General features: G+C 68.7%; 52 protein-coding genes (1 of these 52 running past the window's edge). 27 read left to right on the top strand and 25 right to left on the bottom strand.

The features are described 5' to 3' along the window. The 4 genes from K6V06_RS07495 to K6V06_RS07485 form a co-directional block, all read right to left on the bottom strand. Nucleotides 1–1,409: the 5' portion of a mannose-1-phosphate guanylyltransferase/mannose-6-phosphate isomerase gene (locus K6V06_RS07495; RefSeq protein ID WP_222241675.1), read on the bottom strand. The gene continues 16 nt to the left of window position 1, outside the view; only the first 1,409 of its 1,425 coding nucleotides appear in the window; it begins with the start codon at nucleotides 1,407–1,409; the stop codon falls past the left edge of the window. Nucleotides 1,410–1,646: 237 nt separating this feature from the next. Next, entirely contained in the window at nucleotides 1,647–2,018 is a 372-nt protein-coding gene (locus tag K6V06_RS07490) for a hypothetical protein (RefSeq protein ID WP_222241673.1), read from the bottom strand. Nucleotides 2,019–2,072: 54 nt separating this feature from the next. Next, nucleotides 2,073–2,207 (bottom strand): hypothetical protein, encoded by a 135-nt coding sequence (locus tag K6V06_RS20670; protein ID WP_255581682.1) that lies wholly within the window; start codon nucleotides 2,205–2,207, stop codon nucleotides 2,073–2,075. 438 nt (nucleotides 2,208–2,645) lie between these two features. Beyond that, nucleotides 2,646–2,834, bottom strand: coding sequence for a hypothetical protein (locus tag K6V06_RS07485; RefSeq protein WP_222241671.1), 189 nt, complete (start codon nucleotides 2,832–2,834; stop codon nucleotides 2,646–2,648). A gap of 278 nt (nucleotides 2,835–3,112) precedes the next feature. Between K6V06_RS07485 and folE the strand changes: the two genes are divergently transcribed. After that, entirely contained in the window at nucleotides 3,113–3,856 is a 744-nt protein-coding gene (gene folE / locus K6V06_RS07480; protein ID WP_255581681.1) for a GTP cyclohydrolase I, read from the top strand. 23 nt (nucleotides 3,857–3,879) lie between these two features. Further along, nucleotides 3,880–4,317, top strand: a complete 438-nt coding sequence (locus tag K6V06_RS07475; RefSeq protein WP_222241667.1) for a BLUF domain-containing protein — start codon at nucleotides 3,880–3,882, stop codon at nucleotides 4,315–4,317. 107 nt (nucleotides 4,318–4,424) lie between these two features. Here the strand turns inward: K6V06_RS07475 and K6V06_RS07470 are convergent, their stop codons facing one another. Then, complete coding sequence (locus K6V06_RS07470) at nucleotides 4,425–4,607, bottom strand: glycine zipper 2TM domain-containing protein (protein WP_222242004.1); 183 nt, start codon at nucleotides 4,605–4,607, stop codon at nucleotides 4,425–4,427. A gap of 323 nt (nucleotides 4,608–4,930) precedes the next feature. On the opposite strand from K6V06_RS07470, the gene K6V06_RS07465 reads away from it, so the two are divergent. Continuing rightward, the gene (locus K6V06_RS07465; RefSeq protein WP_222241666.1) at nucleotides 4,931–5,644 is read left to right on the top strand and encodes a 2-hydroxychromene-2-carboxylate isomerase; all 714 of its coding nucleotides are present in this window, start codon (nucleotides 4,931–4,933) and stop codon (nucleotides 5,642–5,644) included. A 174-nt stretch (nucleotides 5,645–5,818) separates the two neighbouring features. Here K6V06_RS07465 and K6V06_RS07460 read toward each other — a convergent pair whose 3' ends face one another. Continuing rightward, entirely contained in the window at nucleotides 5,819–6,718 is a 900-nt protein-coding gene (locus tag K6V06_RS07460) for a DUF72 domain-containing protein (RefSeq protein ID WP_222241664.1), read from the bottom strand. 159 nt (nucleotides 6,719–6,877) lie between these two features. Here K6V06_RS07460 and K6V06_RS07455 point away from each other — a divergent pair, with 159 nt between their 5' ends. Continuing rightward, a complete protein-coding gene (locus tag K6V06_RS07455; RefSeq protein ID WP_222242070.1) occupies nucleotides 6,878–7,120 on the top strand; it encodes a hypothetical protein in 243 nt (80 codons plus the stop codon). A 14-nt stretch (nucleotides 7,121–7,134) separates the two neighbouring features. Here the strand turns inward: K6V06_RS07455 and K6V06_RS07450 are convergent, their stop codons facing one another. Continuing rightward, on the bottom strand, nucleotides 7,135–7,509 hold the full coding sequence (locus K6V06_RS07450) for a hypothetical protein (protein ID WP_222241662.1): 375 nt from the start codon (nucleotides 7,507–7,509) through the stop codon (nucleotides 7,135–7,137). Between the two features lie 204 nt (nucleotides 7,510–7,713). Between K6V06_RS07450 and K6V06_RS07445 the strand changes: the two genes are divergently transcribed. The 5 genes from K6V06_RS07445 (at nucleotide 7,714) to K6V06_RS07425 (ending at nucleotide 15,726) form a co-directional block, all read left to right on the top strand. Continuing rightward, the gene (locus K6V06_RS07445; protein ID WP_222241660.1) at nucleotides 7,714–10,392 is read left to right on the top strand and encodes a glycoside hydrolase family 3 C-terminal domain-containing protein; all 2,679 of its coding nucleotides are present in this window, start codon (nucleotides 7,714–7,716) and stop codon (nucleotides 10,390–10,392) included. 185 nt (nucleotides 10,393–10,577) lie between these two features. Next, nucleotides 10,578–11,588, top strand: a complete 1,011-nt coding sequence (locus K6V06_RS07440) for a mechanosensitive ion channel family protein (RefSeq protein ID WP_222241658.1) — start codon at nucleotides 10,578–10,580, stop codon at nucleotides 11,586–11,588. A gap of 67 nt (nucleotides 11,589–11,655) precedes the next feature. After that, entirely contained in the window at nucleotides 11,656–13,353 is a 1,698-nt protein-coding gene (locus tag K6V06_RS07435) for an MBL fold metallo-hydrolase (RefSeq protein WP_222241656.1), read from the top strand. 56 nt (nucleotides 13,354–13,409) lie between these two features. Further along, nucleotides 13,410–14,492 (top strand): Zn-dependent alcohol dehydrogenase, encoded by a 1,083-nt coding sequence (locus tag K6V06_RS07430; protein ID WP_222241654.1) that lies wholly within the window; start codon nucleotides 13,410–13,412, stop codon nucleotides 14,490–14,492. 268 nt (nucleotides 14,493–14,760) lie between these two features. Continuing rightward, on the top strand, nucleotides 14,761–15,726 hold the full coding sequence (locus tag K6V06_RS07425; protein WP_222241652.1) for a LysR family transcriptional regulator: 966 nt from the start codon (nucleotides 14,761–14,763) through the stop codon (nucleotides 15,724–15,726). A 58-nt stretch (nucleotides 15,727–15,784) separates the two neighbouring features. Here K6V06_RS07425 and K6V06_RS07420 read toward each other — a convergent pair whose 3' ends face one another. Next, entirely contained in the window at nucleotides 15,785–16,288 is a 504-nt protein-coding gene (locus K6V06_RS07420) for a hypothetical protein (RefSeq protein ID WP_222241650.1), read from the bottom strand. A 16-nt stretch (nucleotides 16,289–16,304) separates the two neighbouring features. Beyond that, on the bottom strand, nucleotides 16,305–16,991 hold the full coding sequence (locus tag K6V06_RS07415; protein ID WP_222241648.1) for a helix-turn-helix transcriptional regulator: 687 nt from the start codon (nucleotides 16,989–16,991) through the stop codon (nucleotides 16,305–16,307). Nucleotides 16,992–17,112: 121 nt separating this feature from the next. Here K6V06_RS07415 and K6V06_RS07410 point away from each other — a divergent pair, with 121 nt between their 5' ends. From K6V06_RS07410 to K6V06_RS07400, 3 genes are read left to right on the top strand one after another with little or no spacing between them, the layout of a single operon-like run. Next, nucleotides 17,113–17,505, top strand: coding sequence for an antibiotic biosynthesis monooxygenase (locus K6V06_RS07410; RefSeq protein ID WP_222241646.1), 393 nt, complete (start codon nucleotides 17,113–17,115; stop codon nucleotides 17,503–17,505). Next, nucleotides 17,506–18,261, top strand: coding sequence for a sulfite exporter TauE/SafE family protein (locus tag K6V06_RS07405; RefSeq protein WP_222241644.1), 756 nt, complete (start codon nucleotides 17,506–17,508; stop codon nucleotides 18,259–18,261). Between the two features lie 52 nt (nucleotides 18,262–18,313). After that, the gene (locus K6V06_RS07400; RefSeq protein ID WP_255581679.1) at nucleotides 18,314–19,582 is read left to right on the top strand and encodes a PHB depolymerase family esterase; all 1,269 of its coding nucleotides are present in this window, start codon (nucleotides 18,314–18,316) and stop codon (nucleotides 19,580–19,582) included. Here the strand turns inward: K6V06_RS07400 and K6V06_RS07395 are convergent. From K6V06_RS07395 to K6V06_RS07385, 3 genes are all read right to left on the bottom strand, one after another. Then, nucleotides 19,579–19,878 carry a 2Fe-2S iron-sulfur cluster-binding protein gene (locus K6V06_RS07395; protein WP_222241642.1) on the bottom strand — a complete coding sequence of 100 codons (300 nt, stop codon included), beginning with the start codon at nucleotides 19,876–19,878 and terminating at the stop codon, nucleotides 19,579–19,581. The genes K6V06_RS07400 and K6V06_RS07395 overlap by 4 nt on opposite strands. Next, nucleotides 19,875–20,489, bottom strand: coding sequence for a YigZ family protein (locus tag K6V06_RS07390; RefSeq protein WP_222241640.1), 615 nt, complete (start codon nucleotides 20,487–20,489; stop codon nucleotides 19,875–19,877). Before K6V06_RS07390 ends, K6V06_RS07395 begins: the two co-directional genes overlap by 4 nt. Before the next feature lie 80 nt (nucleotides 20,490–20,569). Further along, nucleotides 20,570–21,334, bottom strand: a complete 765-nt coding sequence (locus tag K6V06_RS07385) for a sulfite exporter TauE/SafE family protein (protein ID WP_222241638.1) — start codon at nucleotides 21,332–21,334, stop codon at nucleotides 20,570–20,572. 249 nt (nucleotides 21,335–21,583) lie between these two features. On the opposite strand from K6V06_RS07385, the gene K6V06_RS07380 reads away from it, so the two are divergent. The 3 genes from K6V06_RS07380 to K6V06_RS07370 all read left to right on the top strand — a co-directional run bounded on the left by K6V06_RS07380 (nucleotide 21,584) and on the right by K6V06_RS07370 (nucleotide 27,507). Further along, the gene (locus K6V06_RS07380) at nucleotides 21,584–23,089 is read left to right on the top strand and encodes a TolC family protein (RefSeq protein WP_370637414.1); all 1,506 of its coding nucleotides are present in this window, start codon (nucleotides 21,584–21,586) and stop codon (nucleotides 23,087–23,089) included. A gap of 64 nt (nucleotides 23,090–23,153) precedes the next feature. After that, nucleotides 23,154–24,365: an efflux RND transporter periplasmic adaptor subunit gene (locus tag K6V06_RS07375; RefSeq protein WP_255581677.1), complete on the top strand. Its 1,212-nt coding sequence runs from the start codon at nucleotides 23,154–23,156 to the stop codon at nucleotides 24,363–24,365. Between the two features lie 13 nt (nucleotides 24,366–24,378). Beyond that, nucleotides 24,379–27,507, top strand: a complete 3,129-nt coding sequence (locus tag K6V06_RS07370) for an efflux RND transporter permease subunit (RefSeq protein WP_222241634.1) — start codon at nucleotides 24,379–24,381, stop codon at nucleotides 27,505–27,507. Between the two features lie 20 nt (nucleotides 27,508–27,527). Here the strand turns inward: K6V06_RS07370 and K6V06_RS07365 are convergent, their stop codons facing one another. Continuing rightward, nucleotides 27,528–28,787 carry a CaiB/BaiF CoA-transferase family protein gene (locus K6V06_RS07365; RefSeq protein WP_255581676.1) on the bottom strand — a complete coding sequence of 420 codons (1,260 nt, stop codon included), beginning with the start codon at nucleotides 28,785–28,787 and terminating at the stop codon, nucleotides 27,528–27,530. Between the two features lie 24 nt (nucleotides 28,788–28,811). Further along, the gene (locus tag K6V06_RS07360) at nucleotides 28,812–29,645 is read right to left on the bottom strand and encodes an enoyl-CoA hydratase/isomerase family protein (protein WP_222241632.1); all 834 of its coding nucleotides are present in this window, start codon (nucleotides 29,643–29,645) and stop codon (nucleotides 28,812–28,814) included. Between the two features lie 80 nt (nucleotides 29,646–29,725). Here K6V06_RS07360 and K6V06_RS07355 point away from each other — a divergent pair, with 80 nt between their 5' ends. After that, nucleotides 29,726–30,520, top strand: coding sequence for a GntR family transcriptional regulator (locus K6V06_RS07355; protein ID WP_222241630.1), 795 nt, complete (start codon nucleotides 29,726–29,728; stop codon nucleotides 30,518–30,520). Nucleotides 30,521–30,844: 324 nt separating this feature from the next. Here K6V06_RS07355 and K6V06_RS07350 read toward each other — a convergent pair whose 3' ends face one another. Further along, a complete protein-coding gene (locus K6V06_RS07350) occupies nucleotides 30,845–31,333 on the bottom strand; it encodes an HU family DNA-binding protein (RefSeq protein WP_222241628.1) in 489 nt (162 codons plus the stop codon). Between the two features lie 292 nt (nucleotides 31,334–31,625). Then, a complete protein-coding gene (locus K6V06_RS07345; protein WP_222241626.1) occupies nucleotides 31,626–32,534 on the bottom strand; it encodes a DMT family transporter in 909 nt (302 codons plus the stop codon). A 308-nt stretch (nucleotides 32,535–32,842) separates the two neighbouring features. Here K6V06_RS07345 and K6V06_RS07340 point away from each other — a divergent pair, with 308 nt between their 5' ends. Then, a complete protein-coding gene (locus K6V06_RS07340; protein ID WP_222241996.1) occupies nucleotides 32,843–34,312 on the top strand; it encodes a sensor histidine kinase in 1,470 nt (489 codons plus the stop codon). Between the two features lie 24 nt (nucleotides 34,313–34,336). On the opposite strand, the gene K6V06_RS07335 is transcribed toward K6V06_RS07340, so the two are convergent. Continuing rightward, the gene (locus K6V06_RS07335) at nucleotides 34,337–34,834 is read right to left on the bottom strand and encodes a carboxymuconolactone decarboxylase family protein (RefSeq protein WP_222241624.1); all 498 of its coding nucleotides are present in this window, start codon (nucleotides 34,832–34,834) and stop codon (nucleotides 34,337–34,339) included. A gap of 13 nt (nucleotides 34,835–34,847) precedes the next feature. Further along, nucleotides 34,848–35,579 (bottom strand): SDR family oxidoreductase, encoded by a 732-nt coding sequence (locus K6V06_RS07330; protein WP_222241622.1) that lies wholly within the window; start codon nucleotides 35,577–35,579, stop codon nucleotides 34,848–34,850. A 181-nt stretch (nucleotides 35,580–35,760) separates the two neighbouring features. Between K6V06_RS07330 and K6V06_RS07325 the strand changes: the two genes are divergently transcribed. Both K6V06_RS07325 and K6V06_RS07320 read left to right on the top strand, forming a co-directional pair. Next, nucleotides 35,761–36,705: an AraC family transcriptional regulator gene (locus K6V06_RS07325; protein WP_255581675.1), complete on the top strand. Its 945-nt coding sequence runs from the start codon at nucleotides 35,761–35,763 to the stop codon at nucleotides 36,703–36,705. 117 nt (nucleotides 36,706–36,822) lie between these two features. Beyond that, on the top strand, nucleotides 36,823–38,052 hold the full coding sequence (locus K6V06_RS07320; RefSeq protein ID WP_222241621.1) for an MFS transporter: 1,230 nt from the start codon (nucleotides 36,823–36,825) through the stop codon (nucleotides 38,050–38,052). A gap of 127 nt (nucleotides 38,053–38,179) precedes the next feature. Here K6V06_RS07320 and K6V06_RS07315 read toward each other — a convergent pair whose 3' ends face one another. After that, nucleotides 38,180–40,354 carry a TonB-dependent siderophore receptor gene (locus K6V06_RS07315; protein WP_222241619.1) on the bottom strand — a complete coding sequence of 725 codons (2,175 nt, stop codon included), beginning with the start codon at nucleotides 40,352–40,354 and terminating at the stop codon, nucleotides 38,180–38,182. A 196-nt stretch (nucleotides 40,355–40,550) separates the two neighbouring features. Here K6V06_RS07315 and K6V06_RS07310 point away from each other — a divergent pair, with 196 nt between their 5' ends. Further along, nucleotides 40,551–41,261: a phosphoribosyltransferase gene (locus K6V06_RS07310; RefSeq protein WP_222241617.1), complete on the top strand. Its 711-nt coding sequence runs from the start codon at nucleotides 40,551–40,553 to the stop codon at nucleotides 41,259–41,261. Nucleotides 41,262–41,476: 215 nt separating this feature from the next. On the opposite strand, the gene K6V06_RS07305 is transcribed toward K6V06_RS07310, so the two are convergent. From K6V06_RS07305 to K6V06_RS07285, 5 genes are all read right to left on the bottom strand, one after another. Beyond that, the gene (locus K6V06_RS07305; RefSeq protein ID WP_222241615.1) at nucleotides 41,477–42,373 is read right to left on the bottom strand and encodes an Abi family protein; all 897 of its coding nucleotides are present in this window, start codon (nucleotides 42,371–42,373) and stop codon (nucleotides 41,477–41,479) included. Between the two features lie 255 nt (nucleotides 42,374–42,628). Beyond that, entirely contained in the window at nucleotides 42,629–43,150 is a 522-nt protein-coding gene (locus tag K6V06_RS07300) for a 3-isopropylmalate dehydratase (RefSeq protein WP_222241613.1), read from the bottom strand. Next, nucleotides 43,150–44,445, bottom strand: a complete 1,296-nt coding sequence (locus K6V06_RS07295; protein ID WP_222241611.1) for a 3-isopropylmalate dehydratase large subunit — start codon at nucleotides 44,443–44,445, stop codon at nucleotides 43,150–43,152. Before K6V06_RS07295 ends, K6V06_RS07300 begins: the two co-directional genes overlap by 1 nt. Next, entirely contained in the window at nucleotides 44,442–45,485 is a 1,044-nt protein-coding gene (locus K6V06_RS07290; protein ID WP_222241601.1) for a tripartite tricarboxylate transporter substrate binding protein, read from the bottom strand. The genes K6V06_RS07295 and K6V06_RS07290 overlap by 4 nt, the downstream gene beginning before the upstream one ends. A gap of 58 nt (nucleotides 45,486–45,543) precedes the next feature. Further along, entirely contained in the window at nucleotides 45,544–46,329 is a 786-nt protein-coding gene (locus K6V06_RS07285; protein ID WP_222241599.1) for a GntR family transcriptional regulator, read from the bottom strand. A gap of 681 nt (nucleotides 46,330–47,010) precedes the next feature. Between K6V06_RS07285 and K6V06_RS07280 the strand changes: the two genes are divergently transcribed. From K6V06_RS07280 to K6V06_RS07250, 7 genes are all read left to right on the top strand, one after another. After that, nucleotides 47,011–48,402, top strand: coding sequence for a hypothetical protein (locus tag K6V06_RS07280; protein WP_222241598.1), 1,392 nt, complete (start codon nucleotides 47,011–47,013; stop codon nucleotides 48,400–48,402). A 163-nt stretch (nucleotides 48,403–48,565) separates the two neighbouring features. Then, complete coding sequence (locus K6V06_RS07275; protein ID WP_222241596.1) at nucleotides 48,566–48,982, top strand: hypothetical protein; 417 nt, start codon at nucleotides 48,566–48,568, stop codon at nucleotides 48,980–48,982. Next, a complete protein-coding gene (locus tag K6V06_RS07270; RefSeq protein ID WP_222241594.1) occupies nucleotides 48,979–49,677 on the top strand; it encodes a C39 family peptidase in 699 nt (232 codons plus the stop codon). The genes K6V06_RS07275 and K6V06_RS07270 overlap by 4 nt, the downstream gene beginning before the upstream one ends. A gap of 8 nt (nucleotides 49,678–49,685) precedes the next feature. Further along, nucleotides 49,686–50,630 (top strand): flagellin, encoded by a 945-nt coding sequence (locus K6V06_RS07265; RefSeq protein ID WP_222241592.1) that lies wholly within the window; start codon nucleotides 49,686–49,688, stop codon nucleotides 50,628–50,630. Nucleotides 50,631–50,693: 63 nt separating this feature from the next. Further along, a complete protein-coding gene (locus tag K6V06_RS07260; RefSeq protein ID WP_222241590.1) occupies nucleotides 50,694–52,127 on the top strand; it encodes an acetate kinase in 1,434 nt (477 codons plus the stop codon). 152 nt (nucleotides 52,128–52,279) lie between these two features. After that, nucleotides 52,280–52,792: a DUF1269 domain-containing protein gene (locus K6V06_RS07255; protein ID WP_222241588.1), complete on the top strand. Its 513-nt coding sequence runs from the start codon at nucleotides 52,280–52,282 to the stop codon at nucleotides 52,790–52,792. Between the two features lie 45 nt (nucleotides 52,793–52,837). After that, a complete protein-coding gene (locus K6V06_RS07250; protein WP_222241586.1) occupies nucleotides 52,838–53,635 on the top strand; it encodes an SDR family oxidoreductase in 798 nt (265 codons plus the stop codon). Nucleotides 53,636–53,678: 43 nt separating this feature from the next. Here K6V06_RS07250 and K6V06_RS07245 read toward each other — a convergent pair whose 3' ends face one another. Beyond that, nucleotides 53,679–55,310 (bottom strand): 3'-5' exonuclease family protein, encoded by a 1,632-nt coding sequence (locus K6V06_RS07245; RefSeq protein WP_222241584.1) that lies wholly within the window; start codon nucleotides 55,308–55,310, stop codon nucleotides 53,679–53,681. Nucleotides 55,311–55,886: the final 576 nt, after the last annotated feature.

Here is a 55,886-nt window from a genome sequence, read left to right as displayed (position 1 = left end):
ATGTCTGCCATCCTGATGATGTCGTCTTCGCCAAGGTAGGAACCGGACTGAATCTCGATCAGTTCGAGCGGGATTCGGCCGGGGTTTTCGAGACTGTGTGTCTCGCCGATCGGGATATAGGTGGACTGGTCTTCGGTCAGCAGGTACTCGACGTCGCCGCGGCGTACCTTGGCCGTGCCCGACACCACTACCCAGTGCTCCGCGCGGTGGTGATGCTTCTGCAGCGACAGCTTTGCGCCGGGTTTGACGCTGATGCGCTTGACCTGATAGCGCTGGCCGTTGTCCACCGAGTCGTAGGAGCCCCAGGGGCGGTAGACCTGCCGGTGCTGGGTCGCTTCCGGACAACCTCGGGCGCGCAGCGCTTCGACCAGCTGCTTGACGTCCTGGGCGTGGTTCTTGTGCACCACCAGCACCACATCGGGCGTCTCGACCACGATCACGTTGTCCAGCCCCGCCACCGCCACCATCCGGTGCGACGCGTGCACCAGGCAGTCGCGCGCCTCGTGCGTGATCACGTTGCCGATGGCGGCGTTGTTGTCCTGGGTCTTGTCGGCGGCCTTCCAGACCGCGTCCCACGACCCCACATCGCTCCAGTCGGACGCCAGCGGCACCATGCGCGCGCTGCGCAGGTGTTCCATCACCGCGTAGTCGATCGAATCGGATGGGCAGACCGCGAAGGCGTCCGGGTCCAGCCGGCAGAAGTCCAGGTCGGACTTGCCGCGCGAGACCGCTTGCTGCGACGCCAGCAGGATGTCAGGGGCGAACTGCTGCAGCGCGTCCAGATAGACCGACGCACGGAACAGGAACATGCCGCTGTTCCAGTAGCAATTGCCTTCTTCGAGGAAGTCGGTGGCCTGGTCCAGCGAGGGCTTCTCGACGAAGCGCTTGACCGTCATGACGGGGCCGTCGCCGGTCGGCACTGCCTTGATGTAGCCGTACCCGGTTGCCGGGAAGGTCGGCACCACGCCCAGCGTGGCGACCTCGCCCGCCGCCGCGGCCTTGGCTGCCGCCATCACGGCCGCGGCAAACGCGGCGCGGTCGCGAATCAGATGGTCGGAAGGCAGGACCAGCAGCAGCGGGTCCGCGCCGTCAGCGCGGGCACGCAGCGCTGCTACCGCCGCCGCCGGCGCGGTGTTGCGCGCATGCGGCTCGAGCAGGATGGTCGAGGGAGTGCAGCCGATCTCGCGCGCCTGCTCGGCCACCACGAAGCGGTGCGCTTCATTGCTGACCAGAATCGGGGCGGCGATATCGGGAATCTCGCGCAGCCGCAGCAGGGTGTCCTGCAGCAGCGAGTGCTCGCCGAGCAGCCGCAGGAATTGCTTGGGATACCCGTCGCGCGACAACGGCCACAGCCTGGAGCCGGTGCCGCCGCAAAGCACGACGGGTACGATCTGATTGTCGCTTGCCATGACGCCTCCGTGTGGCTCACCAAATGTGAACCCCATCGATTGGTTGAATCGTGGAGGCGACTGTATCCAGCGCTGCTGCGCGTCACTGTTTGCTAGGCCACACAGGTAAGCACGGCTTGCGCGCTGCGGCGCATGGGTGGCTTGAGGCTGGCGAAGGCGTATCGATTCGTGGGATTTTCACAGCGGCGGCTCCTCTCCCGCCTGGGGAGAGGAGCGGGGGAGAGGGCGCGCTGGCGTCTAGCGCACCCATCCTCCCGCACGCATCACCCAGCCATGGCGAGTCTGCACCCAGCGGTCCGGCACGTAGCGATACCCCGGCCGGGCGCGTTCCCAATGTCCCGCCTGCCAGACGTAACGCGGTCCCGCCGCGCGCCAGTAGCCCGGTGCCCAGACATAGCCGCGGCGCGCCGACGGCGCTTCGTGACGCGGCGGCGGCGGGCCATGCCGACGGTAGCCGCGCTGGCCATCATGGCGGTGCTCCTGCCAGTGGCTACCGCGATCGTGATACCCGCGATCATGCGGGCCATCGTGCGCCATGGCGGGCGTGGCAAGACCCAGCAGCGCGCCCGCGGCGAGGGTGGTGGCGGCGAGAATCAGTTGGCGGATCATCTCGATCTCCTTGCAATCGGTAAGCGGAGGAACGACGGGCGAATGGAGGGAATATCAGCGGCGATGGTGGTGACCATGCCCGTGGCCGTGGCCGTGGCCATGGCCATGGCCGTGCGGCACGACGATGCAGGCCGACAGCATCGCCGCAGTCAGCGACAGCAGGGCGACGAGGGAAAGGGTGCGTTTCATGCGGGGCTCCGGTGATGCGGCGTTGGACATGGCTGCAATGTAGCGGCGACAACGCGGTGCCGGAGGTTGCACTTGTAAGCCTGCCTCACAACGAATAGGGCCGTGCCTGGCCGCGCCGACGTGTCCTTGCAAGCGTCGGCGCGGCGGCAAGCCGTTGTGGCGCAAGGGAGTTTGCCGGCCGGCAGGGCACGGCCCGGCCCTGCAGGACTGGTTCGCGCGGTAATGTGACGTTACAGGAGTAAGACAAGTCGAATGTCAGGCGAGGGCCTGGCACGCAGAAACGGGTACGGACAGGGGGAAAACGAGGAGAGCGGAGAGAAATGCGGGGAGAAATGCGGGGAGATCGGCCTGCTCTCCTGAGCGGGCCAGGCGGGCAAGGCTGGCGCCGGCCCCGCCCGCTGGAGGAAAGGGCTGGCGCCGCTTCAGTACCGGCAGGGCTTACGCAAAGCAATCCCGATAGAACGCCGTGCGTGGTGCCCGCGGCTCGAAGCTGTAGGGCAGGTCGGCCAGCGCCGCGGCCTCGAGCGAGCCGCAGGGGATGTCGAGATCGGCGGGGCCGTGAACGTTGGCGTGGGCGACCAGGGAGGCGTCGCTGGCAACGCCGGGCTCGTGAGGGTCGTGATGCATGACAGGCTCCATGGCAAAGAGATGGGATTCGTCCGGACGGTACCGCGCGGCAGACCGCGGCTTGCAGGTCCGGATACCGACGATGGAGCCAATCGTAGCGGGACGGCCGGCGCCGATCAGCCGGCTGCCGTGGAATACACTGTTGCAGTGCAGCGTGACGGTGCCGCCGGCCATCGGGCGGTCGGCCGTGGCCGTGCGCGCGCGTCAGCGGACGCCGGGTTGCGGCGCCGTAGCCACGCTCTTATAGTGGCCCAATGGCCAAACACCGGAATAACGGCATGACCGACAAGGATTCGCGGGACCGCTCCGGCAGCGGGGGACAGGACCAGGCCGGCAGCGGCGACGAGCGCGTGTCCGAGCGCATCCGCCAGCGACTCCTGCAGGCGCGGCAGCGCTTTCATGCAAACGACAATATCTCGCGCTTCGTCGAGCCGGGCGAACTGGACGCGCTGGCGCTGGAGGTCGAGCAGCGCCTGGACGATCTGCTGCGCAGTCTCGTCATCGACATCGAGCAGGATCACAACACACGCGAAACCGGCCGCCGCGTGGCGAAGATGTACCTGCGCGAGATCTTTGCGGGCCGCTACACGCCAGCCCCGAGCGTGACCGAGTTTCCCAATGTCGAGCAGCTGAACGAGCTGATGATCATTGGCCCGATCCGCGTGCGCAGCGCCTGCTCGCATCATCTCTGTCCCATCATCGGCAAGCTGTGGGTGGGTGTCATGCCGAACCAGCATTCCAACCTGATCGGCCTCTCCAAATATGCGCGGCTGGCCGAATGGATCATGTGCCGTCCGCAGATCCAGGAAGAGGCGGTCACGCAGATGGCCGATGTGCTGCAGGAAAAGATGAACCCGGACGGGCTGGCGATCGTGATGGAGGCCGAGCACTTCTGCATGCACTGGCGCGGGGTGCGCGACACCGATGCCAAGATGACCAACAGCGTCATGCGCGGCTCGTTCCTGACCAACGACAGCCTGCGCCGGGAGTTCCTGACGCTTCTGAACCTGAACCGCGGCTAAACGCGGCCAAAAAGGAGGCAGCGATGCTAGTGCGTCTGCTCTACGCAAGCCGGGCTCGCCAGCCCGCGTCAGCCGATCTTCTCGAAGCCATTGCCGCGACCAGCATCGAGAACAACGCGGCGCTGGGCATTACCGGGGTGCTGTGCTACGGCAACGGGATGTTCCTGCAGGCGCTGGAAGGGGACCGGGCAGAGGTATCCCGGCTCTATCACCGCATCGTCGCGGACCCCCGGCACGAGGACGTGGTGCTGCTGCACTTCGAGGAGATCCTGCAGCGCGACTTCGCGGCCTGCGCGATGGGGCATGTCCATATGGGACGGGTCAATACCGCGACCATGCTGCGCTATTCGCCGCACGCGCAGTTCGATCCCTACCGCAGCGGCGGCCGCGCGTCGCTTGCCATGCTGGAAGAGCTGATGGCAGGCGCGTCGATCGTCGCGCGGGCCGAGCGCAGGAGCTGAACGTGGAACAGGCCGGCAGGAGCCCCTGCCGGCCTGTCCGCCTGCCTGCTGTTGGCTGGCTGCCTGCCGGGTGCCTCCCGGCCAGTGCCAGCCTGTTGGCAGGAGCGTCAGTCCTTGCCGATCTCGTGGCCGATGATGCCACCCACGGCCGCGCCGCCGATCGTGCCGGCCGCGCTGCCATCCGATACTTCGTGGCCGATGGCGCCGCCGGCCACCGCGCCGGCAGCGGTACAGCCCTGCAATGTCAATGCCATCGCGCTCGCCGCCGCGAACGCCGCGATCAGTTTCATCATGATGGTTCTCCTGGCAGCGCGAAGGTGGCCGCCCTATGGTGTTCAGAGTAGGCCGATCCGCCGCCCAGGCATTTCGGCCCGCAACTGAAAGGGCTGTAGGAATTGGACGACACTTTTTGCGCGAGCTTGCGGCGCGGGCAGGCATCGATGGCCGGCATGAACGGCGGGCATGCCGCCTGTGCCGATCTTGCGCTTGTATGGCCCGGCTCCCCGCGCCATCATGACGACTGGCGCTGCAGCAGCAGACGGCTGCCTGTCCATCGGCACGCCCATCGGCGCGCCCGTCCTGCCCGCAATCACCGGCTTCCCGAGGAGACACCATGACCCCGTCCTCCCATACGACCGCCACCCCATCGACCGCCACCCCATCGACCGCCACCCCATCGCGCGACACCGCGTCGCCCCAACAGGCAAACGGCAATGGAGCGGCCGTCGAATTCTGGTTCGAGTTCGGCAGCAACTACAGCTACCTGAGCGTGATGTGTATCGAGCCGCTTGCCGCGCGCCATGGTGTCAAGGTGCTATGGCGCGCGTTCCTGCTCGGTCCCGTGTTCAAGGCGCTGGGGTGGCAGGATTCCCCCTTCGTGGTCCAGCCGGTCAAGGGCGCTTATGCGTTGATGGATACGGCCCGGCATTGCGAGCGGCTGGGGTTGCCCTGGAAGACGCCCAGCGTGTTCCCGCGCCGGGCGCTGCTGCCGATGCGGGTGGCGATGCTGGGCGCCGGCGAGCCGTGGATGGGCGCCTTTTGCCGTCGCATCATGCAGATGAACTTCGGTGAGGACCGCGACATCGACACGCCCGAGGCCGTGACCGAGGCGCTCGACGAGCTGGGGTTGCCGGCGGCCGGGTTGATTGCGCAGGCGCAGTCGGAGCCCAACAAGACCGCATTGCGCGAGCAAACCGAGGAGGCGCTGCGCCGGGGCATCTTCGGTGCCCCGACGTTCTTCGCGGGCGAGCAGATGTACTGGGGCAACGACCGGATGGAGGACGCGCTGAGCTGCGCGGCGATGACGTATTACGGGAAGGCGGGATAGGGGCTCTGTCGGGGCCGGGTCTGCGCTGGAGGCCCTCTCCCCCGGCCCCTCTCCCGCAGGCGGGAGAGGGGAGCACACCCGCAGCGATCGACGCCGCCCGCGGTTCGCTCCCCGTCTCCCACTTGGGGGAGAGGGGCCGGGGGGACAGGGCAATGCACCGTCACCCCTGCACCGCTATCCCGTCAGCACCGGCTCCTGCCCCATCCGCAACCCCAGCCGCCCGGCCAGCCGTCTGGCATCGAAGGGCGCCTTGACCTTCTGGTCATTGTCGAAATAGCAGTAGATATCCCGGCTCGCGCGCTTCGGTGCGTGACGCGGGGAGATGCGCCGCGCATCGGCGGGCTCGCTGCCGCTGCCCCACGCCTGCAGACGCCCGGCCCATTTGTCGAGCGCTTCGTCGGTATAGGCACCGCCGTACAGGGTTTCGGAGCCGTGCAGACGCAGGTAGACGAAGTCCGAGGTGATGTCCTCCGCGTAGGGCCAGTCCGCCACCGCGTCCGAAATCACCAGCGCGATGCGGTGCTCGCGCAATAGCGCGGGAAATTCCGGCGTACAGAAGCTGTGATGGCGGATCTCGATGGCATGCCGCAGCTTGCGCTTGCGGCGCATGGCGACGTAGGGCTCGCGCACGCGCGTATCGTGGCGCGCGGCCAGTGCCGCGGCCTGGTCGCTGTCGTGCGGCAGCAGCGCGAGGAAGCGCTCCATCCGTTCCGGCTTGAACGAGAAGTTGGGCGGAAATTGCCAGAGGAAGGGGCCCAGCTTGTCCTCCAGCGCGAGCACGCCGGACGCAAAGAAGTTGGCGATGGCCGGGCCCGCGGTTTCGTCGCGAAAGCGCAGCATGTGCGTCAGATAGCGCGGCCCCTTCACGCTGAAGACGAAGCCTTCCGGCGTGTCGTCGTACCAGGCGCGATAGCTCTGCAGCGTCTGCAGCGAATAGTGCGAGCCGTTGATCTCGATGGTGTCCACCGCCCGCGAGGCAAACTCCAGCTCGCGCGCCTGCTTCAGGCCCGGCGGATAGAAGACGCCGCGCCAACCTTCGTAGCGCCAGCCGGAAATCCCGATACGGATCGTCATGGTGCAAGCCGCCGCGGCGGCCAGGAGCGACATTACTCCTACGACTCGAGCGGCGCTCGCAGCGTTCCAGGCGGCGGCCACAACGCCGGTCCTCCGCCCGAAGGTCGGAAGATGCCTACGCGACGCTGCGGCACAGGCCGATGCTGAGGCGCCGGTGTCGTGTCCTACATTGAGTTCGTCGCCAAGCCGTCCGCACTGCACGCGGACGCGGCATTGTCAGGAGGCTTTCCTATGTCATTCGCGCTCTACCTGGTGGGTTTGCTGCTGCTGGTCGGTGGCATTGCCTGGGGCCTGACGACCGCAGGGGTCGCAGAAGTCTATGTGGGCATCGCGTGCCTGATCGTATTGGGCCTGGGGATCATGACGGCGGTCTCTCGTACGCGCACCAAGGATCCTTCCTGACCCCCTGTCCTGCCTTACGGATGCCGCGGCGGGTTGAGGTCCTGCCCGGCGGGCCGCTGAGCCTGGCGCACGGTCTGTTGTCCGACCGGTGCCTGGCTGACCGGCGAGAGCAGCTGCGCCGCGTCCACGCCGATGGGAGCGTTGAGCGCCTGCTGCGTATCGCTCGATGTCTCGGCAGCCGATTGTTTCGAGGCCGCGTCGTCCGGCGCGTCGGTCATGCGGACGGTGTCGTCATCGGAGCCACCGCTGCACGCAGCCAGCGCGCCTGCCACCAGCACAAGCGCCGCGACCCTGGCCACCACCGTCGCTGCCCCGCCGCCATGGTGCCGCACCGGCTGGCCGCCGTCCGGTCCTTCCCGTCCTTTCCACTGCACAGTCTGCTGTTCCACGGCGCTTCTCCGGACCCGAAGCGCGGCGCAAGGCCGCGCGTCATCGCATGACCCCAGTCTTGCCGCAAAAGCAACGTCCTCAAAGATTGCCGCTGTAACAAAACGTTTCTCGCCTTCTCTTCGTCCAGCCGCGACCTACCGTCATCCGTAAGCTGCACGACGATGGTCCCTTACCGTGCGGCCCGCCGACAGGGAGGCAAGAACATGTGTGCTCCGACACTGCGCGAGGCCAGGCGTCCCCGCAATCGCCGCCGTTCGCTGCTCGTCACGCTGGCCGTGCTGGTCGGCGCAGGTGCCCTGGTGGTGCATTCCGTTCCCGCCCAGGCGCCTTCCACGGACGCGCAGATCAACGCCATCGTGCAGTCGATCCTGAGCCAGATGACGCAGGCCGAGAAGCTCGAGTATGTCAGCGGCACCGGCGCGTGGGATATCAAGCCATTGGCCAGACTGGGATTGCCGCAGATCCGTGCCAGCGATGCCGGCCTGGGCGTGCGGCTGGCCCCCGGCGTCGCCTATCCCGCGGGACCGGCGGTGGCAAGCACCTTCAATGTGGACCGCGCCAAGCAGATGGGCGTGGGACTGGGGCTCGAAACGCGGCTGACCGGCTTCCAGCAGATCGCCGGGCCGGTGGTGAACCTGTACCGCACGCCCTTCGGTGGCCGCGCCTTCGAGTACCTGTCCGGCGAGGATCCGTTCCTCGGCGCGGTGCTGGGCGCCGCGCAGGTCAACGGCATCCAGTCGCAGGGCGTATGGGCCGATGCCAAGCATTACGTCGCCAACGATCAGGAGGTCAACCGCTTCAACCTGATGGAGACCATCAGCGAGCGGGCGCTGCGCGAGATCTACCTGACGCCGTTCGAGTCGATGGTCAAGAACGCCAACGTCGCCGTGGTGATGTGCGGTTTCAACGGTCTGAACGGCGCCAATCCCGTCTGCGAGAACGAGTTCGTGATGCGCCGGGTACTGAAGGACGAGTGGGGCTTCAAGGGCTTTGTCGAGTCCGACTACGCGGCGCTGAAGAACACCCTGCCGGCCGCTCTGGCCGGCGTCGATATCGAACGTCCTTCGGCGGCCCTCTTTACGCCGGCGGCCCTGAGCACGTTGATTTCGAACGGGCAGCTGAGCCAGGCCAACCTCGACGACAAGGTCAGGCGCATCCTGGGCAGGATCGTCGCCTACGGCTTCGGGGGCGGCGTGCCGCCGGCCACCGGGGAAACGCTGCCGCCGTTCGCGGAACGCGCGGCGCTGGATGTGGCGCGCGAGGGCATCGTGCTGCTGAAGAACCGTGACGGCGTGCTGCCATTGCAGCGCGGCAGCGCGCGCAACATCGCGGTGGTCGGGCACCTGGCGACCGGCGCGCCGCCGACCGGGTTCGGCAGCGCCAACGTTCCGGCCGTGCGCTTCATCAGCGAGATCGACGGCCTGCGCCAGATCGCCGGCCCCGGTGCCAACGTGGTGCTGCTGGACAGCCATACCCTCGATCCCGCCCGCTCGACCTGGACCACCTCGACGGGCGTGCCGGGGGCGCAGGCGCAGTACTTCGACAATCCGAACTGGAGCGGCACGCCGGTGCTCTCCCGCATCGATCCGGTGATCAACCTGGACACCGCGGGCAACGCCCCTCCGGGCAGCGCCTACGATGTGCAATACGGCGGCAGCGGCACGCCGGGTCCCGCTTCGGTCCGCTGGACCACGACGATCCGGCCGACGGTCACGGGTGCGCATGTGTTCAAGGCGCGGGCCGACGGCGCGGTGCGGCTCTATGTCAACGGCCAGCTCATCATCGACAACGGGGAAGGCAATCCTCTGCCCAACAACGTGATTCCGCCGACGATACCGGTCAGCGGCCGCATCGTGCTGCAGGCCGGGCAGACCTATACCGTGCAGTTCGACTATTCGCGCCGCAACGGCTATATCCCGGTCTTCGGCGGCTTTCTCGGCGCGCAGCTGAGCTGGGCTGCCCTGCAGGCACCGGCCGATCTGAGCCGCTTCGATGCCGTGGTGGTCGCGGTGGGCAACAGCGCCGAGTACGAAGGCGAAGGGTTCGACCATCCTTTCAACCTGCCGGAGTTCCAGGACGAGCTGCTGCGCAATCTGGGCACTGCCAATCCGCGCACCATCGCCGTGATGCATGGCGGCACGGGGCTGGACATGCGCAACTGGATCGAGCAGGTCGGCGGCGCGCTGCACGCCTGGTACCCGGGCCAGAACGGCGGGCAGGCGCTGGCGGAGATCCTGTTCGGCGACGTCAACCCGTCCGGCAAGCTGCCCATCACCATCGAGCGCAGCATCGTGGACAACCCGACCTATCCGAACTATCCGCAGGCCTCGAACGATCCCGGCTTCACCGCAATGACCTATACCGAGGACGTGTTTGTCGGCTATCGCGGCTTCGAGCGCAACGGCGCATTGCCGCTGTTCCCGTTCGGCCACGGGCTGTCGTACACCTCCTTCGCCTACAGCTCGCTGTCGATCTCGCCGGGCATTGCCGCGGGCAGCGGCCGAATCGCGGTGTCGTTCGACATCACCAATACCGGTCAGGTCGCCGGGGCGGAGGCGGCGCAGGTCTATGTCGCGCAGGCCGGCTCCACGGCGCCCCGGCCGGTCAAGGAGCTGAAAGGGTTCGGCAAGGTCTTCCTGCAACCGGGGCAGACCCAGCGTGTCACGGTGCATCTGGACCAGCGTTCGCTGTCCTACTTCGATCCGGCCCGCTCCGCATGGGTATCGGAAGCGGGAGCGGTCGATGTTCTGGTCGGGGCGTCGTCGCAGGACATCCGGCTGCGCGGGCAGCTGTTCAATCTGCTGCCGACGATCGTCTCCACGCGGGCGAGCAATCCCTTGCCCAATCCGGAGCTGGTCCGGGTCGGCCCGGTCCGTCCCTGATCGTCTCCCGCCGGACACGTTCTCCGGTCCTTCGGACGGGGCTGCACGAAGCGGCCCCGTTCCGCTTTCCGGGGACCGGGAACCGGGAACCCGTCGCGCGGTGCACTGCAGCACGACCGGCCGGGCAGCGCGGGCCCGCGACTCGGTAGAATTGGCGCTTTACCGCCTCCGGCCCCGCGGCGCCCATGAGCAAGCTCGATTTCGACTTCAACGACAACCTGCTGCTGCACATCGTGGTCAGCGTCGCCATCGTGCTGATCGGCGCGCTGCTGGTCAAGCTGAGCAATCGCTTCTTCATTGCCCGCCAGCTCGCGGACAAGGACAACCTGCGCAGCTATCGCACCTGGACCGTGGCTTCGCGCAACACCATCGGTGCGGTGGTGGTGCTGCTGCTGCTTGGCATGTGGGTGTCCGAGCTCAAGAGCGTGGCGATCTCGCTGGCCGCCTTCGCTGCCGCGCTGCTGATCTCCGGCAAGGAACTGGTGATGTGCTTCCTTGGCGCGTTCATGCGGATGCTGACGCGGCCCTTCCAGCTGGGCGATCTGGTGGAGATCGGGCAGTATGCCGGCGAGGTGATCGACATGGACGCGCTGACGACCACGCTGGTCGAGGTCGCGCCGACGCGCCAGTTCACGGGCTTCACCGTGCAGGTGCCCAACAGCCTGCTGCTGACCGTGGCCGTGCGCAATCACTCGCAATCGGGCAAATACACGCTGGATACGCTGCGCTTTCCGCTGCCGCTGCAATGCGACCCCGACCGCATCGAACGGCAACTGCTCGATATCGCCCACCAGGCATGCGAGCCGTTCCTGGAGGCGGCAGGGCACAGCCTGCGCCGCTATGGCGACACGCGCTTTCTCGACCTGTCGCAATTCGCGCCGCGGGTGATGTTCGAGGCAGTCGCAGTGGACCGGATGGACGCCATCGTTCGCTTTCCCTCGCCTGTCAACGGTCGTCTGGCCGTGGCGCAGCAGATCATCCGCCATTTCCAGCGGGTACGCGCCGTGGATGCGCGAGCGGGCACCGAATGTGGCGCGGAGACCGCGGACACCGCGCCGCCGCCACCGCCGCAGCAGCGCGAGCGGGCGCAGGAGGGAGAGGGCCGGGAAGGCCGGGACAGCGCCGCCGGCCCCGCTGCTGGCAGCCCGGTGATTCCTGCTGTCGCCGCAATGCGCCATGACCGGCGCGGTGGCTGACCGTACACTACCGAGGCCGTTCCCCTGATCCTTCCCCTGATCGCAGCCCGCGCCCCCCTATTCCGCCATGTCAGCCAATCCATCGCCCTCCGCTTCCTCCTCTTCCCGTTCGACCTTGCGCTACGCGGCCAGCGTGCTGGTGCTGCGCGATGGCGACCAGGGCATGGAGGTGCTGCTGGTACGCCGCCCCGAGCGAGGGGATGACCGCAGCAGCGGCGCCTGGGTCTTTCCAGGTGGCACGCTGGACCCGGCCGACCGGGCGCTGCACGGCATCTGCATGGGGCTGGACGACGCCGCTGCCAGCGCGCGGCTGGGGCTCGACGCGGGCGGCCTCGACTTCTACCTGTGCGCGGTGCGCGAGTGCTGCGAGGAAGCGGGGCTGCTGTTCGCCCGCGGCAGCGACGGCGAACTGATATCGACCGACAGGCTGGAACCGGCCCGGCGTGCCTGGCTGCGCGAGGCGGTGCGCCATGGCGGTCCGGGCATCGCCGAAGTGTGCCGGGAGATGCGGCTATGCTTGGCGGTGGACCGCATGGCATACCTGAGCCATTGGCTGACCCCGCCGGGGCTGCCCAAACGGTTCGATACGCGCTTCTTCGTCGCGCTGCTGCCCGAGGGGCAGACGGTCATGCACGACGGCGTGGAGGCGGTGGACCATCGCTGGGTGCGCCCGGCCGATGCGATCAAGCCCGAGGGCGGCGTCCATCTGGTCAACGCGACCCGGCGGCTGCTGATGTCGATCGCGCATTTCGGCAGCGCGCGGGCCTGTTACGACCATGCGGCCGCGCAGCGCGAGGTGCCGCTGGTGATGCCGCGTATCGCCAAGGGCCCGGATGGTCCGCGGCCGGTGATGCCCGACGAGCCGAGCTACGCCGAGATCGCGCGGATCGATCCGGATGGGGCGGGACATGGGCGCTATGCGCTGACGCCAGGCCATGCGGTCCGTCTGTCGCCCAGGCTGTTGCGGGTGACTGCGGACAATGGCAACGCCATGACGGGTCCCGGCACCAATACCTACCTGGTCGGCAGCCCGGGGCGCAACGAATGGGCGGTGATCGACCCCGGCCCCGACGATGCGGCCCATCTGGACGCGGTGCTGGGCGCGGCGCCGGGGCCGATCCGCTGGATCCTCGTCACGCACACGCATCTGGACCACTCGCCGGGCGCGGCGCGGCTGCGCGAGGCCACCGGCGCCACGGTGCTGGGACGCATCGCCGCGATGCCGCATCGCCAGGACCCCACCTTCGCGCCGGATCGGCAACTGGAGCATGGCGAGCGGCTGGAGATCGGCGACGCCGACGATCCGGTCTCGCTGCGCGTCCTGCATACGCCCGGGCACGCCTCCAATCATCTGTGCTTCCTGCTCGAGCAGGAGCGGTTGCTCTTCACTGGCGACCACGTGATGCAGGGCTCGACCGTGGTGATCGGCCCGCCGGACGGCGACATGCGTGCCTACCTGGCGTCGTTGTCGGCGCTGCTGGAAGAGCCGCTGGACTGGCTGGCGCCGGGGCACGGCTTCCTGATGCCGCGCCCGCGCGATGCGATCCGGCTGCTGATTCGCCATCGCCAGCACCGCGAAGCGCGCGTGCTGAGCGCCCTGCGCGAGCTGAGCCCGGCGTCGATCGACACGCTGCTGCCGCGCGTCTACGACGACGTGCCGGCGCGCATGCTGCCGGTGGCGCAGCGCTCGCTGCTGGCGCATCTGCTCAAGTTGCAGGCCGACGGCGTGGCCGACGAGGGGGACGGCATCTGGTCATTGCGGTAGGGCCGGGTCGTCTCGCCACGGACCACGGCCATCACCAATCAAACAGGAGAGAGACGATGAAGGCTGCCGTGCTGCATCAACCAGGAACGCCGCTCGCGATCGAGGACATCGAGATCGGCGAGCCCGGCCCGCGCGAGGTGCTGGTGCGCACCGCCGCCGCCGGCGTATGCCATTCCGACCTGCACTTCCTCGATGGCACGTATCCCTTCGCCATGCCGGTGGTGCTCGGCCATGAGGCCGCCGGCGTGGTGGAAAAGGTCGGCGCCGGGGTGCGCACGGTGCGTCCGGGCGACCATGTGGTGACCTGCCTGTCGGCCTACTGCGGCCATTGCGAGTTCTGCCTCGGCGGCCGGCTGTCGCTGTGCCTGGCGACGGACACCCGCCGTGGCGAGGACGAAGCGCCGCGCCTGGCCTCGCCCAAGGGCCAGATGCACCAGTTCCTGAACCTGTCCGCCTTCGCTGAGAAGATGCTGGTGCACGAGCATGCGCTGGTGGCGATCCGGCCCGACATGCCGCTGGACCGCGCGGCGCTGATCGGCTGTGCGGTGATGACCGGCTTCGGCGCGGTGGCGCATACCGCCGGGGTGCGGCCGGGTGAAACGGTGGCGGTGATCGGTTGCGGCGGCGTTGGCCTCGCGGCCATCAACGCCGCCGCGCTCGCCGGCGCGGGCCGCATCATCGCCATCGACCGGCTGGCCAGCAAGCTCGAGCTCGCCCTTGGCTTTGGCGCGACGGATACCATCGACGCCAGCGCGACCGATCCCGTGGAGGCCGTGCGCACGCTCACCCATGGCGGCGTGCATCACGCGCTGGAGGCCATCGGGCTGAAGACCACGGCCGAGCAGGCCTTCGCCATGCTGCGCCGAGGTGGCGCGGCGACCGTCATCGGCATGCTGCCGCCGGGCGTCAAGATCGAGCTGAAAGGCACTGACTTCCTCGCCGAGAAGCGCATCCAGGGCTCGATGATGGGTTCGAACCGGTTCCCGATCGACATGCCGCGGCTGGTGGACTTCTATCTGGGCGGCCGGCTGGAGCTGGACGCGATGATCTCGCAGCGGCTTCCGCTGGAGGGAATCAACGATGCCTTCGCCGCGCTGCGAAAGGGGGAGGTGGCGCGGTCGGTGATTGTTTTCCAGTAACGGCTCGCATCATTGCTTTCGCCTTCGGTGAAACTGCTGCTCGATACACACCTTGCCCTGTGGGCGGCATCCGGATCCACCCGACTCTCTTCCACCGACGTGCGGATCTGCGTCCAGGCGTTGACCGTGCCATCGAGGCCGCTCTCATCAGGGCGCTCGCGTCCCGCCTGGCCGGCCCCCGCGCCGTTGTTTCGCCGAGCGAGCCGGTCGTGCCCATGGCAGAATGGCCCCCCGCGCGCCACGGCAAGGGGCGTGTGCAAGGAATGCCATGAAGACCATCGAATGGAAGGACTGGGAGATTTTCTGCCGGGTCGTGGAGGCCGGCAGTTTTACGCAGGGCGCCGAGCTTGCCGAGGTGCCCAAGTCTTCCGCCAGCGCGGCCATTGCCCGGCTGGAAACGCAGCTGGGCTTCCGGCTGTTCGAGCGCACCACGCGCCGCGTGCGCGTGACCCAGCAGGGGCAATCGCTTTACGAACGGATCGCGCCGCATTTCGTTGCGCTGCGCGAGATCAGCACCGAGGCGGCCTCCGTCAGCGAGCGCGTCTCGGGCACGCTGCGCATCGCTACGCCCTACGAGGTCGGCTCGCAGCATCTGGCGCCGAGCCTGTCGCGCCTGCTCGCGTTGCATCCGGACCTGAACGTGGACATCGATGTCACCTGGGATCAGCCGGACATGCTCAAGCACGGCTACGACCTCGCCTTCGTGATGACCAACACCACGCTGCACGACAGTTCGCTGGCCAGCAAGCGGGTGGTGCTGGTGGAGCGGGCCTTCTACGCCGCGCCCGCGTTGATCCAGCGCTATGGGTTGCCGCGCACGCCCGGCGATCTGGCGGGCTGGCCGACCATTGGCAACGCCGGGGACCGTCGCTGGGAGTTTTTGCGCGAGGGCGTGGAGATCGCCACGCTGCCGGTGGCCCCACGCATCCGCACGCATAACGCGGAGATTCGCCGCAAGGCCGCCATCGCCGGGATTGGCGTCGCGCGGCTGTCGCCCAATTTCGTCGAGGAGCAGGTGCGGGAAGGATTGCTGGTGCGGCTGCTGCCGGCCTGCAGTTCCTCGCCGCTGAAGGTCTATGTCCTGATGCCGGCGCGCAAGCTGATGCCGGCCAGCGTGCGGGCCCTGCTCGATCTGATGGAAGGCATGCTGCAGCCGGCGGCACCGCGGCGCGCGCCGGCGGGGGCCGCGGCCCGGCGGGAAGCGGGGGCTGCGGGAGAAGATGCCGCCGCCTGAGCGGTTCAAGGGGAGAGGGCCGGGTAGAGGGATTGGTCTGCCAGGGCGACCGACACCCCTAGAACGGCTGGTCCCCGCTTCGCACTTCCACGTCCAGCTGTTCCGCGACGGCAAGAATCTCTTCCTCATCGTCGCTGCGGGCCAGCCAGCCGGCATAGACGCCGGCACCGCTTTCCCAGTGCCATAGCGTGATGCCCATCGCGCGCAGCTGCTCGTGCGCCTGCTCCATCAGCTCCGCCACCGACGTCCCGCCGAGGAAGTCCTCGTCTTCCGGATCGTCCACGCCCCAGTCCAGCACGATGTCCAGGCGCGCGGCCAGCTGGTTCAGGCAGTCGATGAAGGTGGCACTGTCGGTCTGCTCGACCTCGAAGCCCGCTTCCCAGTCGATCGCTTCCTGCACCATGCGCAGCAGTTCGGCGCCGTCCGGAATCTCCTCGCTCTCTTCCAGCGCTTCGTCCAGCAGTGCAAGCTGCTTCTCGATCATCACGCCGTCGTCGAAATTGATCATGCCGAGCAGCCGCTCCACCGCCTGGCGCGTATCGTCGTCCAGTCTCCCGCTCACCGTCGGTCTCCTCCAGTCAAAGCGCCAGCCGGGCAAATTCCCGCGTGCCGGCCGGCGTCACGCGCAGCGCCCTGGACTCGGGCGTGCGCTCGATCCAGCGGTGGGCCAGCATCGCGTCCAGCAATGCCGCGCCCAGCGCGCCCCCCAGGTGCGGCTTGCGCTCGCTCCAGTCGGGACAGGTGCAGGCGAAACGGCGGCGCTTGCGGCGGGCGCCGTCGATGTCGACGCCCAACTCCGCCAGTGCCCGCTCGCCCTGCACGGACAGACTCAATTGTTGCTGTTGCGGTTCCAGCCAGCCGGCATTCGTCATCCGCGAAAGCAACGCCACTGCCAGTTCTCCGGCCAGATGGTCGTAGCACGTGCGCGCGTGCCGCAGCTGCGCAGGGGCCGTGCGGGACGCCGGCACCAGCCGGCGCGGCGGACGGCTGGCGTCGGAGGCGGCCGCCAGCGCCTCGATGGCAACGCCGATCTCCGGCGTCGCCAGGCGGTAATAGCGGTTGCGGCCGTGCGTTTCCACCGCGAGCAAGCCGCCCTCGGCGAGCCTGGCCAGATGGCCGCTGGTCGATGACGCGGATAATCCGGCGATCAGGCCCAGCTCGCCCGCGGGCCGGGCACTGCCATCCATCAGGGCCCACAGCATGGCGGCCCGGCCCGGATCGGCGAGCAGGCCGGCCAGCTGGCTGATGCCCGGTGCGTATTCCATAGTTCATCCCGAGGTGAAACAACGAATGCCAGTATAGGACGATACTTGCGCAGAACAAGACGGCGCGGCGCCTTGCCGGTGCGCGCCTTTTTCTCCGGACCCAACAGCAGGAACCGACGCCATGATTGCCGTGATTTTCGAGGTGGAGCCCGCAGCAGGGCGAACGCAAGCCTATCTGGATATTGCCGCGCGGCTGCGGCCGGTTCTCGAATCGATCGACGGCTTCATCTCGGTCGAGCGCTTCCAGAGCCTGACCGATCCCAACAAGCTGCTGTCGCTGTCGTTCTTCCGCGACGAGGCCGCGGTCCAGGCGTGGCGCAACACGGCCGAGCATCGCCTGGCGCAGCAGGCCGGGCGCGGCGGCGTGTTCGGCGGATATCGGCTGCGCGTGGCGCAGGTGCTGCGCGACTATGGCATGGAGGAGCGGGAGCAGGCGCCGGCCGACAGCAAGGCGGTGCACGGCGAGGCGGGGCATGGCAAGGCCGCGCAGACGCTGCCCGAGGGGGGCCGTTGAATGGAGGCGCTGCAATTCGACAATCACGTCGTCTATATCGGACTGACCTTTCTGCTGGCCGGTTTCGTCAAGGGGGTGGTTGGCATGGGCCTGCCGACCGTCGCGGTAGGCCTGCTTGGCGTGGTGATGGCGCCCGGGCACGCGGCCGCGTTGCTGGTGGCGCCATCGATGGTGACCAACGCGGTGCAGATCGCGGGGGGTGCGCGACTCGGCGAGCTGGTGGCGCGCCTCTGGCCCATGTTCGTCGGCATCGTGCTCGGCACCGTGGCGGTCGGCATGCTGGCGCCCCCGGGCGAGGTGCGCCATGCCAGCGCGGCGCTGGGCGCGGCGTTGATCCTGTATGCGGTGGTTGGCCTCGCGTCCTGGCAGATGGCGGTGCCGGCGGCAGCGGAGCGCTGGCTGGGCCCGTCGATCGGACTGGTAACCGGTGCGATTACGGCGGTCACCGGCGTGTTCGTGATTCCGGCCGTGCCATATCTGCAAGGGCTGGGTCTGGCGCGCGACGACCTGGTGCAGGCGCTGGGGCTGTCGTTCACGGTGTCCACGCTGGCGCTCGCCGTGACGCTGTCGATGGGCGGCGTGCTGTGGCATCCTGCGGTGCTGGGCGCCTCGCTGGCGGCATTGGTGCCGGCGCTGGTCGGAATGTGGGTGGGGCAGCGTCTGCGGCACCGCATTCCACCCGCGCGCTTCCGCCGCGTATTTTTCGTCGGACTGCTGCTGCTGGGCGCGGACCTTGCGTGGCGTGGGCTGGCGTGATCCAGTTTCGCGCCAGCAATCGGTCAAGCCAACCCTTGCAAGGAAAAAGCGCATGGCACAAAAGCCGCGTCGCAAGCGCGCAGGCAGGCGGCAATCGTCGCTCGCCTCATGGGCAAGCCTGGGCAAGACCGCCGCACGGCAGCTGGAGCGGGCGCACCGGATGGTCGGCCGCAGCCTCGCGCGCACGCTGACCGACGCAGCTAACGGGACGAAGGCAGCGACCAAGGCGGCGGCCAAGGCCAGCGCCACGGCAACCAGGCCCGTCCGATCCCCGGGACGCAAGCGTTCGGCATCCAAAGGGCTGGCCGCCACCGCGCTGGCCGCGTCCTCCTCCCAGGCCGAGGCGCTGCGGCGCGCGTTTTCCGGCGTCGCCTCGCCGGTCCCCGCACCGAACGCGCGCGCAGGCGGGCGCTGGATCGAGGGAAGCTGGGGGAGCAGTCCGCTGACGCTGCGCCACTATCGGCTCTATCTGCCGCAGGAGCCGAGCCGCGCGGCACCGGCGCCGCTGCTGGTGCTGCTGCACGGCTGCGCGCAGGACGCGGGCAGCTTCGCCGTCTGCACCCGTGCCGCGGCGTTCGCGCGGCAGCGCGGCTGCATGGTGCTGCTGCCCGAGCAGTCCTCGCGCGCCAATCCCAATCGCTGCTGGAACTGGTTCCGCGGCGAAGCCATTGCGGCCGCGGAGGCGTCGCTGCTGATGGCCATCGTCGATCATGTCGGCGCGCTGTATCCGGTGCGCGGCAGCGAAATCTACCTGCTGGGCCTGTCGGCGGGCGGGGCAATGGCGCAGACCATGGCGCTGCGCTATCCGGACCGCTTCGCGGCGGTCGGCTCGCACTCCGGCGCCGTGCCGCATGTGGCCAGCAACGCCACCGAAGCGGCGCGCGTGATGCGCGGCGCGATCGGCCAGCCCTCGGCCGCGCAGATGCAGGCGCTGCAATTGCGGCTGGCGGGGCGCACGCCGCCGCCGCTGTTGCTGCTGCATGGCGACGCGGACCGGGTGGTGGCCTTCGACAATGCCGCGGCCAGTGTCAACCTGTGGCTGATGCTGTCGGCGCGCAGCGCGCTGCGCGCGAGCGCGCCCCGTACGATCCAGCGCGGAACGCGGCGGGCGATCACCGTGCTCGATTGGCGCCATGACGGTCGGCCGTATGTCCGGCTGGTGCGGATCGATGGCATGGGGCACGCCTGGAGCGGTGGCCCCGCATCGCAGGCATACGCCGATCCGGCAGGACCGGACGCGCTGCGGCTGGCGTTCGCGTTCTTCGATGCCGCCGCACCGGTGGCGGCCGAAGCCGGCGCGGGCCGGCGTGCGGTGGCTTAGGCCGGCAGCGGCCTCGCCTCGATTTCCAGATCGGTGCGGGCACAGGCGACGCAGGGCAACATCCAGCCGTCGTCCTTTTCGTCCAGGCTCAATCCGGGCCACTCGATCCGGTAGTCGATGTTCCCTGCCAGGCGCCGGCACATGCAGGCGCGGCAGGTGCCGTTGCGGCAGGAACTGGGCAGGCGGATGCCCGCCGCCGCCGCCGCTTCCAGTACGGACTGGCCAGGCTCGGCAGCGAAGGTCGCGCCCGAGGGATGCAGCCGGATGCGCAGCGCCGGCCTGGTCGGCGTGCTCATGCCCGGTCCGGCTCGTTGTCGGCAGCGGGGCGAACGATGCCCTTGCCGTGGGTCAGGTCGCGCAGCGTGCTGGCGGCCGCGTCGGTATCGGTGGCGGGCATGCGCACGGGCAGCCGTACGCGCATGTCGTAGCTGCCTTCGCCGACGGCATACCCGTGCTGCTCGGCCCAGCGCCGCACACGGTCCTCGTCGGCGTAATCGACCTCGATGTCGAGCTGCGCGAAGGGGATCCGTTCGATTCGCTCGCCCAGCTTCAGCGCCGCGGCGATGGCATCGGTATAGGCCCGCACGAGCCCGCCCGCGCCGAGCTTGATGCCGCCGTAGTAGCGCACCACCGCGGCCAGCACCCCGTCGAGTTCGTGATGGCGCAGCACTTCGAGGATCGGCCGCCCCGCCGTGCCGGAGGGCTCGCCGTCGTCGGACATGCCCGATTGCCCGCCGGCCAGCAGCGCCCAGCAGACGTGCGTCGCCGTCGCATGGTCGGCCCGCAGCGCGGCCAGCACGCGCATCGCCTCCTCGCGGTCGGCCACCGGGATGGCCAGGGCCAGGAAGCGGCTCTTGCGGATGTCGATCTCGGCCTGGACGGCAGCGGCGAGGGTGTAGGTGGGCAAGGCGAAACGGCAGGAAAGGGATGGAGCCGGTCAGTGTAACGCGAGCACCGCGCCCGGCCGGCCTGGAAGGTCGGGCAGCGCTAGCCGCGGATCAGCATGACCACCGCGGTGGCGATCAGGCAGACCGAGAACATCGCCCGCAAGCGCCGCTCGGGCATCCGGTGCGCGAGCGCGACACCCCACGAGATCGTCAGCATGCCGCCGATCGACAGCGGGATGCCGCTGACCCAGTCCACGTGGCCGGCATGGGCGTAGGTGCCCAGCGCGACCACCGCGCCAGGCGTGACCAGCGCCAGCGCCAGCCCTTGCGCCTCGGCCTGCCGCATGCCGAACAGCCCGACCATCGCGGGCGCGGCGATCACGCCGCCGCCGACGCTGAAAAAACCCGAGAACGCGCCGCCGACCGCGCCGACCGCGGGCAACCAGCGGTCCGACAGCCGGCGCTGCTCGACGGGCACCGCGCGCCCCGGCAACAGCCGCCACAGAAAGTACAGCGCCATGCCGATCATGAAGCAGGCGAAGATGCGCCGCAGCAGCACCGGGTCCATTGCGGTGGCCAGGCGGGCGAAGACATAGGTGGCCGCGACTGCCGACAGGCCCAGCACCACCGCCGTGCGCAGCGCGATATTGGCGCGGCGCCGATACTGCCAGAAGCCGATCAGCACGTTGGGCGCGATCATCACCAGCGAGGTGCCCTGCGCCAGCTGCTGGTCCATGCCGTACAGCATCCCGAGGGCGGGAATGGCCAGCAGGCCGCCGCCGATGCCGAACAGTCCCCCCAGCGCGCCAAGCGCGCCGCCGAGCAGCAGGGTAAGCAGGGCGGGCAGCCAATGGATATCAGGCATCGGAGTTGCGGCGGGGACGGTGCAGGCGGGGGCGCCGCGGAGCGGGCAAAGTATCCATCATAAAACATTGCTCGGGTTTCCCCTCGTGGCAGGGGCGCCACTGCAAGCCAAGTGTCAACCTTCTGAAAGCCAGCTGAAATCCGCCTTCGCTCAAATGCCGCCATGCAGCGAGCGGCTGCATGAACGTCGCGGCCTTGCCGGCCAGCCGCCACGTGCATCGATCCCCGAACCGGCGCAAGCGGAACACACTTGATCAACCGTCCCTTCTTCCCCTGGCCAGGTCAGCGCGGGCACTGGCGGGCGACCCTGCGCAAGCGGCCGGCACCCCTGCTGGCGCTGCTGGCTTGCCTTGCCGCCAGCGGCCCAGGGGCCGCCGCAGGCCTTGCCGCAGCCGAACTCGCGGCCGAACCCGCTGCCGAGGCGCTCGCCTGTCGCGCGCCCGCCTCGGGCACCATGACGCTGGCCGAGCTGCGCGCGCTGGCCCTGCGCTGCAATCCGGCCTTGCGTCTGGCCCGCGCGGCTGAGCAGCAGAGCGAGGCTGACATCGCGATTGCCGGGCAGCGTCCCAACCCGGTATTGAGCGTCGGCGTCGAGAACATCAACCCGCACGCCGGCATGGGTCCCGGCGGGCTCCAGCGCAAGGCGGTCGATTCCGTGCTGCGCGTGGACCAGCAGATCGAGACAGCGGGCAAGGCGCCGCTGCGCGTGAAGACCGCGCGTGCGGGGCGGGAAGCGGCCAGCGCGGAAACCGGGGCTGCCGCCGTGCAGCAAATCGCGCAACTGGAGCGCTCCTTCTACCAGGCGGCCATCGGCCAGGAGCGCGTCGCCGCGCTGGAGCAGGCGCTGGAACTGTACGAGCGTTCCGCGGCGGCGCACCGGCTGCGCCTGAAGGCCGGCGACATTTCCCGGGCCGACCTGACCCGCATCGAGCTGGACGGCCTGCGCGCCCAGGCGGAACTGCGCGATGCCCGCGCCAGCCACGCCGAGGAGCTGGCCGAGCTGGCCCGGCAGGCAGGCGTGCAGGGCACGCTGTCCCGCATGGAACTGGCAGTGCAATGGCCGGATGCTGGCGCGGTGCTGCCGCTGCCCAGCGAGGAGCAGTCGGCCGAGCTGGTCGCGCTGCGTCCCGACGTGGTAGCAGCGCAGGCAAGGCTGCGCGCCGCGGCGTCGGCACGCGAACTCGCGCGTGCTGGCCGGGTGCCGGACATTACGGTCGGTGCGCAGGTCGAACGGTATCCGGTCAACGGCGGCAACCAGCAGGGCAGCGGCAACAGCTTCGGCGTGTTCGTCTCGATTCCGCTGATGGTCCGGCACCGCAACGACGGCGAGCTGGCGCGCGCGGAGGCCGACTATTACACCGCGCTGGAGGAGCGCAACCGTGTGATGCTCGAGGCCGGCAACGATATCGCGCGGCTGCGCGCCGCACTCGATGCCGCCGCGCGCGCATGGCAGCAGATGCGCGACGCGGTACTGCCCGCCGCCGAGCAGGTCGGCGCCGATGCCGAGCTGGCCTTCTCGCGCGGCGCTACCGGCGTGCTCGATCTGCTCGATGCCAGGCGCGCGCTGCGCCAGGCGCGCCTCGATGCCATCGCGGCGCGCGGCGCGCATGCCAGTGCGCTGTCGGCCTACCTGGCGGCAACCCGTGCCGCCTCCTCCGTGGTCTTCGACCCCTCCTACCCTCGATCCTCCGGCGCGTCCGACGACGTTGCCCCAGTCCATGCAATTCATGCCCTTGCCGATGCCTCCGACCGCTGATCCGATCGCCGCGACGACCTCAGATATGACCGGCCGCGCTGCTGGCTGGCTGAGGGTGCCCTTGATGGCTGTACTGGCCGCGGCGCTGCTGCTCACCGGTTGCGAACGTCATGAAGCGCCGCCCGCGCAGGCCCCCGTGGTCGAGGGCGCCAGCATCACGCTGCCCGCGGGCGCGATGGCCGGCATCCGCGTCGAACCGGTCCGCCAGGGCGCGGCACGCTCGCTTGCCTTGCCGGGCCGGCTGATGTGGAACGAGGACCGTACCGCCCGGGTGGGCAGTCCCTTTGCCGGCCGTGTCACCACCATCCTCGCCGAACCCGGATCCACGGTCCGGGTCGGCCAGCCGCTCGCGGTGCTGGCCTCGCCCGAGTTCAGCGCTGCGCAAGCGGACGCGCGCAAGGCGGGCGCGGACGCGGAGCTGGCCGCGCGTGCGCTGGCGCGCCAGCGCGAGCTGCATGACGCCGGCATCATTGCCCGCAAGGAATTCGATCTGGCTCAGGCCGAAGCGGCACGCGCCGATGCGGAGCGGCGCCGTGCCGAAGCGGTGCTGCGGCAGACCGGTGGCACCCACGCCGCTGGCGACCCCGACGCCGAGGGCTTCGTGCTGCGCGCGCCCATCGCCGGGCTGGTGGTGGCGCGCAACGTCAACCCCGGCATGGAGGTGCGGCCCGATCAGGGCGGCGAGCCACTGTTCCTGATCACCGATCCCAGCCGGCTGTGGGCGCAGATCGACGCCAACGAGGCGGACCTGCGGCTGCTGCGCAGCGGCGGCCAGGTGCAGATCGAATCGGCGGCCTATCCCGGCGAGCGCTTCGCCGGCACGGTGGTCAAGATCGCCGACTTCGTCGATCCCGCCGCACGCAGCGTCAAGGTGCGGCTGGACGTGCCGAACCCGGAGCGGCGCATGAAGGCGGAAATGTTCGTCACCGCCCGGCTGGAAGCCGAGGCGATCACCGGCACCGCGGTGCCGGACAAGGCCGTCTACCTGGTCGAGAACCGTCACTATGCCTTCGTGCGCCGGGGCGAGCGCCGCTTCGAGCGGCGCGAGATCCAGCCGGGTGTGACCGTGGGCGGCATCACCGAGGTCAAGGCGGGGCTGCAGGACGCAGCCGAGGTGGTGACGGACGGCAATCTCTATCTGCAGGACCTGCTGCGCAGCGCACAGATGGACGCGTCCGTGGCCGCCCCCGATACGCTCGCTGCCGGACAGCCGCGCCCGCAGCCGGCCGCAGGCGAGTCCCCCGCCGGCGTGTCCCGCGCCGACGTGTCCCATTGAGACCGGCCCGATCATGATCTCGCGCATCGTCAACTTCGCGCTGCACCAGGCCCTGCTGGTCTGGCTGGCGCTGGCCCTGTTCGTGGCCGGCGGGCTGTACGCCTTCAAGAACCTGCCCATCGAGGCGTTCCCGGACGTCTCCGACGTGCAGGTCAACGTCATCACGCTGTACCCCGGCCGCGCGGCGGAGGAGGTGGAGCGGCAGGTCACCATTCCGATCGAAACCGCGCTGGCCGGCACGCCGAACTCGGTGCGGGTGTTCTCGCACACGCAGTTCGGCCTGTCGTACCTGATGGTGACCTTCAATGACAAGGCTACCGATCTGGTGGCGCGCCAGCAGATCATGGAGCGGCTGCGCAGCGTCGATCTCCCGGAAGGGGTGCAGCCTGACCTGGCGCCGCTGTCCACCGCCATCGGCGAGATCTACCGCTTCCGCCTCTCCGGCCGCGGCCAGAGCGCCCAGGAGCTGCGCACCCTGCAGGACTGGGTGGTCGAGAAGAACCTGCGCCAGGTGCCCGGCGTGGCCGATCTGGTCACCATGGGCGGCACCATCAAGCAGTACGAGGTCAATCCCAACCTGGCCAGGATGCGCGACGCCAATGTCTCGCTGGCGCAGCTGTTCAGTGCGCTGGAGCGCGGCAATGCCAATGCCGGCGGTGGCGCGGTCGCGCATGGGCGGCAGCAGTTCCTGCTGCGCTCGGTCGGCAGCTTCCGCAGCTCCGCCGATATCGGCGCAGTGGTCGTGGCGGAGGTGGGCGGCACGCCGATCCTGGTGCGGGACGTGGCGGAAGTGCGCGTGGGCGCCGCGCCGCGGCAGGGTTTGATGGCGCAGGACGACGAGGAGGACATCGTCTCGGGCATCGTGGTGATGCGCAAGGGCGAGAACCCGTCCATCGTGCTGGAGGCGCTCAAGGAGAAGATCGAGAAACTGAACGACGGCATCCTGCCGCCCGGGGTGCGGATCGAGCCCTACTACGACCGCGCCGACCTGATCGGCAAGACGCTGCATACCGTATTCGGCAATCTGGTCGAGGGCGCGCTGCTGGTGGTCGCCGTGCTGTACCTGTTCCTGGCCAACATCCGCGCCGCGCTGATCGTGGCGCTGGTGATTCCGCTGGCGATGCTGTCGACCTTCCTTGGCCTGACCTTCGTTGGCATCCCGGCCAACCTGCTGTCGCTGGGCGCGCTGGACTTCGGCATCATCGTCGATGGCGCGGTGATCGTGGTCGAGAACATCTTCCGCCGGCTCGGCCAGCTCGATGCGCAGCAGATCCGAGACGGCCGCTCCCGCCTGCGCGCCATCGCCGGCGCGGCGATCGAAGTGGGGCGGCCGACCGTCTTCTCGATGGTCGTCATCATCGCGGCGCACCTGCCGATCTTCACGCTGCAGCGGCACGAGGGCAAGATCTTCGCGCCGATGGCCTGGACCGTCAGCGGCGCGCTGGTCGGCTCGCTGATCCTGTCGCTGACGGTGGTGCCGCTGCTGTGCTACCTGCTGCTGCGGCGCAATATCGCGCACGACGACAACACCCTGGTACGCCTGTGCAAGCGGGCCTATGCGCCGGCGCTGGCCTGGGCACTGGATCACAAGCGCGCGGTGGCGGCGGCTTGCGCCGCGCTGCTGGTGGTGACCGCCGGCGTGGGCAAGCTGCTGGGCAGCGAGTTCCTTCCCGAACTGGACGAGGGCTCGATGTGGGTCAGCTTCGACCTGCCCGCGTCCGTCTCGACCGACGAGGCGCGCGAGCAGGCCGCGCGCCTGCGGCGCGCGATACGCGAGACGCCGGAAGTGCGCTCGACCATCTCCAAGGTTGGCCGGCCCGACGACGGCACCGACCCGAAGCTGATGAACACGGTCGAGATCCTGGTGGACCTGAAGCCGGAGCAGGATTGGCGCAAGGGCATGAACAAGCGCCGCATCATCGGCGAGATCGACGCTCGCCTGCGCCAGCTGCCTGGCATCGAGCCGAACTTCTCCCAGCCGGTGCGGGACAACATTCTGGAGAGCATCTCCCAGATCAAGGGCCAGGTGGTCATCAAGGTCCAGAGCGACGACCTGGAACAGAACCGGCGCGTCGCCCAGCAGGTGCTCGCCAGCGTCAAGCCCGTGCAGGGCGTGATGCGCGCCTTCATCGACCGCGACGGCGAGCTGCCGCAGTACGTGCTTGATTTCGATCGCGCCGAGGCGGCCCGCTACGGCATCAATGTCGCCGACGTGCAGGAGGTGATGGAAACCGCGCTGGCCGGCAAGGCCGCCACCGAGATGTGGGAGGGCGAGCGGCGCTTCAGCGTGGTGGTACGGCTGCGCCCGGGCGAGCGCGCGCTGCCGAGCCTGCCCAACATCCTGATGTCGACGGCCGATGGCGCCCAGGTGCCGCTGTCGCAGCTGGTGCAGTTCCGCGCGGCATCGGGGGCGATGAACATCAGCCGCGAAAACGGCCAGCGCACCACCTCGATCGGCATCTTCATCCACGACCGCGACATGGGCAGCGTGGTGCGCGACATGCAGCAGCAGGTGCGCCAGCATGTCGATACGCAGGGCGCCACCATCGCGTGGTCCGGCGAGTTCGAGAACCAGCAGCGCGCCATGGCGCGGCTGGCGGTGGTGGTGCCGCTGTCGGTGCTGCTGATCTTCCTGCTGCTGTTCCAGGCCTTCCAGTCGGTGCGCAGCGCGGCGCTGATCCTGTCCAATATCCCGTTCGCGCTGGTCGGCGGCGTGTTCGCGCTGTTCCTGACCGGCACGCCGTTGTCGGTGTCGGCCGCGATCGGCTTTATCGCGCTGTTCGGCCAGGCGGTGCTCAATGGCGTGGTGATGGTGTCGTACTTCAACCAGCTGCGGCAGCAGGGACTGCCTTTGCGCGAGGCGGTGGTGACCGGTTCGATGGACCGGCTGCGCACGGTGCTGATGACCGCGCTGCTGGCGATGCTGGGCCTGTTCCCGATGGCGGTGTCGCGCGCCATCGGCTCGGAAACCCAGCGCCCGCTGGCCATCGTCATCATTGGCGGGCTGGTCACCGCCACGCTGCTGACGCTGATCGTGCTGCCCACGCTGTATGAGTGGATGGCGCGGCGCAGCCCGGCCAGCGAACCGGGCGAGGCGGCACCGCAGCCGTCCGCTGCGGGCCACGAACCGGCGGCGATGTAGCGTGCGCGAGCGGCGGGGGACTAGCGGCTGCCCCCGGCCGCTTCGGTGCCGTCCACGGTCTTGACCACGCCCTTGTCGATCATCGACGCGATCTGCGCCTCGTCATACCCGCACTCGGCCAGCAGCGCGACGGTATCCTCGCCCAGCCTCGGCGAGGGGCGGTGGTAGCGCGCCGGCGTTTCCGATAGCCGGATCGGCAGGCCGATGGTACGGATCGGCCCTGCCTGCGGATGCTGCTGCTCGACTACCATGCCGCGGGCCAGGGTTTGCGGATGCGACAGCGCTTCGCCCACGGTATGGACCGGCCCGGCCGGCACGCCGGCCTCGTCGAAGGCGGCCAGCCAGTGCGCCGAAGGACGGGTGGCAAGGATCGCGGCCATCGCCGGCAGCAGCGAATCCCGGTTGCGCATGCGGTCGGCATTGCGGCGGTAGCGCGCATCCTCCAGCCACTGCGGCCGGCCCAGCACCTGGGCGATGCGCTCCCAGTTCTTCTCGTTGGCGCCGCCGACGATGATGTGACCGTCCTGGGTGGCAAACGCCTGGTACGGCGTGGCCAGCACGTGCGCCGAGCCGCTTGGCCCCGGCGACTCGCCAGTGGCGAAATGAATGGCCGCATGCCAGTACAACTGCTGCAGTCCCGCCTCGATCAGCGAGGTCTCGACGATCTGCCCGCGCCCGGTCTTCTGCCGGTGCTGCCACGCCGCCAGAATGCCGACCGCGGCAAGAATGCCGGCGTTGATGTCGGCGATCGAATTGCCAGTGCGCAGCGGCGGACCGCCCGGCTCGCCGGTGATCGACATCAGGCCGGTGAAGCCTTGCGCGATCAGGTCGAAGCCGCCCTTGTCCGCGGCCGGCCCGCTGCGGCCATAGCCGGAAATGGCGCAGTAGATCAGTCCCGGATTGATCTTGGACAGCGCCTCGTAGCCCAGCCCCAGCTTCTCCATGGTGCCGTTGCGGAAGTTCTCGATCAGCACGTCGGCGTCGCGCACCATGCGCAGCAGCACGCCACGGCCTGCCTCCGACTTCAGGTCCAGCGCGATCGCGCGCTTGTTGCGGTTGAGCATCAGGAACGGGGCCGAGACGCCATTGATCTGCGGATCGCGGTAGCCGCGGGCATCGTCGCCGCCCTCGGTCTTCTCGATCTTGATCACGTCGGCGCCCATGTCGGCCAGCATCATGCCGCAGGTCGGGCCGGCCATGATCTGCGCCAGTTCGAGCACGCGCATGCCGGCGAGCGCGCCGGCCGGCGGGGAGGGGTTGGGTGAGGATTGGCTCTGCATCGTCGGATGGGATGTCGGGTTGGTTCAGCGGCCCTGGAACTGCGGCGTGCGCTTGTCGAGAAAGGCGCGGTAGCCGGTGCGGAAATCCTCCGTATCGAAGCAGTCGAACGCTTCGTCCAGCTCCTGCTGCGACAGCGGCGTGCCGGCCGCCAGGCGCCGCGCAAACTTCTTGTGCCAGCGCGCCACCAGCGGGGCGCCGCTGGCGATGCGCTGCGCGGTGGCCAGCGCTTCGGCGGCGACGCCGTCGTCCGGCACGACCCGGGAGACGAGCCCCATGCCATGCGCCTCGGCCGCGCCGATGATGCGGCCCTCCAGCAGCAGCTCCAGCGTGCGCGATTCGCCGATCAGCCGGATCAGCGGCGCCATCTCGGGGTAGGCCATCACCAGCCCCAGGTTCTTGATGGGCGCGCCGAAGCGGCTGCTCTCGCCACAGATGCGGATGTCCGCCATCGCCGCCACTTCGAGCCCGCCGCCGACGCAGATGCCGTGGATCTGCGCGACGATGGGATGGGGGCAGTCCAGCATCGCTTGCGCGGTGGCGTGCATCACGCGGCCGTAGTCGATCGCCTGGGCACGATTGCCGCGCGCGACGGCGAACTCGCCGATATCGTTGCCCGGCGAAAAGGCGCGCTCGCCGGCGCCGCGCACGATGACGCATCGCACGCCCGGGTCAGCGCCCAGCTCCTCGAACACCTCGCCCAGGCGCTGCCACATGGCGAGCGTGAAGGCATTGAGCTTCTCCGGCCGGTTCAGCACCACGGTGGCAATGGCGTCTTCGCGCAGCACCAGCAGGGGTGCGTCGGTCGACGACGCTGGCGCGGCGGTCTCGGGCACGGCGGTCTCGGGCAGGGTTGGCATGGGGCGAGCGTCCTCTGGATCGGTGGCTGATTTGGTATACCATATGACAGGAATGGCGTCGTTCCAAGGGAGATCGCACCATGGTTAACCCCCACGCTACAGACACGCCGGCTGCGGATGCGGAGCGTGAGCTGGCCCTCGGGGTCGCGTTGCCGCCCGTGCTGCCCCAGGGTCAGCGAGGCCGGCGCACGGCAGGATCGAGCACCCCTGGAAGCGCGGACAGCTCGCCAGCGGAGGGCAGCGGGACGCTGGCAGCGAACGTCGCGGAACGGCTGCGCCAACTCATCATCGACGGCACCCTGGTGCCGGGCGTCTGGCTAAACGAGCGCGAGCTATGCGAGCGGCTGCAGGTATCGCGCACGCCGCTGCGCGAGGCGTATCGCGTGCTTGCCGCGGACGGACTGGTGCAGCTGCTGCCCAAGCGGGGCGCGCAGGTGGTCGCCATGTCGCCGGAGGAAGTGGCGGATATCTTCGATGTGCTGGCCGTGCTGGAAGGGCTGACCGGCCGGCTGGCGGCCGAGCGCGCCACCGACGCCGAACTGGACGGCATCGCGGCATTGCACCGCAGTATGCGAGCCGCCTATCGGGCCCGGGATATCGGGCGTTACTACGAGGCCAGCATGGGCACCCACCTGGCGGTCAGCGCCGCGGCCCACAACGATGCGCTGGCCGATACCCACCGCCGGCTGAACCTGCGCGTGCAGAACCTGCGGTATCGCTCGAACCTGGACACCGCCTCATGGCGCCGCGCCGTCGCCGCGCACGATGCGTTCGTCGCCGCGCTGCTGGCGCGCGATGCCGCTACCGTGGAGACCTTGATGCGGGAACATGCGCTGGAGAAGAAGGCGCAGGTTGTCGGCCGTGAATGCAGGTAGCGAAACGGCCAGCTCAACACGCGGGATTCCCCCGGAACTTGCTGCCCTGGATCTGCTTCAGTACCGCCAGGGCATTTCGGGCGTGAACCGCATCCTCCATGAGGTGCGCGGCGACATTGCCTATGCTTATCTCGTCTGCGACACGCGCAGGGATCTGCGAACCCTTCCCATGCGGCGCATTCTTCGTTTCACATAGAGCCGCCTGAAGCAAAAACAAAAGGGCCGGGCCCCGCGCAACACAGGACCCAGCCCCTGGGCGACTGCCGCATCCTGCCGTCCGGTGTCCGGGACAGCCGACGCGGGCATGAACCGCCGACGCGCGCCTTACAGCGCCGCGTCCTTCAGCTTCTTCAGCGCGCGGACCTTGACGCGCACCGATGCCGGCTTGGCGGGGAACCACTGTTCCTGACCGGTGAACGGGTTCTTGCCGAAGCGCTTCTTGGTGGCGGGCACCTGCACCGCGGTCACCTTCAGCAGGCCCGGCAGCGTGAACTCGCCGGCGCCCTTCTTGTGCAGCGAGCCGACCATGGCGTTTTCCAGATGCGCCAGCACGGTCTTGACGGTCTTGGAATCCAGGCCGGTTTCCGTCACCAGGTGGGTCACCAGGCTGGACTTGTTGAAAGTGTCCTTCAGCGGCTTGGCCACCGGCGCGGCGGCGGTCTTGCCTGCGGCCTTGGCCGGTGCCGCACTCTTGGCCGCGGTCTTGGCGGCGGTCTTGCCAGCGGTCTTGGCCGGCGCTGCCTTCTTCGCAGGAGCCTTGGCGGCGGTCTTGGTTGCAGCAGTCTTCGCGGTCGAATTCGCTTTGGTAGCCATGTCGATATCGTGAACAGGTTCAGAGTGAGAGCGCCGGACGATCGGATTGTCGAACCATCGGATATCGAAAATCGCGACCGCAGGGCCATCGGGACCATCGGGACCGGTCAACCTTGCGGGTGAAAGCCAGCCCTCCAACGCCGCGCACAGAATAGCAAAACCACGAATCGGTGCCTATTTTCAAGGGGTTTTTTCGCCGAATGGCCCTATGGCCCCCGAAATGTGTCGCGCGAAAGCTGCAAGCGCTGCCATCGGAGGTAGCGGGAGGGCGATCGAAGCGGGCCGTCGCCGATCAACCGCGCTGTGCTACCCAGATACCGGCGATGATCGCGGCCAGTCCCGCACCGTGATACCAGTGCGGCCACTCGCCCAGCAGCAGCGTGGAAAGGATCGCCGCGAAGGCGGGCGTCAGCGTGACGAAGAACACCGGCAACTGGGCGCCCGCGCGCGCCACCGCCCGGTCCCAGGCGAAGTACGCCAGCAGCGACGGCACCGTCGCGACATAGGTCAGGATGCCGGCGGTCTTCCAGCCCCAGACGATCTGGCCGCCGCCGCTGAGCAGCTCCCACGCGACGAACGGCACGCTGACCGCGACCCCGGCAAGAATCTGCGCGTAGAGCAGCGTGATCAGCGGCAGGTCCGGACGCCGCTTGCGCAGCAGCCAGGTATAGCCGCTCCACGCCAGCGTGGCGGCCAGCATGAACAGGTCGCCCGGCACGAAATCGAACTGCGCCAGCCGGGCCAGGTCTCCGCGCAGCAGCACGAAGCCCACGCCGACCAGGCACAGCAGCGCGCCGGCGACATGCTTGCCGCGCACGGGCTCGGCAAAGAGGGTCACCCCGACCACCAGCAGGAACAGCGGCATCGACGCGCCGATCAGCGTGACATTGATCGGCGTCGAGGTCGTCAGCGCCAGGTATTGCAAGGCGTTATAGCTGGCGATCGACAGGATGCCAAGCAGCACGATCAGCCCGAGGTGCTGGCGCAGCTGCGCGGCATGCGCGCGGAATTCGCGCCAGGCCAGCGGCGTCAGCAGCAGGCCGGCCAGCACCCAGCGCAGGAAATTCAGCGTGATCGGCGGTACCGCGCCTGCGGCGATATGCCCGACGATGGCATTGCCGGCCCAGCTCAACGGCGGGAACGCCAGCAGGAACAAGGTGAGCCAGTCGGGGTGACGCCGGGTGGAGGAGGGGAGCGACATGCGAGGGAGGTTCCGGAAGTTCGTTCTGGCGGGCGCCGGCCAGCCGCGGCGGTTCGCCGGGCGCAGGGGCGAATTATGCAATGCCACGACGATTCCCGTACTTCGCCGGCGTCTCGCGCTGCCCCGCGTGCGGCCCCTTCCATCGGGCGGTAGGCAGCCGTCTTCAGCGCCGATAAGCTCTGTCTGCAATCGAAATATGCACGGCAAGCCGGTGCAAGGCATACCATTCAGCGCATTCCGACCGCCGGCCCGCCACCACGCCGGCGCGCCCGATCGACCGGGGAACCTCGCAGCCGACCATGCAAGCCCTGTACGCTCTTCTTCCCGCCTTCGTCTCCGCAGTCTTCCTCGGGTACGGCCTCTACGTGCTGGTGACCCGCGGCATCACCCGGCTGTCGGTGACGTTCTTCCTGGTCTGCGCAACCACCTTCGCGTGGCAGGGCACCTGGGCCTTCCTGTTCCAGACCACCCATGCCGAGGTCGCGGCGTTGCTGGTGCGGGTGGGCTACCTGTTCATCCTGTTCCTGCCCACCACCTTCTACCAGTTCATCTGCGAGGTGGTGCAGGCGCGCCAGGAGGGCCGCTGGCTGCTGGCGTCGTACATGCTGTCGCTCGGGCTGGCGGTGCTGCTGCTGAGCAGCGATCTGGTGGTCGCGGGGCACTACGCGTACTTCTTCGGCGACTATCCGCGCGCGGGACTGCTGCATCCGCTGCATGTCGCCCAGACCGTGCTGCTGGCCGGCCGCAGCGGCTGGCTGCTGACCACCGCCCGCGCGCAGGCCGTGGGCGAGAAGCGGCAGCGCCTGAGCCTGTGCCTGCTGGCGCTGGCGCTGTATGCCTGCGCGGCGGTCGACTATGCGGTCAACTACGGCCAGGCGTTCTACCCGCCTGGCGTGGTCTTCATTGCGGTGAGCCTGGGCATCATCGCGCTGTCGATCGTGCGCTACGACCTGATGCATCCCTACTCGCTGGCAGCCACGGTCGCCCACGAGGTGCGCACGCCGCTGGCCACCATCCGCATGCAGACCCAGCAGATCGGCGCCTCGCTGCCCGCGCTGCTGCACGGGTACGAAGCGGCGGTACGCGAAGGGCTGGTCGAGGATACGCTGCGTCCCGGGCAGGCCGCGCGCCTGCACGAGATGGCGGACGCGGTGCGGCAGGAGGTGGACGGCGCGCAGACGGTGATCGAGATGGCGCTGGCGTCCATCACGCTGGAGCGGCTCGAACGTGCCGCGTTCGTGCCGGTCGGGGTGGCCGAATGCGTCGGCGCGGCGGTGGAGCGCTATCCATTCCGCCCGGGCGAGCGCGAACGGGTGATCGTGCATCCGATCGCGCCCAGCTGGCGCTTCCGCGGCTCGGATTCGCTGCTGGTCTACGTGCTGTTCAACCTCATCAAGAACGCGTTGCAGGCGATGTCCGGCAACCCCGCCGGCGCCATCCATATCTCGGGGAGCGCCGGGGGCGGGCACTACCGGGTGCATGTCCGCGACGCCGGGCATGGCGTCGCGCCGGACGTGCTGCCGCGCATCTTCGACCCCTTCTTCTCCACCAAGCCGCAGGGTAGCGGCAACGGCATGGGCCTGGCCTTCTGCCGGCGCGTGCTCGAAGCCTTCGGCGGCCGCATCGGCTGCGAGTCGGTGCCGGGCCGGCATACCGTTTTCACGCTCTATCTGCCCGCCATGCCGGCGGCCACCGAGTCGCTGGACCGAGCCGCCGGCGACGATGCGGACGGCAGGGGCGATGTCGGCGCCGCCATGCCGCGCGCCGCTGGCATCTGACCCACTGCAACGCACCGCCGCGGCTTAGCGGCCAGCGCCGCCCGCGCCGGCCGCGCGCCGCTCGGCGAACAGCTCGGACAGCGCCTGCGACGCCCGGATCGCCTTCGGAAACCCGGCCGGCACCGTCACCATGTAGAGGATCTCCTTCAATTCGTCCTCGCTGGCGCCCACATTGAGCGCATATCCGGCGTGGATCTTCATGAAGGCGGTGTCGCCCATCGCGGCAAACGCCGCGACCGCCGCCAGCTGCCGGGTGCGATCGTCCAGTTGCGGACGCGACCAGACGTCGCCCAGCGCGTAGGCCTGCGTCGCCTCCGCCAGGAACGGAAACTCGCTCCGCATCCGCTCCAGATTGGGCTGCGGCTGGCCCTCGTTCAGGCGCAGCACGGTCGCCTCGCCGCGCTGCAGGCGGTCCTGCAAGGTCTGCGCGCTGGATGGCAACGGCGTGGCCGCCAGCACGGGCACCAGCAGGGCCGCGGCAACGGCCGCCGTCGGCAAGGAGAAGACAGCATGGTTCTTCATCGCCGGCCCCTCCCTACGCGCTGGCCGTCGGCCGCACCACGATTTCGCTGGTATCCACATCGGCCGGCTGCGCGATGACATGGGCGATGGCGTTGGCGATGGCATCGGGTTTGAGGGCAATCTGGCGGTAAGTCTTCATCGCCTCGGCCGCGGTCGCGTCGGTGATGGTATCGGCCAGCTCCGACTCCACCACGCCCGGATAGACGCAGGTCACGCGAAGCCTGTCGTTCTCCTGCCGCAGGCCCTCGGAGATGGCCCGCACGGCGTACTTGGTGGCGCAATAGACCGCCGCCGTCGGTACCACCGACAGGCCGCCGATCGACGAGATGTTGATGATCTGCCCATGGCCCTGGCGGTTCATCAGCGGCAATACCGCGGCGATGCCGTACAGCACGCCCTTGATGTTGACGTCCACCATGCGGTCCCACTCATCGACCTTCAGCGACGCCATCGGCGAGAGCGGCATCACGCCGGCGTTGTTGACGATGACGTCGACCCGGCCGTACGCCGCCACCGCTTCGTCCACGAAGGCCTGCATGTCGGCCCGGGATGTCACGTCCAGGCGCCGGTAGCGCGCCTTGCCGCCTTCCTCCTCGATCTGCGCCGCCAGGGCCTGCAGGCGCTCGGTGCGGCGCGCGCCCAGCACGACGGTGGCGCCGGCCTTCGCCAGTACGCGGGCGGTGGCCTCCCCGATGCCGCTGCTGGCGCCGGTAATCAGGATGACTTTCTCTGCAATCGTCGACATGGCTGTTCCTTGTTCGGTTAAGGGGGGACTGCTTGAACCGAATGCTAGGCGGCACCGGCGCGGCGGGGCAGGTGCGTTCCTCCACGTTGATTGCCTAATCCTATTTCGGCTGCCCCCCTGCGCGCGCGAGCCGCCGCCGCTCCATGTACGATGCGGCCATTCCCCTGGAACGGAGCAATGCATGACGTCTGCCGCCACCGAACGACGGATGAACGAGCTGTTGCTGCGGCTGGCCCCCCGGCAGGGCTATACCGAGTCCTTGCTGGACGGGGTGCGGTTCCTGCGCTCGGACCAGCCCATCGGCCGCACGCCGGTGCTCTATGAACCGAGCATCGTCATCGTCAGCCAGGGGCGCAAGCGCGGCTATCTGGGCGAACAGGTCTACCGGTACGACGCCCAGCATTACCTGGTGCTGTCGGTGCCGTTGCCGTTCTCCTCGGAAACCGACGCCAGCCCGGAGGAACCGATGCTCGCCTTCGCGGTGCGCCTGGACATGACCGCCATCGCCGACCTGGTGATCGCGCTGGCCGAGGAAGGCATGCACCCGGCGGCCGCCCCGCAGGGCATCGTGTCCACCCCGCTGGACGAGCCGATGCAGAACACCGCGCTGCGTCTGCTCGAAGCGCTCGATTCCCCGGTGGAGGCCAGGGTCCTCGGTCCGGCACTGGTGCGCGAGCTGTGCTATCGCGTGCTGATCGGCGAGCAGGGCGGCGCCATCCGTGCCGCGCTCGGGCAGCACGGGCAGTTCGGCCGCGTCTCGCGCGTCCTGCGCCGCATCCACGCCAACTATCCGGAGCCGCTCGACGTGGGCGGACTGGCGCGCGATGCGGGCCTGAGCGTCGCCGCGTTCCACACTTATTTCAAGGCCGTCACGCGCACCTCGCCGATCCAGTACATCAAGTCCATCCGGCTGCATCAGGCGCGGCTGATGATGATCCGGGACGGGCTGACCGCTGCTGCGGCCTCCGCCCGGGTCGGCTACGAAAGCCCGTCGCAGTTCAACCGCGAGTTCAAGCGGCAGTTCGGCCGCAGTCCCGGCGAAGAGACCCGCTCGATGAAGGAGGCGTTCGCCCTGCATCCCCCGGCGGTGCTGCGCACCATCGGCATGCCAAGGGCCAGCCATTGAGTGCTTGCCATCCCCGCCGGAAAGTGCGCCAGGGTGTTGGGAGAAGTCCGGCGTTCCGCTAACATGGCGCCCCCAGGCGGGCCGCATGCGGTGGCCCGCCTCGATGAAGGAGCCGCCTTGTCCCACGGAACGATTGCCACCATCCTGCCGCTCGCCGCGATCACGGCCACCGGCATGCTCGCCATGGATCTGTACCTGCCGGCCGTCCCCGCGATGCAGAGCGGGCTCGCGCTGTCGGTCAGCCAGGCGCAGATGACCATCGCCATCTTCCTGGTCGGGCTGGCGGTATCGCAGCTCGTGTGGGGCGAGCTGCTGCACTGGTTCGGGCCGAAGCGCTGCGTCGCGGCGGGCCTTGGCGCGCTGGTGCTGGCCAGTTTCGGCTGCGCGGTGGCACCGGACCTGTCGGTGCTGCTGGTGCTGCGCCTGATCCAGGGCATCGCTGCCGGGGCCTCCACCGTCGTGGTGCCCACGGTGGTGCGCGCCACGCTGCCCGAGCAGGATGGGGTGAGGGGCATTGCCGCGATCTCGATGATCGAGGCCATCATCCCGGCCGCCGGTCCGGTGCTCGGTACCGCGCTGCTGCTGGTGGTCGACTGGCGGGCGACCTTCGCCATCATCGGTGCGATTGGCCTCATCGCCGCGCCGTTCGCACTGCGGGCGACGCCGGCGGCACTGCCGGGCGAACAGGGGCCGGATCGCCAGGGTGCCGTGACCGCGTACCGCGCGTTGCTGTCGAACGCGCGCTTCCTGCGTCTGTCGGTGTCGCACGCCTTGTCCTTCGCCGCGCTGATCACCTTCGTCGCCAGCGCCCCGCAGGTCCTGCCGCTGCTGTCCGGGGTAGGCGACGCGGGCTTCGCGATCGCGCAGGTGTGCGGTGTATCCGGCTTCATTGTCGCGGCGAGCCAGGCCGGACGCGTCCATCGCGCGCTCGGCGCCCGCGCGGCGATCCGCCTCGGCGCGGCGCTGCATGCGTTGCTCTGCGTGCTGCTGTGCGCGGCGTGGTATGGCGGCGTGCTGCATTTCGCCGGGCTGCTGGTGTTCTGGACCGGCTTCTGCGCGGTGCTGGGCATCCGCGGGCCGACCGCGTTCAGTGAAGCGCTGGCGGTGCCGGCAGCGCAAATGGGCCGGGCGTCGGCCCTGATGGTGCTGGCGCTGCTCGCCGTGGGCGGATTGGCGATCCAGTTGACCGCGCCGTTTCTCGTGACGGCAGGGCTTGGCGCCGTCGGCGTATCGATGGCCTTGCTGTGCCTGTCCAGCCTGGCGCTGATCGCGCGCTATCCCGAGCGGCCCGCGACGGCGGCCGCTGCCGACGCCACGGATTCGAACGAGGCGCGGGGCGCCGCCTGAGGCGGAATGCCGCGATGAACCCAAAAAAAGCGCCCCCGAGGGGGCGCAAGCAGGCTTCGTCCAGGTTGCCCGTGTCGATAAGGGGTAGGGAGCCGGCGCGCCTCGCGGGCGGCGCCGACTGCCAAGGTCAGAAACGATAGGTCACGCTGCCCACCACGGTCCGCCGCGCACCGAAATAGCAATCGCCGCGCGCAAGACAGGTGCCGATGTACTCGCGGTCGAACAGGTTGTTGACGTTCAGCGCCACCCGCACCGGCCCGTGGTCGTAGGCCAGCAGCGCGTCGAACAGCGTCACGCCGCCCACGCGTCTGTTGTCCGTGCCATCGTAGCTGGGGCCGTTGTAGCGCACGCCCCCGCCCACCGTGAAGCCGGGCCGGTCGAACAGCGTGAAGCGGTAGCCCGCCCACAGAGAAGCCATGTGCGACGGGATGCTGGCAAGCCGCAGGCCCGCCTGTCCGGGGCTGCCCGCGATGACCTTCGGATCCAGGTAGGTATAGCTGGCGACCAGGTCGATGCGGTTGCGCAGCGAGGCCAGCGCCTCGATCTCGAAGCCGCGCGTGCGGGCCTCGCCAATCTGTACCCGGTCCGCTACGCCGTTCACCACGCCACTGGCCAGACGGTTTTCCTCGCGCATGTCGAACACCGCCGCCGTGACGGTTGCGTTCTGGCCCGGCACCTTGTACTTCAGGCCGGCTTCCCACTGCTTGCCCCGCAACGGCTTGAACGGCTGGCCCGCCAGGCTGAAGCCCGCCTGGCCCTGGAAGGACTCGGAATAGCTCAGATACGGGTTCAGGCCGAAGTCCGAGCGGTACATCACGCCGGCGCGCTTGGTCAGTTCGCTATCGTCGCGCGAGGCGGACGGCGTGTTGTCCTGCGCCGCGCGGGACCAGTCGTGGCGCAGGCCCAGCATCAGCAGCCATTTGTTCCACTCCAGCTGGTCCTGCAGATAGACCCCGGTCTGGATCTGCTTGCTTTCGTTCAGCGCCCGCAGCGTCGGCATGACGTAATTGCCGTAGACCGGATTGAAGACGTCGATCGGCGCGGCACTGCCTCCCGTGCCCTGGCTGCCGTCGGTCGCCGCGTGCTGGTAGTCCATGCCCGCCAGCACCGTGTGCCGCACCGCCCCGGTGACGAAGTTCGCCTGCGCCTGGGTATCGACCGTCAGCGAGCGCAGCGTCGGCTTGTTCCAGTAGACGGTGCGCGCCAGCAGCGTGTCGCTGCCCGGTACCCAGCCGTGATTGGCGCCGTTGAAGCCCGCCGCATAGATGCTGCGGTAATCCACCTTGCTGTGCGAGTAGCGCAGGTTCTGGCGGAAGGTCCACGTGTCGCTGGCCTTGTGCTCGAACTGGTAGCCGATCGCCGCCTGTTCCGCGCGGAAGCGGTCGAAGCCTGGCTCGCTGACGAAGAAGCCGGTCGGAATCTGGCCCGCGGGGTTGCCGTAGAGCGTGCCGCGCCACGGCAGGAAGCCCGCGGTGGTATTGCTGTCGTCGCGCTGGAAGTTGGCCAGCAGCGTCAGCGAGGTATCCGCGTTCGGCCGCCACGTCAGCGACGGGGCGATCAGGTAGCGATTGTCGTCGGCATAGTCGACCTGGGTACCGCTGTCGCGCGCCAGCGCAACCAGCCGGTACAGCCATTTGCCCTCCGCATCGAGCGGGCCGGTCAGGTCGGCCTGTACCTGCTTGCGGTCATGGTTCCCGAACTGCACGCCGATCTCGCGCGCTGTCTCGCGCTGCGGGCGCTTGCTGACCAGGTTCAGGATGCCGCCGACCGCGCCCTGGCCGAACAGCATCGCCGACGGTCCGCGCAGCACGTCGATCCGTTCCAGCGCGTAGACGTCGGTGCGGACGTTGTTGTAGAAGCCCACCTGGTTGAGCAGGCCATCCTGGTACTGGGTGAAATCCGCGCCGCGAAACCGTCCCCAGTCGCCGCGATTGTCGTTGCCATAGAGGCCGGCACGGACGCCGGCGGTGTAGTTCAGCGCCTGCTGCACCGATTGCGCGCCCTGCGCCTCGATGCGGTCGCGCGTGATGACCGTGATGGACTGGGGCGTTTCCATGACCGGCGTATCGGTCTTGGTCGCGGTGGCGCTGCGGTCGGCGACGAAGCCGATCACCGGCCCCGTCGCCGTCTCGTCGCCGCCTGCCCGCACGGTGACGGCCGGCAATTCGGCCGCAATGGCCTGGGGGTCCGCCTGCTGCGCCCAGCTCAGCCCCGCCGCCTGCAGGCCGAGCGCAAGTACCGAGAGGCGGCTGCCACGCCGTCGGCGTCGCAGCGGGGAGCAGGAAACGGGCAGTGTCTTCATGGTCATCCTATAGTTCTTGGGGACGCTGTCGAAGCAAAATTAAATACGAATGATTCTCAAAAGCGTTCGCATTGTAACGGCATGTGACAACCCTGCAAAGCCAAATATGAATTGGTGGCATCACCTTTGCCGCGGCCGGGGAAACCGCATGCACGGCCCATCCGCCGATGACGGCGCGGCTTCAGCGAGGACGCCAATGACTGACCGGTCCACCTTCCCGTCGACCTTCGCCGACCGGCGCGAGGCCGGCATCCATCTGGGCCGTCATCTGGCGCAGCTTGGCTATGGCAGCGGCGGCGCGGCCGGCGCCGGGCCGCTGGTGCTCGCCCTGCCGCGCGGCGGCGTGCCAGTGGCTTTCGAGGTGGCGCGGGCACTGAACGGCCAGCTGGACATCCTGCTCGTGCGCAAGATCGGCGCGCCGGGCTATCCGGAACTGGCGCTGGGGGCCGTCGTGGAAACCGATACCCCAGGCGTCTGCCATACCGTCGTGAACGAAGACGCCTGGAGCCAGCGGCTACGCGACAGCGGGGCCTTCGCGCTGGAGCGTGAGCGCCAGCTGGTCGAACTGGCCCGGCGGCAGCAGCGCTATCGCGAGGGGGCGCCGGTGGCCGCGATGCGCGGGCGCACCGTCATCGTCGTGGACGACGGCGTCGCCACCGGAGCCACCATGCGCTCCGCGCTGGAAAGCGCACGCATGGCCGGTGCCCGGCGCGTGGTCGCCGCCGTCCCGGTAGCGTCGCAGGAAGGACTGGACAGCCTGCGCCAGTCCGCCGACGTCTGCATCAGTCTGCTGGTGCCGCCGGGGTTTGGCGCGGTGGGGGCGTTCTATGACGACTTCGACCAGACCACAGATGAGGAGGTGATGGGTCTGATGAGAGAGTCGGGACGGGGGGCCGAGGGGGCATGAGGCGTTCGTACTGCCATCTCGAGCGCCGGGCGGCTTGCGCCGCCAGCCCAGTCAGACTGATAGTCGGCGCCGGAGGTGCACGGGACGTTGGGGAAAGAGATCCAGATAAAAGCCAGCGCTTGTAAAGCCCAAATACAACGTGGAAGTTGTATGCAGTGTTTTGGGGCACTAAGCCACCGGCAACAGCTCTGGCGCCGAAGGGAGGGGGCCCCCAGTCATCCTCCACTGGCCTGCGCAAGTGCAGGAATGAGGGGCAGCGGTTCAATTTGAACCGCAGATATCGCATCCTTCATGAAGACCCGCACAGCGTTGGTAGAGCAGAGCCGCTTGAAATATCGTGCCCCGTGAGCAGCTCTGTAGATTTGCGGCGTAGCGCTGCAGCACCACCCCAGTGTGTCAAGAACTTCGGCGTGCAAGTTCTTTAGGCTTCCAACAGAGTGTGTCCAATTTGGCTCGCTTCCCGTCAGCCTATGTGGCTTCCAGACGGGCTCGTAGTGCGAGATGTGGTTTCGCAAATCCCGGACCTTTTTCAGGGTATTGACGAGCTTCGCCACGTTGGACGCTTCACTCCAGTGCTTGGGAGTGCTGTGGGGATGCCGGGAGAAAATGTTGGTGAGCAATCGCGGCCGTTCTCGTTGATTCAGGCTCTCCAAGAAAGCCGGCCAAAAGCCGAAGGATAACGTCGCTACAACCTGGTCAGGCGCAGGTTGCACCGCTTTCCGCAGCGGCGCTGAACCCGGCCGGTGATCGTAGAGAAGCGCCGTTATCTTATCTTTGGATTTGCCTTGTATCCTGAACGCATCCGACCTGGTGTAGTCGTACCAAGGGTGTGAGGTACTAGCGCCCTTCGAGGAGAATAAGGACGCCTCCCGGTGGACCGCATTCCGCAGAACGATTTCGACCGTGGAGACCAAGGGTGTGAACGCGGCCGCGATTGCTTGACCCCAAAGGTAAGCGCCGAGCAGCTCGCGCTCGGACGAGCAACGAAAGAACGTCCGATAGGGATCCAGCCTGGGCTTACCTACTGTGTTAAGGAACCCGGCGATCGTAGCGTCAGTGACGATGGCCTCCTGTTCGGCGGCTTGCGGCACTGATTCGGTCGTGTTCGACATTGAGTTGCGATGTAGTTTAGGCTTGATTCCGACAGTCAAGTCGGATAAGATACCTCGCGTAGGCAACTGCGATCCCACTCCCGCTCCTGTAGCTTGCTTCGGGAACCTAAGCCGGTGACGCCGCAGTCTGCGAAAGAGTCGAAAAGCCACCTTCGGGTGGCTTTTGGCTTTCTGTGGCTCAGTGTACCGCATGAGCGCCACCTTGGCCGCTCCCGCCTACCCGGCAGGCACTGACAAGGCGGCCGTGTCATTGCGTCATGCCGTTCGCTGCCCTGCCGCCAACCGCCCCTTCAAATGGGCCACCAATCCCCCCGCCCGCAGCATCTCCAGCAGGAAATCCGGAATCGGCTCGCAGTCGACGCGCCGCCCGTCCTCGAGCATCACCGCCGCCTTCTCCAGGTCCAGCGTGGCGGCCGCCCCGTCGGCCAAGGTGCTGGTATCCCGGCAGACCAGCACCGGCAGCCCGAGATTGATCGCATTGCGATAGAACAGCCCGGCGAACGATGGAGCCAGCACGGCCGCGACCCCCAGGTAGCGCAGGGCCTGTGGCGCCTGTTCCCGGGAGGAACCAACGCCGAAGTTCTCGCCCGCCACGATGATGTCGCCGCGGCGCACGCCTTGCGGAAACTCGGGCCGAAGCACGGCCAGGCAATGCCGGGCGATCTGCTCGATGCCGCTCTTCATCTGCGTACCGGGGGCCATTGCGTCGGTGTCGACGTTGTCGCCGAAGCGCCAGATGCGCCCGGGCAGAATCGGGTTGGGAGTCGCCTCGCTCATCACAGCATCGTCCTGGGATCGGTAATCCGGCCCGTCGCGGCGGAAGCCGCCACGGTCATCGGCGAGGCAAGCCATACGGCGCTGCCTGCGTCGCCCATCCGTTCGGCGAAATTGCGGGCGGTGGAGGCGATGGCCCGGGTGCCGGCCTTGAAGCGGGTCGGCCCGTAGCCGGCGCAGGCGTTGCACGCATTGGGCAGCAGCTGCGCGCCGGCATCGAGCAACACCTGCAACGTGCCTTCGCGCTGGGCCTGCTGCTGATCTCGCAGCGAGGCGGGCGCCAGCTGCAGGGCGACGCCCGGTGCCACACGGCGCCCGCGCAGGACGCGGGCGGCCATGCGCATGTCCTCCAGCTTCGCGCCGGTGCAGGCGCCGATATAGGCCAGGTCGACCGGCTCGCCCGCCGATTCCGCGACCGGCGCGCTGTTGGCAGGCGAATGGGGCCGCGCAACCTGCGGGGCCAGCATGGATGCATCGAAGCGATGCAGCTCGGCCACGGACGCACCCTCGTCGCTGCGCCAGCGGTCCAGGTCGATGCCGGCGAGCGTGGCCGCCGGCACGCCGGCCGCCGCCAGCCAGTCCATCGTGACGCCATCGGGCGCGATCAGGCCGGTCTGCGCGCCCAGTTCGGCGCTCATATTGGTCAGGGTCATCCGCTCCTGCATCGGCAGTGCCTGCACCGCCGACCCCGCGTATTCGATCGCCTCGTAGCGCCCGCCGCCCAGTCCCAGCCGTGCGCACAGGAACAGCATGATGTCCTTGGCGCTGACCCCGTCGGCCAGCCGGCCATCCCACTGAATGCGGATCGTCTGCGGCACCCGCAGCCAGATTTCGCCCGTCACCAGCACGCCGGCCATTTCGGTTGCGCCGATGCCGAACATATAGGCCCCAAAGGCGCCGCCCGTGGGGCTATGGCTGTCGCCGCCCACGATGAAGCGCCCCGGCAGCACATGGCCGTGCTCCGGCAGCACGACATGGCAGATGCCTTCGGCGTCGATCAGATGCGGTAGCTTCTGCTGCCGCGCCCAGTCCCGCGTGAACTGCACGATGGCCTCGGCCTGTGGATCGGCGGCAGGAATGAAGTGGTCGGTGACCAGCACATAGCGCTGTGGATCCCAGACGCTTGCCCCCAGTTCCTCGAGCAGCGGCGCGACGCGGCGCGGCCCGCTGGAGTCGTGCGACATGGCCAGATCCACCTTGCAGGTCACCACCGTGCCCGGCACCACGGTTTCCATGCCGGCGGCGCGCGCGACCAGCTTCTGCGCGAGGGTGGCAGGCGGGACTGATGACTGCCTCATTCCACCGTCGCCCCGGAGTAGCGGACCACCTTGGCCCAGCGCTTGACGTCCTCGCGGACAAAGGCGGCGAATTCGTCCGGGGCACTGCCTACCGCGTCCGCCCCGTCGGTCTCCAGCCGCTTCGCCACCGCTGGCGCTTGCAGCCCCTTGCGCGCAGCCTGATACACCGCTCGCGTGATCTCGGGCGGCAGCCCCGCCGGACCGAACAGCCCGAACCAGGCATTGGATTCGAATCCCTTCACTGTCGCACCGATCGGCGCGACACCGGGCAGCTGCGGCAGCGGTTTCGGGCTGGTGACGCCCAGCGCCTTCAGACGGCCCGCCTTGATATGCGGCAGCACGTTCAGGGTACTGCCGAACATCAGGTCTACCTGCCCGGCCAGCAGGTCCGTCACCGCGGGGGTGGTGCCCTTGTACGGAATATTGACGATATAGGTGCCGGTCATCATCTTGAACATGTCGCCGGCCATGTGCAGCGAGGAGCCAAGCGCGCCAATGCCGAAATTCAGCTTGCCGGGTCGGGACCTGGCCAGCTGGATCAACTCCGACACGTTGTTGGCGGGCAGCGACGGATTGGCGACCAGCACGCTGGGCACACTGGCCACCAGCGTGATCGGCGTGAAATCGGCGATCGGGTCGAACGGCAGCTTGCGGTACAGCGTCGCATTGATGGTATGGCTGGTGAAGCTCATCAGCAGCGTCGTGCCGTCCGGCTCGCTCTTGGCAACCATGTCGGCCGCGATATTGCCGCCGGCGCCGGGGCGGTTTTCCACGACGACCGGCTGCCCGAGGATGCGGGCCATTTCCTGGCCCACCGCCCGGGCCAGCGTGTCGGTGGTGCCGCCGGGAGGGGCGCCCACCAGTATGCGGATCGGCTTGCCGCCGGCAATGGCGCCGCCCGCCTGTTCCGCCGCGGCCGCAGGGAGCACCGCGGGCAACAGGGTGGCGGTCAGCGCGAGCAACAGGCTGCGCCGCACGCCCTGGCGCCGCGAGGGGGTGAGGACAACCGGGCAGGATCCGGGGTTCTGATCGAAAGGCATTGCGCGTTGTCTCCTGTGGGTTTGATATGTCGCGCAGGGGTCGATGCTTGCCGTCGGGTCAGTCCCGCAAGCCGGCTTGTCCGCCGTTCTCGACCCAGACGTTGGCGCTGTCCCCGCCCGCGGGTGAGAGTTCCATCCGGTACTCATAGCGGTCTGGCCGGTACTGCCCGAGCAGCAGCTGGATTGGCCGCCCCGACTTGTCCTGCACCACACGGCGCGTGGCGAGCAGCGCTGCGCCGACCGGCACGTCGAGCAGCGGCGCGACCACCACGTCGGCCAGGCGCGCCGACAGCACCTGCGTGGCGCGGCCCAGCTTGAGACCGCCGCGGCTTTCCAGCAGCCGCAGCATCGGGCTGTGTTCGAGCGCATCCCAGGTCAGATGACGGCCCAGGTCGGCGGGCAGGTAGACCGTGATGTGCGACAGCGGCGCGCCGTGATAGTGGCGCAGCCGCACGACCTTGGTGACCGGGGCGCCCGGCTCCAGAGCGAGCGATGCCGCGACATCGGGCGGTGCCTGCACCTCGTCGATCGACAGGACCTTGACCGAGGTCTTCTCGCCCATGTCGATCAGGTTGTCCAGCAGGCTGGCCGGACGCTCCGTCGCGGCCGTCGCCGGTCTGACCGGGTGAGGGTTGACGAAGGTACCGAGGCCCCGATGACGGCGCACCAGCCCCTCCTGCACGAGGCGGTCGAACACCCGTCGCATCGTCACCCGCGAGGCCTGGAACTGCTTGGCCAGGTCGATCTCTCCCGGCAGCGGGCCCTGGCCGAAACGGCCCTCGACAATCTGTTGGCGCAGTACCACGTAAATCTGGTGATACAGGGGAACAACGGCTTCAGTCATGGTTTCCCTTTCCGCAACGGCATCAGGTCGGAAATAGTTCTAATGTACTTTAAATCAGACATTGGACAAAGACGATCAATGTAGCCGGCGCGGCCGCGCTTCTCCAGTCTCTCCCCGGCCAAGTCCCTGGACGGCGTGCCAGCAACGGAATCGCGGCGCTGTCCGTGCGCCGGCCCACGCAAGCCCATATCCATGCGAGCCGGTTCGCGGCCTGGCCAACACAGTCGTTTTGCGACACTGCGAACGACGTGGATGAAAAAACACCACGCTGGGGCGAGCATCTTTTGCTGTTTCAGCGGAGTAACGCCGTGAAGACCCGCCGCTCGATCTCCATTTTCAGCCGGGCTCCCCGCCAACGCCCTTCACCGTACTGGCTTTGCGGCCTTCCCAGTCGCTCCGCCTCGTCGCTCCACTTTCTCCCGCACTGTCTCACAAGCGTGACATGTCGATTTGAATGCACGTGCCCGGAACGCCGCCGTTGCACTCAAACGGGGATTTTGCACCCTGCCAGCACATTTTTTCCATTGATTTAAAAGGAAAAAATGCTTTTGGCTGGCGCTTTGGCACCGAATATGCGCGGGGGGCTTCGGTTCGGCCCCATGCCCAACCTGCGTCTGGCGCACCGCTTCCCGAACGTAGTGGCGCCGGCGACGACACCGGAAAACCCTCCTGGAGTTTCGTATGAAAAAGACCTTACTCGCTTCCGCCATCGCGCTGGCCCTCGGCACTGCCGGCCAGGCGTTCGCGCAGCAGTCCAACACCGCAGAGCGCAGAGTCGATGGAGACAACATCCAGTCCACTGCCGCGGTTAACACCCAGACGGGTGCCGGGCCGCAGGCGAACGAGTATTCCGAGGCGTATCAGGACAACAGCACCTCCACCATCAATCGCAACGACACCAGGACCACCAACAAGACCGCCTCCGACAACGCGGGCCGGGCCTGGAACGCCGCCGGCTATGGCAATGCCGCGGCGAACAACGGCGGCACGGCCAATGCCAACTTCGCCAATGCGTTCAATACCAGCACCGCCGTGGCGGCGACGCGTCTGTCCGGCACGGTCAGCGGTCTGACCGTCAGCCACATCGGCAACGTGGCGCTGCAGGCCGGCAATGCCAGCGGCGGAGTGGGGGGCCGTGGCGGCAATGGCACCGGCGGCGCGGCCTACGGTGGCACCGGCGGTGACGGCGGCAATAGCGGTGCGGGCGGCAACGGCGGCAATGGCGGCAGCGGTGGCAGCGCCACGGTCGGCAGCTCCACGGCTGGCGATGCCAGCAACGGCAGCTCGACGGCAGGACGCGGCGGCTACGGCGGTCAGGCGACCGGTACCGCCGGCACGGGCGGCACCGGCACCGGCCGGGGTGGCGGCGCGCTCAGCGCGAGCCTGGGCGCCGGCGGCCTCGGCGGTCTGGCTGGCGGCGCGGGCGGCAGCAGCGCGGCCGGCAGTGCATCGGGCGGTGGCGATGGCGGCGCCTCGGATTCGACCGGCCGCGGCTCGCTGGCCGGTAGCGGCAGCGATGCGGCCGCGACCGGCGGCACCTCGACGTCGACCGGCGGCGCGGGTTCGGGCGGCACCAACGGCGCGGTGACGGCCAGCGGCGGCGCGGGCACCGGCACCGGCGGAGCCGGCGGGGCCGGCACCGGCGGCGCCGCGACCGCGACGGCAGGCGCGGGCCCTGGCACGGGCGGCGCGGGCGGCGCGCAGAACAGCGTGGCCGGTAACGGCGGGGCAGGTGGCAACGCCTCCAATGGCGGCGCGACCACCACGGCGAGCAATGGCAACTCGACGGCCGGCAACGGTGCGGTCGGGGCCGCCGGCGCATCCAGCGGCGCGGGTGGCGCCGGTGGCGCGGGCGCGGGCGGCACCGGCGGCGTGGGCAACGGTGCGGCCGGCGGCGCGGGCGGGGCAGGTGGCAATGCCCTGGCCGATGCGGGCACCTTCAATATGTCCAATGCCATGACAAGCGTCGGCCAGTCCGCTGCCGGCGTGATGATCGCCAACCAGAACAGCGGCCTCGGCTCTCTGGTGCAGCAGGCGGTCACGGTGCAGGCCAACCTGGCGGTCGGTCGCTAAGCCGATGCGCGGCGGCTGACGGCTTCGGCGCGCGAAGCGGGAGCGGCCTCCCGCCGTGCGCGCCGTGGCTGTCCACTGCGCGTCGCCTGCCGATGTCCTGTCAACAGCAGCAACCCTGCGCCGCGGCAGCCCCGCCGCGCGCAGGAACGAGGAGGCCTTCATCATGCGTTCGAATCGCATCGCCGCCGCTACGCTGACGGCGATCCTGCTGGTGTGGCCGGCGGTTGACGCCGCCGCTTCGGCGCTGGAGCCACATGCGGCGCCTGCCCATGCCGATCCCGCGACACCATCAGGAACAAAATCGGCGACTCCGCAAGCCGAGCCGTCGGCCCGGTTCGGCGCGCCACTGGACACCGAGCGGCTGGCGCAGATCCGAGGCGGCGCCGAACTGGTCGTCAACGACATGCAACTGGCCGGCACGGTCGCCGATAACGTGGCCAACCGCGTGATCACCGGCAGCAATGCCATTACCGAGGGTGCCTTTGCCAATGCCAGCGGCCTGCCGACGGTCATCCAGAACACCGGCGCCAATACGCTGATCCAGAGCGCGACCATCCTGAACGTGCAGTTCCAGCCATGACGCTTCGAAGGCTTGCGACGCTGGCGCTGCCGCTGCTGATCGCCGCGGGTGCGTTCGCGCCCCCGGGACAGGCGGCGGATGCCGTCATTCCCATCCTCGGCGGCGAATACAAGGTCCGCACGGTCAGCCTGAAGGAAGCGCGCTTTCGCACCACCATCCGCCAGCAATACGACTTCAGCTGCGGATCGGCCGCCATCGCGACCTTGCTGACCTACCAGTACGGCCACCCGGTGACCGAAGCCGAAGTCTTCCAGCAGATGTACCTGCGCGGCGACCGCGCCAAGATCCAGCAGGAGGGCTTCTCGCTGCTGGACATGAAGCGCTTCCTCGAATCGCGCGGCTACATGGCCGATGGCTTCGAGCTGCCGCTGTCCAAGCTGGAGGAAACCCAGGTCCCGGCCATCGTGCTGGTGGTCGAGAACGGCTATCACCATTTCGTCGTCGTGAAGGGCGTGCGTGGCGACCGCGTGCTGGTCGGCGATCCGGCGCTGGGCACGCGGGCACTGTCGCGAGCGCATTTCGAGCGCATCTGGGACAGCCAGTTGCTGTTCGTGATTCACAACCGGACCGAGCAGGCCCGCTTCAATCAGTCCGCCGACTGGCGCGTCGCGCCGACCGGGCCGTACTGGATGGGCGTGAACCGGGACAGCCTGTTCTTCACCGTCATGCCGAGGAACGGCGCGGGCGACTTCTAGGAGCAATCATGGATATCGATTGCGGCGAACCGGTGCGGCGCCGCTGCCCATGGCGGAGTGGATTGACATGGACGGTGGCCGTCCTCGGCGCGGCGACCTATGCCGCCGCGTCGATCGCGTCCGCCCCGGTGGCCGGCACCGCGTCGGCCCTGAACCCGTTGACCGGCCAGGACCTGCCATCGGCCCGCGACGCGATGGCCCATTGGCAGCCGGTCGACAGCGAGCGTCTGGACGCCTTGCGCGGCGGCTTCGAAACCGGCGGTCTGCAGGTCTCGTTCGGCATCTCGCGCGCGGTCTATGTCAATGGCGACCTGGTGGTGTCCACCAGTCTGGTCATTCCCGACGTCAGCCGCATCACCTCCGAACAGGCCGCGCGCCTGGCCTCGGCGCTGCAGAACACCGCCACCGCGGGAGCCAACGCGGCAGCGGCGGGCGCGGCGGCGGGGCAGACCGCTGCCGATGCCGCCAATGCGGCCGTCAGCGCGGCGCTTGGCGGACTGGCGAGCGCCACCTCGGGCGGCACGGCGCCTGCACCGGGCGGCCTGGCCGGCAATGGCGGCACCGCCGCGCCTGGCACCGCCGCGTCCGCGCCCCCCAATCCCGCTGCAATCGCCCAGCCCGGGCAAACGGCGGCGCCCGTGCCGCCCCCGCTTGCTGCCACGCCGCCGGCGGCGGTGCTGCCCGATGCGCCGGCAGCCGTGATCGGCACCGCCACCGGCACAGTGGCCACCAATGGGCTGCTCAATCTGGTGCAGAACGGGCCGGGCAACCGCTTCGATGCCGCATCGCTGGCCGGCACGCCGGCGACGGTGATCCAGAACACCTTGAACAACCAATCGATCCAGAGCTTGCTGACCATCGACGCGGGGGTGAACACGCTGCAGGCCTTCCGCGCCGGAGTCGTCGGCGCAGCGTTGGATAGCGCACTGCAGCGGGCAGCGAGCCTGCGGTAGAACACCGCAACCATGCAGGCAGCGGACGCCTGCCCAATCAGTCCGTCCCCGGGGGAGACAACGATGAACAACGCTTCGATGCGAGGCATTCGTAGCGCGGGGTGCTCGACGCTGCTGCTGCTGGGAGGGCTGGCACACGCACAGACCGTCGACCCACCGGATACCGCGGCCAGGGTGGAGGCGCTGCAGCGCGAGGTCGCCGAACAGGCGGCGGCGCTGGAGGCGATGCGGCGTTCGATGGCGCTGCAGGAGCAGACCATCCGGGAACTGCGCGGCGTGCTCGGGCTGGACGCGCTGGCCACCCGGCGCGGCGGCCAGCGTGCGCCTGCAGTGACCGGCGGCGACATGGCCACCGGCGCGGCGGCAGCGCAGGCCGGCGCCAGCGGCATGACGGGCCTGCCCAATACCACCAACGTACCGGTCGATCCCCGCCAGGCTCCGGCCGGTCCCACGGCTGGCCCCTCGGGCGGCACGCCGGCCACCCCGGCGATGGTGGCGCAAGCGCAGGAGCCGGTCGGCAAGCCGCCCGAAGCGCCGACCCGTCCGCCGGAAATCGCGCCCATCTTCGATCAGCCAGGGGTGCTCACGCCGCAGGGCAAGCTCGTCGTCGAACCGGCGTTCCAGTACGGCTACTCGTCGAACAACCGCGTCGCGCTGGTCGGCTATACGGTCATCCCGGCCATCCTGATCGGGCTGATCGACGTGCGCGAAGTCAAGACATCCACCTATGTCACCTCGGTCGCCTTCCGCTACGGCCTGACCAAGCGCCTGGAGATCGAGGCCAAGGTGCCGTACGTGCGCACCTCCGGCTCGACCATCAGCCGGGAGGTCTTCACCGGCAGTGCCGTCGACAACGTATTCGATTCGAGCGGCAGCGGCCTGGGCGACGTGGAAGCGACGCTGCGCTATCAGCTCAACTACGGCAACGACCGCATGCCGTTCTTCATCGGCTGGCTGCGCTACAAGTCCAATACCGGCCGCAGCCCCTTCGATGTCGTCACCGATTGCGTGCAGCGCTGCGTCGGCAATACCACCGGCACCGGCCTGCCGCTGGGACAGCCCACCGGCACCGGCTTCCAGGCCATCCAGCCCGGGCTGACCTGGCTGCTGCCAACCGATCCCGCCGTGTTCTTCGGCACCATCAGCTACCTGCACAATTTCGCCCGGGACGGGCTCAGCCGCACGGTACTGAATGGCGAGAAGGAACCGCTGGGCAAGATCGCGCCCGGCGGCATCCTTGGCTTCAACTTCGGCATGGGCCTGTCGCTGAACGAGCGCGCGTCGTTCAGCATCGGTTATGACCAGAGCATCATCTGGCCGACCAAGCAGAACGGACAGACCGTCCCCGGCTCGGTGCGCATCACGCAAGGCACCTTGCTGGTCGGCTACTCCTACCGGTTCACCAATCGCTACACGCTGAACGTCTCGGTGGGAGCCGGCCTGACGCGCGATACGCCGGACGTCCAGGTCAACGTGCGGTTGCCGATCACGTTCTGAAGGCAACCTCGGGAGGAGCGAGCGGCGGCGTTGGCCCCCCGCTCCTTGCGGTTGCCCGACCCGTGACGTACAACGAAGGGACCGGACCCCGCATGGGTTGTCCGGTGCCGCGGGACCATCGTGATCCCGGGGGCGCGGATGGAGGACTCGCCATGCGCAAGCGTATCTACTGGCTCCTGCCGGATGTGCACAGCGCCCGCCGCACGATGGACGATCTGCTGCTCGCCCGCATCGAACACCGGCACATGCATTTCGTCGCTCGCGACGGCGAGGACATGAGCGGGCTGCATGAAGCCAATCTGTTCCAGACCTCCGATATCGTGCACGCCGCCGAACTGGGCCTGATCGTAGGCGGCGGTGTCGGCGTGGTCGCTGGCGCGGTTGTCGCGATGTTCCCCATCGTCAGCGACACGCCGCAATGGGGCCTGGTGGGCGTGCTCGCCGTGCTGGGCGCGATGTTCGGCGCCTGGGTGTCGAGCATGATCGGCAGCTCCGCCCCGAACAGCCGGCTTCGCTCGTTCACCAGCGACATTGCAGAAGGACGCATCCTGCTGATGGTCGACGTGCCCCGCGGCCGCATCGAGGAAATCGAAACCCTGCTGCGCAACGCCCACCCCGAGGCGCGCTTTGCCGGCATGGATCCGGCGGTGCCTGTATTCCCCTGACGTCACGGATGTGACCGGCATGGCGGCTGCGGTATAGTTGCCGCCATGCCCGCCGCCACTCCCGTTTCCTCCGCCAGCCCCAGCGCGACCACGCATCCCTTCTCGTTGCAAGGCCGGGTCGCCCTGATCACCGGCGGCGCGCAGGGTCTTGGATTCGAGATCGCGGCGGCAATGCACAACGCCGGCGCCACCGTACTGCTGGCCGCGCGCAACCCGCAGCGGCTCGCGCAGGCGGCGCAGAGCCTGGGCACCGGCGCGCATGCGCTGCCGCTCGACATCAACGACGAAGCGGCCGTGGCGCAGGCGGTCGAGGCGATCGGCAACCGGCACGGCCGGCTGGACATCCTCGTCAACAATGCCGGCGCGCGCAACCGCCAGTCGATGGCGGCGCTCGACACGTCCGATCTGCGCGCGATGATGGAAACCAACCTCGTCGCGCCCTATCACCTGTGCCGGCTCGCGTCGGCCTGGATGCAGCGCGGCGGCTATGGGCGCATCGTCAACGTCAGCTCCATCGCCGGGCAGGTCGCGCGTGCCAACGACGTGCTCTATCCGGTCACCAAGGGGGCGCTGGACGCGCTGACGCGCGCGCTTGCCGCCGACCTGGGCGCCCATGGCATCACCGTCAATGCGATTGCGCCCGGCTACTTCGCTACCGAGGCCAACCGCGCCATGGTGGACGACGAGGGCGTGGGCAACTGGTTGCGCCAGCGCACCTCGCTCGGCCGCTGGGGCGAACCGGCGGAAATCGCCGGCGCCGCCGTCTTCCTCGCCTCGCCGGCCGCCTCGTATGTCACCGGCCACGTGCTGGCTGTCGACGGCGGCTATCTGGGCCACTTCTGAGGGGCCAACCGGCGCCTCGAGCGCCGATCGGCGCGTCCCCGTATCAACCCTCGAACAGCGGCAGCGCGGATTGGGCTGGATCGACGCGGCGGCGTGCGGCCGGTTTTGCAATGCGGGGCGAGGACGTCATGCCCAGCGGGGCGGCGGTGGGCGCAAGGGCCGCCAGGTCCAGCGGCCGCAGCGCGAACACCGGCCGCGCCGACAGCGGCACCGCGTCGGCCAGCAGCCGGTGCAGGTGCGGCAACAGGATCAGGTAGATGTCGAGGTCGAAGCGTGCCGGTTCGCCCAGGCGCTGCGCCGCCTCTTCGAGCGACGCGGCATCGCCCAGATAGCACCAGTTCTCCAGCACGTGCCAGGCCGCTCGCGGATGGTCGCTCTCCCGCCAGGCCACTGCGCCCTCGAAGGGCCAGGGCTGCACGGCAAAGGGCGCGAGGGCGGTGGCAAGCCGTGCTCGATGCGCCAGCAGCGATTCATCGCCGGTGCAGGCCCCGGCGCAGCGATGCAGCTGGCGAGCGAAGCAGGGAAGGCCGGGGCGCGCACGCGGCTCGATGCCCAGCGTCGCCAGACAAAGGCCGTGCTCGTCCGCCAGCTCGCGCAGGCGCGCCTGCGCCCCGCCCCTGCCCGTACTGACCGCGAACAGGGCCCGGTGCCGGCTGAAATCGGTATCGCGGTCCGACCGCAGCCGGGGGACCGGCAGGTTCTCCGGCAGCTCCCAGGCGAACAGCGCGCCCTTGCGACGCAGCAGCACGTTATGCAGCGGTGCCATCCGCTTGATCAGCCAGGACTCCTGCAGCAACGCGCCCACTTCTCCGCCGGTCTCGCGCCATTCCACGCGCCGCACCGAGCGCGACAGCCGCAATTCACGCGCGTGTTGATGGTCGCCCGAGAAATGCGCGCCGATGCGCTGGCGCAGATTGACGCTCTTGCCGATATAGAGCGGCACGTCGTTGTCGCCATGGAAGAGGTAGATGCCCGCTCCGCTGGGTACGGCATCCAGCGCGGTTTCTTCCAGCCCCGCGGGCAGGCTCGCCCGGCGCACCAGCGACCGTACTGCCGCATTGATCAGTTCGGCCGAATAGCGGCCATGAATGCGTTGCCAGAACTGCCACAGCAGCTCCGCATCCGCCAGCGCACGGTGGCGTCCCTTCGGTTGCAGCCCGAAGCGGGCGATCAGCGCGTCCAGCCCATGCCGCTCCACCGACGGGAACAGCGACCGCGACAGCCGGACCGTGCACAGCACGTCCGCGCGGAACGTAATGCCGGCGCGCCGGAACGCCTGCTTCAGGAAGCCATAGTCGAAGCGCGCGTTGTGCGCGACGAACAGCTTGCCCTGCAGCCGCTCCGCCAGCCCCTCGGCCAGCGATTCAAAGGTCGGCTGGCCACGCACCATCTCGTTGGTGATGCCGGTCATCGACTGGATAAAGGGCGGGATGCCGCAGCCCGGGTCCAGCAGCGTGTCCCACTCCGTCACGCCCTGCGGTCCGACCTCCACCACGCCGATCTCGGTGATGCGGTCGCGCTGGGCGTCGGAGCCGGTCGTCTCGAGGTCGACGAACACGATCGAACGCGACAGCGAGGCGGCCAGCGCCAGCGGGTCCACTTCCCGGATCGCCAGGTCGTCGCCGGAGGGAAAGGGGCCGAACTGGTCCAGGGAGAATGCTGAGGTCGAGGGCATGCGCCGATTCTAATCGGGCGGTCGCTTCAGCGTGCGGCTGACCGCGGCATGCCGACGCGCTGTCAATATTGAATATGACGCTTCGTGCTCACGAAAAAAACTTCTCGGAAGGGGCTTGCGTTCGCTTTCATGCTCCCTTAATATTCGCCCCCTCGCTGCTGAACACGCAGCGGGGTCAGCGGAAAGGGAGACGCAAAGCGGCTCCCGCAGGTGTGCAGAAGAAGGACCGCACCTGCCGCGCAACGAGCGATGCTCTGAAAAAAGTTGCGCGAAACGGTTGACGAGAAGCGAAAACGTCTGCATAATCTCATTTCTCTGCTGCTGACGCAGCAACGCAAGACGGCAGGCAGCACGACGTGCTGCGCGGCTCGAAGCGACAGGCTCTTTAACAACACGAACAACCGATAAGTGTGGGCGCTTGATAGCGGAGCGAACCGCCGAGGACTTCGGTCTTTGGCGTAGCTCAAAAGTTATCAGTGCTCGCACAGCAAAACGTGGCTTTATCTGTGTCAAGCAGATGGAGCCAGTCAGTTTTCTGAGAGTGAGCGACCGCTCGAAAGAGCGAGGTCCTTCGGG

It is taken from the genome of Cupriavidus sp. AU9028 (assembly GCF_019795295.1).
Taxonomy (GTDB): Bacteria; Pseudomonadota; Gammaproteobacteria; order Burkholderiales; family Burkholderiaceae; genus Cupriavidus.
Note: the sequence above shows the minus strand (reverse complement) of the source record. Positions and strands in the feature narration are given on the sequence as shown.

Bases quoted from the DNA above. Each gene is read 5' to 3' on its own strand.
- K6V06_RS07490 (WP_222241673.1), bottom strand. From the start codon at position 2,018: ATGATCCGCCAACTGATTCTCGCCGCCACCACCCTCGCCGCGGGCGCG.
- K6V06_RS20670 (WP_255581682.1), bottom strand. From the start codon at position 2,207: ATGAAACGCACCCTTTCCCTCGTCGCCCTGCTGTCGCTGACTGCGGCG.
- K6V06_RS07485 (WP_222241671.1), bottom strand. From the start codon at position 2,834: ATGCATCACGACCCTCACGAGCCCGGCGTTGCCAGCGACGCCTCCCTG.
- folE (WP_255581681.1), top strand. From the start codon at position 3,113: ATGACCGACAAGGATTCGCGGGACCGCTCCGGCAGCGGGGGACAGGAC.
- K6V06_RS07475 (WP_222241667.1), top strand. From the start codon at position 3,880: ATGCTAGTGCGTCTGCTCTACGCAAGCCGGGCTCGCCAGCCCGCGTCA.
- K6V06_RS07470 (WP_222242004.1), bottom strand. From the start codon at position 4,607: ATGAAACTGATCGCGGCGTTCGCGGCGGCGAGCGCGATGGCATTGACA.
- K6V06_RS07465 (WP_222241666.1), top strand. From the start codon at position 4,931: ATGACCCCGTCCTCCCATACGACCGCCACCCCATCGACCGCCACCCCA.
- K6V06_RS07460 (WP_222241664.1), bottom strand. From the start codon at position 6,718: ATGACGATCCGTATCGGGATTTCCGGCTGGCGCTACGAAGGTTGGCGC.
- K6V06_RS07445 (WP_222241660.1), top strand. From the start codon at position 7,714: ATGTGTGCTCCGACACTGCGCGAGGCCAGGCGTCCCCGCAATCGCCGC.
- K6V06_RS07440 (WP_222241658.1), top strand. From the start codon at position 10,578: ATGAGCAAGCTCGATTTCGACTTCAACGACAACCTGCTGCTGCACATC.
- K6V06_RS07435 (WP_222241656.1), top strand. From the start codon at position 11,656: ATGTCAGCCAATCCATCGCCCTCCGCTTCCTCCTCTTCCCGTTCGACC.
- K6V06_RS07430 (WP_222241654.1), top strand. From the start codon at position 13,410: ATGAAGGCTGCCGTGCTGCATCAACCAGGAACGCCGCTCGCGATCGAG.
- K6V06_RS07425 (WP_222241652.1), top strand. From the start codon at position 14,761: ATGAAGACCATCGAATGGAAGGACTGGGAGATTTTCTGCCGGGTCGTG.
- K6V06_RS07415 (WP_222241648.1), bottom strand. From the start codon at position 16,991: ATGGAATACGCACCGGGCATCAGCCAGCTGGCCGGCCTGCTCGCCGAT.
- K6V06_RS07410 (WP_222241646.1), top strand. From the start codon at position 17,113: ATGATTGCCGTGATTTTCGAGGTGGAGCCCGCAGCAGGGCGAACGCAA.
- K6V06_RS07405 (WP_222241644.1), top strand. From the start codon at position 17,506: ATGGAGGCGCTGCAATTCGACAATCACGTCGTCTATATCGGACTGACC.
- K6V06_RS07400 (WP_255581679.1), top strand. From the start codon at position 18,314: ATGGCACAAAAGCCGCGTCGCAAGCGCGCAGGCAGGCGGCAATCGTCG.
- K6V06_RS07395 (WP_222241642.1), bottom strand. From the start codon at position 19,878: ATGAGCACGCCGACCAGGCCGGCGCTGCGCATCCGGCTGCATCCCTCG.
- K6V06_RS07385 (WP_222241638.1), bottom strand. From the start codon at position 21,334: ATGCCTGATATCCATTGGCTGCCCGCCCTGCTTACCCTGCTGCTCGGC.
- K6V06_RS07375 (WP_255581677.1), top strand. From the start codon at position 23,154: ATGGCTGTACTGGCCGCGGCGCTGCTGCTCACCGGTTGCGAACGTCAT.
- K6V06_RS07370 (WP_222241634.1), top strand. From the start codon at position 24,379: ATGATCTCGCGCATCGTCAACTTCGCGCTGCACCAGGCCCTGCTGGTC.
- K6V06_RS07365 (WP_255581676.1), bottom strand. From the start codon at position 28,787: ATGCAGAGCCAATCCTCACCCAACCCCTCCCCGCCGGCCGGCGCGCTC.
- K6V06_RS07360 (WP_222241632.1), bottom strand. From the start codon at position 29,645: ATGCCAACCCTGCCCGAGACCGCCGTGCCCGAGACCGCCGCGCCAGCG.
- K6V06_RS07355 (WP_222241630.1), top strand. From the start codon at position 29,726: ATGGTTAACCCCCACGCTACAGACACGCCGGCTGCGGATGCGGAGCGT.
- K6V06_RS07350 (WP_222241628.1), bottom strand. From the start codon at position 31,333: ATGGCTACCAAAGCGAATTCGACCGCGAAGACTGCTGCAACCAAGACC.
- K6V06_RS07345 (WP_222241626.1), bottom strand. From the start codon at position 32,534: ATGTCGCTCCCCTCCTCCACCCGGCGTCACCCCGACTGGCTCACCTTG.
- K6V06_RS07335 (WP_222241624.1), bottom strand. From the start codon at position 34,834: ATGAAGAACCATGCTGTCTTCTCCTTGCCGACGGCGGCCGTTGCCGCG.
- K6V06_RS07330 (WP_222241622.1), bottom strand. From the start codon at position 35,579: ATGTCGACGATTGCAGAGAAAGTCATCCTGATTACCGGCGCCAGCAGC.
- K6V06_RS07325 (WP_255581675.1), top strand. From the start codon at position 35,761: ATGACGTCTGCCGCCACCGAACGACGGATGAACGAGCTGTTGCTGCGG.
- K6V06_RS07315 (WP_222241619.1), bottom strand. From the start codon at position 40,354: ATGAAGACACTGCCCGTTTCCTGCTCCCCGCTGCGACGCCGACGGCGT.
- K6V06_RS07310 (WP_222241617.1), top strand. From the start codon at position 40,551: ATGACTGACCGGTCCACCTTCCCGTCGACCTTCGCCGACCGGCGCGAG.
- K6V06_RS07305 (WP_222241615.1), bottom strand. From the start codon at position 42,373: ATGTCGAACACGACCGAATCAGTGCCGCAAGCCGCCGAACAGGAGGCC.
- K6V06_RS07300 (WP_222241613.1), bottom strand. From the start codon at position 43,150: ATGAGCGAGGCGACTCCCAACCCGATTCTGCCCGGGCGCATCTGGCGC.
- K6V06_RS07295 (WP_222241611.1), bottom strand. From the start codon at position 44,445: ATGAGGCAGTCATCAGTCCCGCCTGCCACCCTCGCGCAGAAGCTGGTC.
- K6V06_RS07290 (WP_222241601.1), bottom strand. From the start codon at position 45,485: ATGCCTTTCGATCAGAACCCCGGATCCTGCCCGGTTGTCCTCACCCCC.
- K6V06_RS07285 (WP_222241599.1), bottom strand. From the start codon at position 46,329: ATGACTGAAGCCGTTGTTCCCCTGTATCACCAGATTTACGTGGTACTG.
- K6V06_RS07280 (WP_222241598.1), top strand. From the start codon at position 47,011: ATGAAAAAGACCTTACTCGCTTCCGCCATCGCGCTGGCCCTCGGCACT.
- K6V06_RS07275 (WP_222241596.1), top strand. From the start codon at position 48,566: ATGCGTTCGAATCGCATCGCCGCCGCTACGCTGACGGCGATCCTGCTG.
- K6V06_RS07270 (WP_222241594.1), top strand. From the start codon at position 48,979: ATGACGCTTCGAAGGCTTGCGACGCTGGCGCTGCCGCTGCTGATCGCC.
- K6V06_RS07265 (WP_222241592.1), top strand. From the start codon at position 49,686: ATGGATATCGATTGCGGCGAACCGGTGCGGCGCCGCTGCCCATGGCGG.
- K6V06_RS07260 (WP_222241590.1), top strand. From the start codon at position 50,694: ATGAACAACGCTTCGATGCGAGGCATTCGTAGCGCGGGGTGCTCGACG.
- K6V06_RS07255 (WP_222241588.1), top strand. From the start codon at position 52,280: ATGCGCAAGCGTATCTACTGGCTCCTGCCGGATGTGCACAGCGCCCGC.
- K6V06_RS07250 (WP_222241586.1), top strand. From the start codon at position 52,838: ATGCCCGCCGCCACTCCCGTTTCCTCCGCCAGCCCCAGCGCGACCACG.
- K6V06_RS07245 (WP_222241584.1), bottom strand. From the start codon at position 55,310: ATGCCCTCGACCTCAGCATTCTCCCTGGACCAGTTCGGCCCCTTTCCC.